Below are 57,671 nucleotides of genomic sequence, written 5' to 3' on the forward strand. Positions count from 1 at the left end.
TTAATTCTACTTGACGGTTACATATAAAAATCATAATGATGTACATGCATGCCATTACCTACGGGAATAGCTGGACCGGAATATGCCTTATAATAATGGGTATGGCCATTTTCGAAAACAACATATCCCTCTGTATAATGAATATGGTTTTGATCCTGAGTCTGGATTGGCGGCGAAGTAACATCTAAACACTGATGGACATGACCTGCATCCACAGAAGTATAATCAACCGAACCATGATTATGGTTCGGCACAAACCCCTGAACAAAATCATCTTTACTTACCTTACTCACGTCCTCACCTCAGTTCATTTTTTGGTCTAATTTCGTTGTTTTATAGATTTTGTACACGATAGACAAATAGTTGCTCGGTTCCGATTCAGATCTTGCTGCGAATGATTCTGGAGCAATTAACATCTGATTAAACTGGTCGATATTTACTTGACCAGGAAGTTGAGGCTGATTTTTTTGATAAACCTCCTTTGCTGCTTTAGTACTAATGATATTTACTTAATAGTAGGAATATGTTTTGGACAGCCAAAAACAAGGTTTTATTTTTTAGACTTCAGCGGATTTATGGAAAAACAGGTACAAACCTAAAGCCTGTCTTAGTTGTTATACATATACATACAGTACAAAAACACAAGAGAGATAGATGGTAGGGGGGGACATGTGCGGATTGCATAAGGAGGAGGTAAGGTCGTCTCATGATTACATCATGAAATACTAGCTTCCGAAAGGAGAAATATTATTCAATGGTTTGGTTAACTATAGTATCTTTTTTGCTTACCCTAGGATTTATTCTTTGGAGACCTAAGGGGTATTAATGAAGCGATACCTGCTACGATTGGTGCGATTGTTGTCCTACTAAGCGGTAGTGTTACATTATCTGACCTCGGTATAATTGCGGAAACGATAAGCGGTGCTGCAATTACTATTATGGCAACGATTGTAATGGCCATCGTCTTAGAGAGTTTTGGATTCTTTAACTGGGTAGCAGAAAAGCTTGCAGAAAAAGCAAATGGGTCAGGCATCAGATTATTCTGGTATGTCAATCTCTTATGTTTTCTCATGACACTCTTTTTTAATAACGATGGGAGTATTTTAATCACCACTCCGATTTTAGTCATGTTATTAAACAATATGGGCTTGAAAAACCATCAAAAAATCCCGTATTTACTTTCTGGTGCTTTAATTGCAACAGCATCGAGTGCTCCAATTGGTGTAAGTAATATTGTCAATCTTATCGCTTTAAAAATCGTCCATATGAGTTTGTATTTGCATACGGCGATGATGTTTGTTCCTGCCACGCTTGGTTTATTACTGCTGACATGGCTGTTGTTCCTTCGCTTCAAAAAAGTCTTACCGAAAACTGTCCCTACTAAGGTAACAGGTTTGTCCCTACCTTCTTACCACCCACTGAAGCCCAGTTCCATGAAACATGGTTCTGAGAAGGAACGTTCAAGGTTTATGCGCAACGTCCTACTATTTGTATTTGCTGTCCGTGTTAGCCTCTTTGTCGCTTCATTTTTGTCCATTCCAGTCTCGCTAATGGCTGTTTTTGGTTCGCTTGTCCTTTTAGGATGGAGATGGGCTTATTTAAAGATACCTCCAACCGATATGCTGAAAAAAACGCCGTGGTATATAATTGTTTTCGCTTTTAGTATGTATGTGATCATTTATGGTCTAAATAACATCGGTCTAACAGACTGGTTGATCCAATTTATGCGTCCAATGGTTTCTGGGAGCCTTCTCCATGCAAGTGTGTTAATGGGCGTCCTGCTCTCGGTACTTTCAAACATATTTAATAATCACCCTGCTTTAATGGTTGGAACACTCACGTTAACGAATATGAACCTAGATTTATTATCCTTAAAGATCGCCTATCTTGCCAACGTTATTGGCAGTGACATGGGATCATTACTACTTCCAATGGGAACGCTGGCTACGCTAATGTGGATGCATATCGTAAGGAAAGGAAAAGTAATGATCAGTTGGTGGCAATATATCAAAGTCACTATAGTTGTTATCCCGCCAGCAACATTGTTTACCCTAGTTGTTCTTTATTATTGGGTTTCATGGCTTTTTGGTGGAACACTTCAAGGATAATACAATTGAAAAAAGGAGAAATAAAATGAATATAGAACTATTAGATTTAAGAGATAAATATATTGAGGTTGAAATTTCCGGGGGAAGTTTTCACAGGGGAATTCTTATAGATGCCGGGTTAGATATAGTCGTAATATACGATGGCAGGAATAATATATTCCTATATATCCCATTTGTCCACATTCAACAATTGAAAGAAATATTAATTCAGGAAGAAACTTTTTACGATCCTCCTTCAGAAAAACCAATTACTTCCGATTCAATCTCCTATCGTAAAATATTAACTAGTGCGAAAGGTATGTTCGTTGAGGTTTATGTAACAGGAAATAAATCCATTCATGGCTATTTAACCAGCATTATGAATGATTATTTTGTCTTCCACTCTCCTGCTTACAAAACAATGTATATTTCAATGAACCATGTAAAATGGCTAATCCCGTATCCACCAAATACAACGCCTTATTCATTAGAAAATCAAAATCTACCTCTAAAACCCGTATATCCTACATTGGCAAGATCTTTTGAAGAGCAGTTAAAAAAATTGGAAAATCAATTAATTATCATTGATGGTGGATACAATGAGGAAAAAATCGGCTTACTCCAAAAGATTCAAAATAACAAAATGATACTGATAACAGCTAAAGGGGAAAAGCTTTTTCGGAACTTGGAGCATATCAAAACCAGTCAATTACCGTAATTCCAATGGTAAAACTCTTTAACCAAATTAAAAGAAAGGTGCTTTTCACATGAGCAAAAGAAAACAAAAAGAATAATCCACCCTGTTTTGGCCGACGAGGTTGGATTACTCATTCACTGCTTGAGTTGTTTTTTAGACCGTGTCCATCGGCCACGGTCTTCTTTTTGGTTTACCACCTATTAATAGCATATGGTTTTTTGATTATTTTTGTTCAAAGGAGAAAAAATTTTCATTTAACACATTAAACCCACTGTTAAATAAGATTCTCAATACTTTACAAAAGATTAACATGAAATCCATTATCTCTTCGTATTAACAGCATAAAATGTAACTATAGCAATACCTATTCAATAGCTCTTCTTATAAGTACATTTTCTGACTAGGAGGAAGTTGCATGTATAGTTTTCTAAATTTTCTGTTCTTAATGTATATCTCAGTTGCCTTTATAAGAATTTTTTATTACTCTTTCTTCAAAACAAAATCGAATAAACATTGATTGCTACACCCAATTATTATCCATCTACTTATCCACAAAGTTATCTAAACATTTCATGTCTTTCCCCTAAAATTACGCACCTGTGCCAATGCAGACTCTCTACATTTCCAACTGACTAATAAACACATAAAATAAGGAAACCCTTGTGGGTCTCCCATAATGAAAAAAACTAGGTTTGTTCTAATCTAAACTAATTGGAACATATCCTCAAATACTTCGTTCCAATTTTTTGTTTTAGCAAGTGTCTTACGTCTAAGGATATAGTTTTCGTGATTTTTGATGCTTTCTAAATGTTCACATGCACTGATAAATTGGCTAGAATCATTTGTATCTAAAAGAGCATATACAGACTGCTCAGCATATTTTTGAGTAGATGGCAAATGCATGCCAATTACAGACTTCCCCGCTGCTAAAAATTCAAATAACTTTAATGGAAAGACCGCTTGGTTATACTGAGATGACTTGTAGGGCATAATTCCAATATCAATTAAGTTCATATATTTTGGAACCTCGGAAGGAGCGACACTTCCAGTCCATAAAACATTCTTCTCAGTTAATAGATTTTTAAATTTAGGATGATCATTGGTACCATCTGGACCCACAAAAAGAAAAAGCCACTCACGCTTTTTTTGTGCTACTTCCTGGATCAAATCAAAATCCAGCTTAGGTTTAATTCCCCCGATAAAGCCTAAAACCGTTCCGTCAAAATGATCAGGTAGAATATGATCCATTTGTGTAGGATAGTTTGCAAACCTATCAAATTCCACCCCATTTTCAAAGGTAAACACCTTTTCTTCAGCACCTAACTTTTCTATGATTCTTGTACGTAAATATTCAGAGGTACAAAAAATCACATCTGCCCTTTTAATAATCCGCTCTTCTGCCCTTGATATGATATTTTTTCTAAAATTGGCTAGGATAGAGTTTTTCCCATTGATAGGAGAGGTCCATAAATCACTGCAATCATAAACCACTTTATTCCAAGAAAAGAGGTTAGAAAGTGTTGGGAATCCTGGAAATGTATACCATAAATTAACAGTATACCTTTCCTTAGCTTTTTTTAAATATGTTAGTAATGGCTGCAATTTAATTTTATGAAATGCATCGATATAGCGGCCAAACCGAAACACTTTTTGTGGAAACATATCTTGGATGGTCCATTGAAATATTCCATTTGACAATCTTTTATTGTGCTTTTCTTTTTGGTTTGGTGTTGGACATAACCAGATTACTTCCTTTGTTTCAGGATGATTTTGCAAATATTCTGCAAGCCGATGTCTACGATACCGAAGTTGATCTTGATCCCACTCACCTGTTGCCACAATGATATGTATGCTCTTCATTTGTCCCATCCCCCTCTAGATTCTTTTAACAACCGCATGCAAGGCATAATGAGAAAAACACCAAAATGCTTTTATAAGGTTTAGCTTTTCTACCTTGCGATACACAAACCAATTCATTTTTGCAGCTTTCCACTTGTTTCTCGAAATGGAAGGATTTCCTATCCGGTACTCGGCCAAATTTTCATTTAACCCGTAAGCAATTATGCCCTTTTTTAAAATGGCCAGCCAAGTGGCTAAATCCTGTCGTGTTCGTATGTTAGGCATTTTAATTTGACCGACAATGCTTCGATCGATCATTACTGTCAAACATCCTATTATAGTATTCTTTAACATATCATTGTACGAAACCTGCTTGGGAGCTCCTATCCGTTTGTTCAATTGTACTCCTTCATTTGATACAAATTCGTAGCCTGTAAACGTAAAAGCATAATCGTTTGTTCGCATAAAATTAAGCTGTTTTTCCAATTTTTCTGGTTTCCAGCAATCATCACTATCAAGAAATGCCACAAATCTGCCCTTTGCATGCTGCAAAGCAATGTTTCTTGCAACAGCAGCCCCGCCATTCTGATTTAAATAAATAACATGTATTCTTTCATCTATTTTTTCATAGAATTTTAATTTATTTGGTGTATCGTCAGTAGAACAATCATCTACAATAACCATTTCCCAGTTTTGATAGGTTTGCTTTCTTACAGAAGTGATTGTATGTTCGATAAACAAACTGGCATTGTATGAAGGTGTTATAATTGAGATCAGTGGCTGCTGTGGACTCATAAAAATACCTCCTATTAAAATGACTGTTCCCGGAAAATGACGGGGAAAACGATCCATAAAAAACTTAATGTTACGCCCAATAAAATCCCTAATACTGCTCTTTCCTTTGAGTTGAAGGCTCTATTTTCAGTATTTATTGCATTAATATCAGCAGGTTTTAATAATGCAGCATGTTTTATGTCATATTGAGCCGTCTTAAGTTCATATAAGAAACGTTGCTGGTCTACTTTTGCCTCAGGTCCTACTTTTTCATTCGTTATTCCATCAATAGATTCTTGAATGATTTTCTGTTTTTCTTGGAACATATCTTGATCGATGGCCAAAAAGGCACTTGTAATCTCGTTAAGAACCTGGGCTGTGCTTTCCTCTGATTCATCTGAATACGAAAGATTAATCATGTTATACAGACCTATGGTTACATGTAAATTCGTCCTAATTTCCTCAGACTTTTCTTCCCATAGAGATTTCAGATGTTTTTCATAAAAAGGAGCGTTTGTTAATAAACTGATGACACGTTTAGGATCATTTAACTCTGGATTATTATAGTTTCCTAAGGTTAACGATGCTTCTAATGTATAATTTGATTTCTCATGTCCTACGGGAAGAAGCCATCCGATTACGCCCAGCAAAATCGTAGTTGCTAATAATATTAGGAAGTATTTGTTCATTCTTTCTTTTAAAGCTTGAATCATATGTCCCATGTAAACCTTGCTCCTTAGTAGGAATTTTCTTCATGATGTTGATTTTTCTTGTCCTTAAGCACAGAAACCGTAGAAATCACTAAACCTAGAAATACCCAATGAAAAAATAGATTACTAACTGAGCTCGGACTGATACTTGAAACAGCGAATCCAATAAGCCCCATCATACATGCTTCAAGTAACCCCTTTTGGTTCCTGTTGCTTCCAACTTTATAAAATTTGTAGAGTCCTATGAAAAGATAGGCATACATAGTTATATAACCTAGCAAAATAAAAATTCCAAAGTTACCCATTATTTCAGCAAACCAATTATGCACCTCTACAACATGATTTGTTGCATAGATTGACTCGTTTTTTAAATAGAATGGGATATTGCCAGCCCCAACCCCAAATCCGAAGGTATCTAATGAGAAGTGAAGGGTATTCCTCAGTAAATTTAATCTCGCTACATTAGATGAAAGCATTTCATTACTAGTACTAAAAGTCGAAGCTCTAAACAAGTCGTCTAACTTGGCGAAAAATACGATCGCACCCAATAGAAACACTGCTGAACCAATAATAGCTGCTATTCTCTTTAGATATCTCGGAAGAAGGATAAACAGATAAACGATTAAGCCAATCATGACTCCAAGCAAGCTAGCCCGTGAATCCGTCAAATAAATGAGATATACACAAATAATTGCAAAAAGTAAGCTGGTTGTTTTCAAAAATACATGTTTACTATTTTTTGTAAAAGATAGATAAAAAAAGAATGATATTGTTAGAAATGTGGCAAAATCATTTTGATTAAAGAAAACAGATGTTGGATATGACAGCTTATACTCTGGGGCACCATACAATGTCGACGTAGGCAGCTGGATATGTGCTAAATGATTGATTAATCCAATCACCATTAAAATGACTGTCATAAACATCCAAATTCCATAAAACAGGTACAAGTTGATCATTTTCCTGAATGTAAAGACGGCCAAAAAGATAAACGATATTCCCATACCCAAAAGAATTAACGACTTAATTCCCTCTATAACCGATTTTGCCCAAAGCAGTGAAACCGCGCCATAAGCCATCCAAAACAGTAGAAAAAGCAGAACACCTTTTACATTTACTTGATTCCAAATTTGAGGAAGATTCCTTTCTTTCATAACATGAACCAAAAAGAGAGTAACTGCTGCAATCAGTACCAACCGATACAAAAATAAACTAAAAAATCCAACATGAATGTTTAAAACAGATTGATTCAAAAATGTTGTCATGACTAGTAAGTACATAACACTAGGAAATTGAGGTTTACTAATAACGTTGATTTTTATTAAAAAAGTTAAGACGAGAATCGCCCATAACCCAAGAAAAACCATCATTTCAATCTGCATTTCAACAAGTGAATAGGCGATGGCAAATCCTACTAAGAGAAAAGCTGACACACCTGTTGCTTGTTTAACTAGGGGATTACTTTGCATCAAACTTCCTTCTCCTTTTTCAAACTAACCATTTAAGATAGCAATTGTTTATCCTTTGAGAACTGGAGTGTCTCCTGTAACCCTACGTATAGGTTGATAGACGGCTCCCAATTTAGTAATGTTTTTGTTTCTTCATTGGAAAGAATACTATGCCGAATATCGCCTGGGCGGTCTTGTTTATAGATTGGTTGCAGATTCGAACCAGCAGTTTTTTTCATCGTTTCAAACAGTTTATTGATGGAAATGCGTGATCCAGATGCCACATGAACACAAATATTTTCCTTTGCATTAAGTGCTTTTACATTTGCAGCTGCCACATCTTTAACAAAAATAAAATCTCTTGTTTGCTCCCCATCCCCATATATAACGGGTGTTCTATTTTCGGTTAGTTGATTTGAAAAAATAGCTACAACTCCCCCTTCACCCTTTGCGTCTTGTCTTGGTCCGTATACATTGCTGTATCGCAAAATACTATATGGCAGTTGATACAGTTTACAAGCCAATTTTAAATACTTTTCAACAGATAACTTTGTAAGTCCATATGGTGATTCCGGCTGTGTTGGGTGAGAAATGGTGACAGGCAATGCAACAGGATTTCCATACACAGCCGCGGATGAAGCAAAAACAACTCTCTTCACCTTTGCTTTAATCGCAGCATTAATAATATGAAGAGATCCCCTAATGTTTACTTTTTCATCAAATAGAATGTCCCTGACAGACTCTGCCACACTTACTTGGGCTGCTTGATGGATAATATAATCTGGACAAAGGGAAACAATTAATTCAATTACACTTGGATCGGTTATGTCGTGATTAATGACTTCAATAGGTAAGTGCTCGATGTTTTCTCGTCGACCAGTTGAAAAATTGTCAATAACCGAAACTTTGAAATCCTTTCGAAGCAATTCCTCTACTATATGGGAGCCAATAAACCCTGCGCCTCCTGTGACAATCACTTTACTCATCAAAATCCCTCCTATATTACCTTTGATATGACTGATTCCGATTGAATGGCTGGTCTCCCAATCGAAAGGTACGTAAATCCTAGACCTTTCATCATCTCTAAATCAAAAAGATTCCGGCCATCAACAATCAGAGGCTGCTTCATTAATTGTTTGACTAATGGTAAATCCAATTTTTTTACGTCCATCCAGTCTGTTAAGATCATACATGCATCTGAATCATTGATAGTTCCATATATATCCTCTGAATAGGTGCACTGATAACCGATCTGTTTTTTTGCTTCTACAATCGCGATCGGATCATATGCCTTAACGATTGCCCCCTGCTCTGTTAAGTAAGGAATAATATCCAGTGCCGGAGAAGACCGAATATCATCGGTATCTGGTTTAAATGCTAATCCTAAAACACTAATGGTTTTCCCTTTTAAAGAACCTAATGCACGTAACAATTTTTTCACCAGCTGTACCCTTTGCCCTTCGTTTGTATCAATGACAGCCTTGATTAATTTGAAATCGTACCCACAATCCTCGGCAATGTGCAGAAGGGCAGCCGTATCTTTTGGAAAGCAGGATCCACCAAATCCAACACCGGCTTGTAAAAATTTATTGCCAATCCGGCTATCTAAACCAATGCCTTGGGACACTTTTGTAACGTCAGCACCAACGCGTTCACAAATGTTGGCTATATCATTGATAAATGAAATCTTTGTCGCCAAAAATGCATTGGCAGCATATTTAATGATTTCAGTTGTTTCTAATGAGGCTTTCACTATATTTGCTGTAAAGGGCTGATGAATTTCTGCAATAATTTGATAAGCTTTTTCGCTTGTGGCTCCAATTACTGCGCGCTCCATATTCATCGTATCCTTAATAGCAGTACCTTCTCTTAAAAATTCAGGATTGGAGACAACGTCAAAAGGATGTTTTCCTTTGCCATATTCTCTAATCACAGATTCTATTAATTTTCCAGTGCCAACGGGCACGGTACTTTTTGTGACAATTACTTTGTAACCATTTAAATTTTCACCAATCGATTTAGCGACTTGTTTTATATAGGTTAAGTCAGCTTTACCTGATGATGTCATTGGGGTCCCTACCGCAATTAATATAACCTCAGCATCCTGTATCTCTTGACTAATATTAGCGCTAAATTTTAGTGTTCCTTTCCGAACATTTTTGTGGACCAACTCTTTTAATCCAGGCTCATAAATTGGCATGATCCCCTGTTTGAGATCATTTATTTTCAATTCATCAATATCACAACAAGTAACTTGGTTTCCTGAATCAGCAAAACATGTACCAGAGACGAGACCAACATATCCAGTTCCTATAACAGCTATTTTTTTCATCCTTATCAATCCTTCCAGTTCTTAATTACTTGCAGAAAAGACTATATAGTTGAATAAATGGATTCTATCGTCCGCTTATAGACAGCTTTAAGCAAAACCGCATTGTGATCAACATGATAGTTTTTTTTGATATTTTCATATAGTTCATGCTGAACCTGCGGGGTAAAAAGATTTCTATTTAAAATATCGTTTATTCGATTTACTAAGCTTGATACCGATTTGCTTTCGATTAATAGTGAACAATGTTCACCAAATAATTCCGGAACACTTCCCACTTCAGTACAAATCACAGGCACCTTCAGGGCTAATGCTTCAATGACAACGGTTGGCATCCCTTCTGTATAAGATGGGAGAGCAAACACATCACTAGCAAACAAATAATCACTTACTCTTTCATTTTCAACTTGCCCTGTTAAGAACAGTCTTCTATTAAAATCGGAATGCTGCCTTAATTTATCTTTAGCTGGTCCATCTCCAACAAATACAATAGCTACATCATTATGAAGCCATTGAAGTGAATAAGCCAGTTCAAAAACTCCTTTTTCTTGTGTTAACCTTCCGATAAAAACTACAATCTTCTTTTCCTCAGGGAGTTGAAGGCGTCTTCTAATTTCCATTTTAGTTTCATCTGCAGGTTGAAATCGTGATAAATCAACACCTATGGGGAGTACCATGCTATCTCTCCCTGCTAGCTCTTTTGCTCTAATCCTTAGGCTCTCACCCACTGCCAATACCAGATTTGCAGCCTGTACAGTATGTTCAAATGCTTTTTTTGCACCTGCACTAAAATTTGGATAAATATTTACATCACTGCCATGTAACGTTAAAATCCACGGCAGCTTTTTTTGTTCGGCAACAATTCTCGCTGCCCCTCCAGACGGCATCGCAAAATGTGCGTGAATTAAATCTGACTCTATTTCGTAATCCGACATTGTTTTTAATATGGAAGCTGCAATCCGTTTATCTGGCTGGGCCCATCTTAGTTGGCCTGGAAGAGCTAAATATGACGGGCGATAGACCGTCACTCCTTTTCGGAGATACTTAACTGGAATCTCGTTATTAACACGGTATTGTTTTTTTACATATTTGATCAAAGTTGGATGACGCGGCAAAGGACAAATCACTGTAACCTCTACACCTAACCGGATTAATGCTTGAACTTGAGTTTCATGAAAAACACCAAGACCAGGTTTCTTGTCACTAGGATATACACTTGTAATCCATAAAATCTTCATTATGTTTGCCCTCTTATTTGTTTTTTTATGATTCTTAAGAAAAAAGGGGGATACATCTTATACAGTAGAAAAATATAGACAACCCCACTTATGCCTACTGAAAAAATAAGTGGCCAAATGCTGGTCTGAGAAAAATAATAAATAGAAACCTCTTTCAGACAAAAAGCGATTATAGTTATGAGCAAAGATAATAGAAAAGGTATCGAAATAGTTTTCAGATATTGCCGAAAACGGAGTTGAATCAACCAGTTTAATAACCATCTTCCTATTAAGAAGTTCACCAGGCTTACTCCTGCATAGGTCCAGGCTACAACTTCCAATTTATTCGACATGACAGCTAGCCATAAAGAAGCACCATACAGAATGAGAACCCCAGCATCCCAATAAAAAGCTATGTTTGCTTTCCCTTTTGCTAAAATAACTGATCCATTTGGATTCATTAAAACCCTAAGAATGCCTACGACTGCCATGATTTGCACAACTGGAACGGCGTCCAGCCATTTCTCTCCAAAAATAGTTAAAATAAACACATTAGACACCGCTGTGAGACCCATCAAGATGGGAAAGGAAACTAGACTCAATAGCTTGGTCATATGTAAGAATCCATCTGTTAATAAAACTGGATTTTGGTGACTTTTCGAAAAAACCGGAAAAGCAACTCTGGTAATAATCGGATTAATCTTTAAGACCGGAATCGTTACAATTTGATAGGCAAGATTATATATACCAAGTGCCTCTGCACCCATAAATCGGCCGATTAATATGACATCAAGGTTGGAGCCAATTCGATTGACTAACCGTGAGGCTAATTGGTATGCCCCAAACGACATGTATTCCTTGCATTCCGACAAATCAAATATTAATGAGGGCCGCCATTTCTTTTGATAACACATAAAATAAAGAATGCCTTTTAATGAATTCAGCACGACTTGTGAAATAACAAAGGCATAAATCGGACTAATGGAAAGTATAAGAATCACCAATGTTAAAAAGGAAAATAACGTAGTCCCTACTTCAATCGCCCCCAGTAAATTAAAACGTAAATCTTTTTGCAACAGATACTGGCATTGCTGCCCAACCGGAGCGATTAAAAACATCACGGCCAAAATTCGTATAAGTTCGACTAATTCACTTCGCTGAAAGTACAAAGCAATCAGAGGGCTAAAGAGGAATAAGATCAGAAACAACCCGATTCCTACTATTACATTTAGCCAAAACAGAGTTGACAAGACACGAGCCGTAACCTCTTCTTTTTGAATGACAGCTGAACCAAAACCAAGATCAAGCAATATCTGAGCAAACACTACAATCGTGGTAATCATTCCTACCAGCCCGAATTCGGATAGGCTCATTAATTTTCCAAGTAATGCAAACTGGATGACTTGGATGGCTGTAATTATAAGTGTAGAAATCCCAGTCCACTTTACTCCTTTATGTAGTTGGCTTCTTATGACTGTCATTTGCTTCCCGCCTTTATTAACGAGCTCCCTCTCCGGTGAAAATTACCTTGAACGTCTTCAAAATAATTTTAACTTCAAGTGAAAATGTTAAATTTTGTATGTATTCCAGGTCGAATTTAAGTTTTTCTTTTGGTGAAATATCATATCCTCCACTAACCTGAGCAAGACCTGTGAGTCCTGGTTTAACAAGCAGCCGATTTTCGAATCCCTTTATCTCTTTATTAAATTTCGCTGTAAAGAATGGTCTTTCGGGTCTCGGACCTACAATTGACATGTCTCCTTTTAAAACAGAGGCTAATTGTGGAAGCTCATCAATACGAGTCCTTCGGATAAATGCTCCCACTTTTGTAATACGAGGATCATTTACCACTGCCCACTTGGCCCCCTCTTTTTCAGCATCATTCCTCATGGATCGTAACTTTACCATCTTGAAACGTTTTCCATTCTTCCCAATCCTCTCCTGAACATAAAATGGTGAACCTGGTGTTTCAAGGACGATGAGGGCAGCAAATATAACAACGATTGGCAGTGCGATAAGAAACCCAGTGGCTGCAAGAAAAATATCATACCCTCTTTTTAAATAGAGGTAATGTTCCACATTCTTTGATAATGTGAGATTAGAGGCTGGGACCGTCAAATAATCTTGGTAGATATTGTAGCTTTTTTCAGTACTCACAAATGTACCACCCCATAAGATTTATTAATAAAGTGTTTTGCTAATCCATACGTAAAGTATAGGTACAAAACTTGAAGTTGCTGTTGAGTACTGGTGAAGAGTTTGTAAAATATTTAGAATATTTATTAAGTTTCTAAATACTTTGTAAAGATTTTTACAAGATATAGGCAGATATACCGATAAAATGAAAGAAACTGACACAATAAGGATTTGGACTTTTCCTTTTTGTGTCAGTTTCTTAGATTCTTATAGGGTTACAAAAAAACTCCCTCTTATCTATACCAGAGGGAGTTAGTTTAAGCTATCGATTCTTGCTTGGCAATTTTTAAAATTTCTAATGATTTAATATGGTAACCATCGATTTCAAGCACTTTAAATTCATAATCATCATATCTAACTTTATCGCCTTCGACGACATCCATTTTTTCTGATAAGATCCATCCACCAATTGTATCCATATCTGAATCGTCAAGGTCTAAACCGAATAAATCATTAATTTCATCAATTAGGACTTTACCCTCAACGATGGTTTTATTTTCACTAATTTTATTAATTTCAGGTACTTCATCCGCATCAAACTCATCACGGATTTCGCCAACAATTTCTTCTAAAATATCTTCGACAGTGACTAATCCTGCTGTACCGCCATATTCATCCATTAAGATGGCCATATGAACACGGTCTTTTTGCATTTTCAGGAGCAAATCATGGATTGGGATCGATTCAATAACCTGGATAACTGGGCGAACATACTCTTGAATCGATGTTTCAACATTCTTGCCTTTAATATATTCGGTAAAAACTTCTTTCATATTTACCATACCGACGATGTTATCCTTTTCACCATCGATAACCGGATACCTTGTATAATTTTCTGCGGTAACGATTTGAAGACATTCATTTAAAGATTGTGAGATATCAAAAGCAATAATCTCAGTACGCGGTACCATAATTTCATTGGCGTTTCGATCATCAAATTCGAAAATATTGTTCACATATTTATATTCAGATTGATTAATCTCCCCACTCTTATAGCTTTCGGAAATGATTAATTGAAGTTCTTCCTCTGAGTGTGCTACTTCATGTTCTGATGCAGGTTTCAGTCCAAAAACTCCGACGATGAAACGAGCAGAACCATTTAGTGCTTTAATAAATGGATACATTATTTTATAAAAGAGAATCATCGGTCTTGCAAAAATCAAAGTGACCTCTTCCGCTTTTTGTATGGCAAACGTCTTTGGTGCAAGCTCCCCAACAACTACGTGAATAAAAGTTACTGATGCAAACGCTAATATAAATGAAGTAATGCCTGATATTGATTCTGGCATGTTAAAGTAACTTAATAGCGGATGAAGGATAAGTTCTACCGTTGGTTCTCCTAACCACCCGAGCCCTAAAGCTGTAACGGTAATTCCTAATTGACATGCAGATAAATATTCATCAAGATTAGTAACAATCGTTTTTGCCGCGATCGCGTTCTTGTTCCCTTCGCTAACGAGCTGATCAATACGTGTACCGCGGATTTTAACAATAGCAAATTCATATGCCACAAAAAATGCTGTAAATGCAATTAAAATTGCTATTATTAGTAGATTACTAATTATCAATAGTCTCCTTACTTAATAGATAAGTAAGGAATACACCTCCTGTTTTTTTACGAGTTTATTTATTTTCTATCAAAATAATAAATTAATACTTAGCTAAACAATAATAATAATGTTTGAGCCAATGTAACGCCTTCTGATGATAATTTATTAACAAGTGATTCTTTTTGCTGGTTGTTTAATTTTTGAAGAATAGGTTCCATGACATTTATTTCTTCTTTCAGATGCTGCATAATACTAGCAATCTGCTCCACATGTTTTTCTACTTTTTGTTTATCAATTGTATTATCTGACTTAATCAATTCAATGGAAGACTTTATTTCCTCAAGGGGCATATTCAAATTTTTATAATGTTCAACCATATTTAAAATTTGAAGACACTCCTCATTGTACAATCGATAATTAGAATCCGTCCGAATAGGGTTAAGTAAGCCTATTTGGGTGTAATAATCAATTGTCCGTTTGGAAATATTCTTTAATTTTGCTATTTCACCAATTCGATACAACTCCCCAAATTACTCACCCCTTCCCAGTTAAATGTTAAATTAAATATACCATAGATCAAACCGTACAGTCAACGTTCCGGTTTGATCTATGGTTATCAGCGTGTTAATATGACTGGTCCGTTTTTAGTTACGATAAGTGTATGTTCGTACTGAGCGACAAAGCTTTTTTCTGTAACAAAGGTCCAGCCGTCCTCTAGTTGAAACACTTCTTCATCATGGGTTGAAATAAATGGTTCAAATGCAATAACCATTCCTTCTCTAAGCAATCCATTATCAGAGGTTTCATTATAATTATAAATATATTCAGGTTTTTCATGGATTGTTCGTCCAATACCGTGTCCTGTAAGATTTTTAATCACGGTTAATCCATGATTTCTAGCTGTTTGGAAAACGACTTTACCCATCCCGTTTATTTTGGAACCTGGTTTTGCTTTTTTAAGACCAGCTTCAAATGCCTCTTTTGCAACAGCGCAAATTTTTGATAAAATTTCTTCACCTTTTCCAATTACAATCGAGACGCCTGTATCTGCAAAATAACCGTTCTTGGAACCAGAAACATCTATATTAACAAGATCTCCTTCTTGAATCACTCGATCACTCGGAATTCCATGAGCCACTTCTTCGTTGACACTAATACACGTAAACCCGGGAAAATCGTATTCCCCCTTTGGAGCAGAAATGGCGCCCTCCTTCTCAAATAACTGACCAGCTATATCGTCGAGCTCTTTAGTAGTTACCCCAGGTACCGCTCGTTGCACTAATTCATCGCGAATCGCGGCAACGATTCTGCCAATTTCTTTCAATCCATTAAAATCCTCTTCCGTCTTTGCAATCATGCTTTTTCCCACCTATTTTATTTTATCTTAATAAACGTTCACCTATTAGATTGTACATTTATCCTCAGATAAAATCCAAGCATAATAATTTCATGATGATTAAAACAACAAAAAACAGAGTTACCCAATGTAACACTGTTTTTTATCCATCATAATAATTTTACTTTTTTAATAAAATTTATTTCATTTTGAAATTTTTCAAAAATTTCTTTGTAGGTGGAATTAATTAAAAGTGGAAAGAGGTTTTCTAGTGCTTCTTGGTAATCTTGACCTAACGCTTCCCGGAGAAAAACATATTCATGAAAGAGCAGTGCCTTTTCAAAATCAATACCTAATTCATGTAAGCCTTTATACAAGTCCTTCTTAGGTATACATAAGATCTTCTTAAATATTTTAATATTTTTTTCAATGAATTTCTCTTCTATATACCGTGTTACATAGTCTGTATACACCATCTGACCAATAGTATTTGTTTCATTTTTTGAGAAGTTGAATCCAATCACACGATCTTCTATATTTTCACGAATTATAAACGTTTTACTACCTCGTAAATGTGTAATAAAATTTTTGACGCTTTTATCAAATATTTTATCAAATTGAATAATTTTTTGCAGTTTAACGGCAAAATCAGTATGTTCTTCACCCACAACAAATAACCGGTCAACAATCGGTAAAAGCTTTAAGACACCCTCGGAAAGTTGACTTGATGCATCATAAATAATGATATCGTACTTTTTTTTCATTAACTTCACTTTTCGTTTTTGTTCGATTAAAGTTAATTTCGAAAATTCGTGGATGATCTCATTTGAAGTCTCTTCTTTTTCTAAAGTCCCGTAAGAAATGAATGCTGCAGCTATATTTGTATTTAATTTAAGCCAATTATAAATGGATAAAGACAATTCAGTTACACCTGATTTTTCTTTTGGAGAGTAAAAGCCAACTAAATACATGTACCTCACATGCCTTTTATTTAAATCATATGCAAGAAGAAAACAAGTGTTAAAGACAAGCGACTACTTTACAATTAATAACGTTGCAAAAATATTCTTGTGATAAAATATATATATTCTAAAAAAACGCTTGATTATAATCCCAAAAGACAGAGGTATCCCAATGAAGAACATGAATAACAAAGAAATACAAACATGGCTCGATAGCAAAAAACTCCCATTATTAGAAAAACTCAAATCATTAGATGAAGTATTTTGGGTGAATCCTAACCTTGAAAATTCTCAGCAAGGGATTGAAAAATCTCCGCTGACTGTAGAGGAGATTAAAGATGCGGAAGAAAGATTGAATCGTTTTGCTCCCTATCTCGCTATGGTTTTCCCGGAAACCAAAGCAGCCAATGGGATTATTGAATCTCCATTAGTGAGCATACCATCTATGCAGCAAAAATTAGCCCAGGATTACGGACAGCCTATCTTAGGTGATTTATTACTAAAGTGTGATAGTCACCTGCCAATCTCTGGGTCAATTAAAGCGCGAGGCGGTATTTATGAAATACTCAAACATGCAGAAGAATTGGCTCTTTCACAACAATTGCTTACCCTCCAAGATGATTATTCGATTCTAGCAAGTGAAAAATTCCGATCCTTCTTTTCCCTTTATTCTATTGCCGTCGGTTCTACTGGAAATTTAGGGCTAAGTATTGGTATCATAAGTGCTAAATTAGGGTTTAAGGTAACAGTTCATATGTCCGCGGACGCAAAACAATGGAAAAAGGACTTGCTTCGAAGCAAAAATGTGCAGGTAATTGAATATGAAGCCGATTACAGCAAAGCTGTCGAGCAAGGACGAATCCAAGCAAAAGCAGATCCTAGTTGTTATTTCGTGGATGATGAAAATTCAAGTGATTTATTTTTAGGATACGCCGTGGCCGCCTCCCGGTTGAAAAAGCAGTTGGAACAGTTAGAAATCACAGTTGATGAAAACCACCCTTTATTCGTTTACCTGCCATGTGGGGTTGGCGGTGGTCCAGGAGGCGTAGCATTTGGATTGAAGCAATTGTTTAAAGATAACGTCCACTGTTTCTTTGCTGAACCCACCCATTCTCCTTGTATGTTACTCGGATTAATGACGGGATTACATGATCAAATTTCTGTTCAGGATATCGGAATTGACAATGTCACCGATGCAGATGGACTTGCTGTCGGTAGACCCTCGGGATTTGTCGGCAAAATTATTGATCCTTTCTTAAGTGGAAGTTATACAATAAGCGACGAACAATTATACAAATTGCTCAAGGATCTTGTCGATACTGAAGAAATTCATTTAGAGCCTTCTGCACTCGCAGGGATGATTGGACCGGTTTTCTTATGTAGAGAGGGAAATGATTACTTACGGAACCATCATTTATTGGATAAAATGAGCAATGCTGCACATATCATTTGGGCAACTGGTGGAAGCATGGTTCCTGCAGAAATGATGGCAGAATATTATCAAAAAAGATCATTATAATTGAGAAAAACATTATTTATTTCAATGATGGTTTCTTTTGTTATATTTATTCTTTTTTCACCTGTTTTTATTCGACTAATTTTATATTTACACCCAATCGTTTTAATAGTGGTCCTGTTCTGTATTGTTTGGTTGGTCTTATGGTTGCTTTTATTTATCCGGAAAGAAACGATCAATCTTCCCTACCCACTCTTTTTGGGAGGGTTAACTCTCTACACGGTTGCACTTGTGATATTGTTATTTTTCCGTCCAAACGAGCAAAGCTATCACTCAATGAATCTTGTCCCCTTTTCCACCGTTGCATTTTATTTGTCAGGAAAAGTGAACTGGTTAATTTCCTTTTATAATCTAGCTGCTAATATTGGTTTGTTTCTTCCATATGGCCTATTCCTTAGGTGTAAACAGTTTTCTCAATGGAAGGCATTATTTATTGCTTCATTGATGATTGCATGCATTGAGGTTTTGCAATTTGTTTCCCATCGTGGGAGCTTGGACATAGACGATTTGATTTTAAATTTACTTGGAATTTATCTAGGCTGCGTTCTCTTTCCTTTGGTTAAACAAGTGGTGAATATCCCGAATATTAAAGGACCCATCGATAGATGAGTCCTTTAGTATCATTTATTATCAAGCGGCAAATACGAGTAATAGCCATAAATACAAGCTAATTAGCGTGAAAATTAGGGTTAGAGGTATGACAACAATGGTCACTTTTATATATTCCATCCAAGTTATTTTAATCTTATTAGTCTTTAAAATATGCATCCAAAGTAGTGTTGCAAGAGTTCCGATTGGGAGGATCAGAGACCCAATATCACTGCCAATGATGTTTGATAAGTAAACGGTTTTCGTTAATAGGGGTTCTAGTCCCATATCCGTCAAGGCTAAGGTTGAAATCATTAAGGCTGGATGGTTGTTAAAGATATTTGAAAGAAATGCTGTTATGACACCCATGGTTAAACTAGCATGAATCAGACTATCATTAACGATTGGTTTTAGATAGCTTATAAGAAGATTCGATAATCCAATATTGTGTAAACCATAGATGATGACATACATACAAAAGGCGAATATTAAAATATGCCACGGAATTTTACCGACCACATCTTTTGGATTTACCTTTAGGTGAATCCATCTCCATAAAAGCAAGATAACCGAACCAGACACAGCTACCAACGAGACTGAGATGCCAATAAAGGATGCGACGAAAAGGCTAATCCGTACAAGGAATACAAAGATGAGCATATTGATCATGAGTTTCTTTTGTTGATTGAATAAAGTTTCCGAGTCTTGTTGTAATGGATGATATGGACGGTTTTTATGCAGTGGAATGGAGTAGGAATGGAAGCGGATTTCTTTCGGAATATCTTTCTTAAAAACTAGGAATAATAGATAGGATAAAAATAGTAATCCCAGAACCCCAGGAACAAACATCATTTCCGTTTGGAGATACAAATCCATTCCTATTATTTTCAAGGCTATTAGATTAACGATGTTACTAACACCTATTGGAGCACTTGAAGCAGTCGCAATTAACGCACCACTTAAGAGAAACGGTATCTTTTGCCTGTTTTTTAACTTTAGATTATTTAAAATTAAGATCAGGATTGGTGTAGTAATTAAGATACTTCCATCGTTATTAAAAAATAGTGTCATTAAAAAGCAGAGTATTAAAGTATTCCAATATAATCGAATACCCGAACCCTTCGATATTTTCAACATTAACGCAGCTGTCCAGCTAAAAAAACCGAAACTTTCAAGTACGATGGCCATAACAATTGTGGCGATAATGGTAATTGCAGCCCCCGTAACTTTTGAACTTATATCTAATAAATCCCCAGTCGAAACGCTTCCACTTACAAAAACAATAATGGCCCCTATTGCAGCTGGGATTGCTTCATTCATATTTTTTGGACGGATAAAGATCAGGACCATTGTTAGAATAAAAGCAAAGATGGTAATGATTACCGTCGATTGATGATACATATAAATTAATTTACTCCCTTCACAAAAAATTCGTTCATTATTTTCCCTTTATTTCCTTATTGTCCCTTGCTTTATAGTACGTCCCAATGTGAAGGCTTGTTCTAAACGAATGTCTCGTCTTTTCATAAATCAGCATGTAACTAGAAGTATTTTCAATATTTCTACTAGTTTTTTACCTATATTTTTATATATAAACGAATAACACACATGCATTTTAATAGGTTTATGTAACAAGGAATGAACAAAAAAACCGATACTTTTGAAAGTATCGGTTGCTACTGTTAGTGTTTTTTTCCTTTTGGACCTTTTTTACCCTGGCTACCGTGGCTGCCGCTACTACCGCTGCTTCCTTTGCTGCCACTGCTACCGCTACTACCGCTACTACCGCTGCTTCCCTTGCTGCCACTGCTACCGTGACTGCCACTGCTTCCGCTACCTGAGCTACCTGAGCTTCCTTTTTTTCCTTTAGGTCCTTTAGGACGAGGTTTTTTGACGCTTCCGTGGCTACCGCTGCCTGAGCTTCCACTACCTGAGCTTCCACTACCTGAGCTTCCACTGCCCGAGCTGCCGCTACCTGAACTACCGCTGCCTAAGCTTCCACTGCCCTTGCTACCGCTGCCTGAGCTTCCACTGCCTGAGCTGCCGCTACCTGAACTACCGCTACCTGTGCTTCCACTGCCTGAGCTTCCACTGCCTGAGCTACCGCTGCCTGAGCTTCCGCTGCCTGAGCTTCCGCTACCTGAGCTACCGCTGCCTGAGATTCCACTGCCCGAGCTTCCACTGCCTGAGCTTCCGCTGCCTGAGCTACCGCTGCCTGAGCTGCCGCTACCTGAGCTACCACTGCCGCTACTTCCCTTGCTACCTTTCTTACCTTTTGGACCTTTCTTACCTTTAGGACCTTTTGGTTTTTTTCCGCTTCCGTGACTGCCGCTGCTTCCACTACCAGAGCTTCCACTGCCTTTGCTACCTGAGCTACCTGAGCTACCTGAGCTACCTGAGCTGCCTGAGCTACATGAGCTACATGAACTTCCGCTACCTGAGCTTCCGCATCCGCTACTACCACTGCCTGAGCTTCCACTGCCTGAACTTCCGCTTCCGCTTTTGCCTGAACTTCCACTTCCACTTCCACTGCCTGAGCTTCCACTGCTTCCGCTGCTACCCTTGCTACCTTTAGGGCCTTTATGTCCTTTAGGGCCTTTTGGTTTTTTTCCGCTACCAGAGCTACCGCTGCTTCCGCTACCAGAGCTACTGCTGCTTCCGCTACCAGAGCTACCGCTTCCGCTTTTGCCAGAGCTACCACTGCCGCTTTTGCCACTGCCAGAGCTTCCACTGCTGCTTTTGCTGCTACCGCTTTTACCACTGCCAGTAGATCCTGAACTGTCTGAACTTGACTTATTGTTACCTCCTTTTTTACCAACAGGATTATTATCTAGAAACCCAACTACACCATTTTCTTTAGCTTGTGAAAGTAATTGTTCAATATTAAGCTTTAGTACCATTATTCCACCACTTTCATAACAAATTTTTCTTTTCTATTTCAATTTATGATGATTTTATCTATTTGACATAGACAATCATATATTTTTAACCCATATTTTTTAGAGTTTCTATACACAACCACCCAAGAGAATGCATATATCTAAAAAAAATGTTATTTAGGAGAATTAAAGTGTTAAAATATGAAATTTTAATTAATCCGAAGTGGTTAAAAAAATTGGATAAAGACATTTGGAATGATGAATTAGTACCTGCAGTATTAAAGATAGGAGAAGATCGTTTTAATGTAAAAATTTCCTATCGAGGAAATGTAATAAGGGATAAGAAAAAAAAATCTTATCGAATTGTCTTTCAAAATCCGTACAAGGTCAATGGAGCACATGAAATTCATCTTAATGCGGAATTTTCAGATGTATCATTAAGTAGAAACAAATTATCGCTGGATTTTTTTGATCGAATCGGAGTCATATCTCCCCACTCTCGGCATGTGCTGCTGAATATCAATGGATACAGTAAGGGCATCTATTTAGAGATTGAATCTTTTGATCAATATCTTCTTGAAAAAAGAAAATTGCCTGATGGTCCGATTATTTATGCAACCAATAATCGAGCCAATTTCTCCTTATTAACTAAGAAAAAAGAAATAAAAAAACGATTAGACCAGGGATATACATTAAAATATGGTGATAAAGAAGATATCCTTGATTTAAAAAACTTTATCGCGATGATTAATGCCCTAAACAATCAAGATTTTGAAAAAAAAATCCCACATGTATTGGATGTCGAGAAATATTTCAGATGGGTCGCTGGAGCTGTTTGTGTCCAAAATTATGACGGGTTTATCCATAATTATGCATTATATAAAAATGGTAAAACCGGACTATATGAAATTACTCCTTGGGATTATGATGGGACATGGGGTAGAAACCTCCATGGCAGAAAACTGGTTTATGATTATGTACCATTAACAGGATTTAACACACTTTCAGCAAGACTTTTCCACTTTAAACACTTTAGAAAACAATATAAAGAAATACTTTCAAGTATTTTGGAAAACGACTTCACTCTGGATGTCCAAAAACCAATTATCAATGAATTATTTGATTATTTAAAACCACACATGAGTCTAGATCCCTTTATTAGTTCAAACCCAGCAACATTAGAACAAGAAAAAAAGGTTTATTTTAATTTTATTAAAAAAAGAAGCTCTTACCTTAAAGAAGAATTAGCATTATTCGTATAGATAAGAGGTATATGAATCTAATCATATCCCTTTTTTTTTGCCTATTTTTACCCAAAACAGGAAAAAAAGGCTACTTTATTAGTACAACATCACCCCGTGATACATATAGATGCAGTGTAAATGTTTATTTAATTTAAAGGAGGATAATTCTTTTATGGATAGAGAAATGATGGAACAATTTGTTGGAAAAACCATTAAGGTTGATCGCGGAGGTCCAGAATCAAGAAGTGGAAAATTACTGGCAGTATTTGAAGACTTCTTTGCCATCTTAACAGAACACGATGGAGTCGTATTTTATAAGACAAATCATGTCAGAAGTATCACAGAAAGTGCTAAAGATGATATGAAGTTTGGTTTGAAGGTCCCAGATAAACTTGATTTCAAAAAGGCCGAAAACTTTGTAAAGCTTTTAGGAAAAATAAGATTTCAATGGGTGAAAATTAATCGTGGCGGTCCTGAATCATTTGAAGGCGTACTAAGCGATGTAAACAAACATTTTGCTTCACTGATTGTTAAAGAAGAAGTTGTCCGTGTCTCGATGAAACACATTCGAAACATAAGCTACGGACTGAAAGTTGATAATTCATCCAATGAATCTAATGGTAATGACAACGACGATAAAGACGATGATAACAAAGATAACAGTAGTAAGAACAGCAGTAGTAAGAACAGCAGTAACAAGAACAAGGATAAATAAGATCACGAATAAAAATATTGTCGCTTCTCCACTAGAGGAGCGACTCATTATCTCTTTAAGGAGGATTAAACATGGGGATAGATAAATTTTCAGCTGCATTGGATTTATTAAAAGGCTTTAGTGTAAATCTTTATGTAGGTGAAGACGTATTTAAAGGAAAACTAATTGGTGTTGAGGCAGACCATGTAGTGCTCGAAACCGAAAATAAATACATTTTTTATTATAACATTGATAAAATTCAAGCAATCACAAAAAATACAAGAGAGTTTCAACCTGAGAAAACAACGGCAAAATTTCTAAAAACACAGAGTTTAACAGATTTACTCCTTTCCTTTCAACATACTTGGGTAACGATATTGACTATCAACAAACAAAGATTTACTGGTGTTTTAAGCGAAATTGATACAGACTTTGTTACTTTAATTAACGGTGATGAACGGATCATAATAAAATTAACACATGTGTCCAACATCCTCAAAGGTATTATTAAAGAAGAGGCTGTGAAGACGTCTTCATCAAATAAAAACGAAAATAATGATAATAAAAAAGAATCAAAGGATCGTTCATCTTCCTCCGGTGATAAGAAGGACTCAAAGAATCATTCATCTTCCTCCGGTGATAAGAAGGAGTCAAAGAATCATTCATCTTCCTCCGGTGATAAGAAGGACTCAAAGAATCATTCTTCCTCTTCCGGTGATAAAAAGGATTCAAAGAAACACTCTTCTTCTTCCGGTGATAAAAAGGACTCAAAGAATCATTCATCCTCTTCCGGTGATAAAAAGGATTCAAAGAATCACTCTTCTTCTTCCGGTGATAAAGAGGAATCGAAACAAAAAAATTCGAATAGTAAAGAAAAATCTGCTATGAAAAAAGAAGAGACCGTTAAAGAAGAAGTGTTTGAACCTAACAATACAATTGTTTGGTCACAACCAATAAAAATTGAAGCAACAATGATTAAAACCAGGGATGAGCTCGTTTCAAATAACTGTAAGATTAAGAAATCTCAAACAGACGAAAAGGAATCGTCCAAAAATTCCACTGAAATGAAAAAGTCAAATGATATGAGTACTAAAGATAAAAAGTGTGAAGAAGCTAAGTCGACCAAATCAATATCTAGCGAACAATCGAAGGAAATGAAACAAGTAAAAGAAGTAGTTTCTATACAAAAAACAGACAATCAGCCTGCTCCACCGTATAAATTACTACAGAATGAAACAAAATCAACAAAAACAAAAGAAGAAGCAGAGAAAGTAGTTAAATCAACAACTACACAAAACCAAGCAACTAAGAAAACAGAAGATTATAAACCAAATGATATGAACAATAATAGCAACAATCAGAATGTATGGAAACAAAAGGAGAAAGAGCAAAGAGTTCTTCGTTTTTCCGGTGAACCAGTTAATACTGACAGCAAAATACCATTCCCGTTTTCCGGATGGCCAAACAGAAACAATCGAACATCAAGATTGAATTAATGAAATCTCATCGTAATAGTGAAAATATATATAAGACCATTCCTTCATATTACCCCTGTTAAAATCCCCAAAAACCATACAAATATGAGTTGGGCATTCCTTATAATGTAAACATATTATAAGTAGTTAGTTAGTGATATCAGCCCTCCTCTATTTGTAAAATGGGATTACCTAGGAAAGGATGTGAAAATATGAAGATGAAAGAAAATATTGGAAAATATATCAGTCTTGAGATTTCGGGAAAGAAATTCATAAGTGGGGTACTGATTGATGTAGGCAGCGATTTATGGGTCGTTTTTAATGGATATGACTACCTTTACATCCCTGTTATTCATTGCCAAAATTGGCGGTATTTAAAACAAGATGAAATTAAAGAAATTGATGAAATTACACTTAATGACGAACCCACACCTATTTATAATAATAACGAAGAAATATCACTAAGAAAAACTCTGACAGCTGCTAAAGGTATTTTTACAGAAATATATGTAACAAGCAATCAAGCACTACATGGTTATATCATAAGTATTATGAATAATTATTTTGTTTTCTACTCGCCAATATACAAAACCATGTTTATATCTCTTAACCATTTAAAATGGTTAATTCCATACACAAATAATCAACGTCCATACGGTCTAAGCAACGCAAATCTTCCAGTAAATCCTAGCAATATCACCTTTGCCAGATCGTTTGAGGTTCAAATTGAAAAACTAACTGGAGAATTGATCGTCTTTAATATCGGGGAGAATGAAAATGTTATCGGAAAGGTAAAAGGGATTAAGGATAATTTCGTGGAATTAATCGGTGCAAAAGAAGATCCAGTCTTTATTAATCTTCAACATATTAAAACAATCCATATGACTTAACTGGTTTATTTTTTCTATAGCTTATTTGTAAACAAGCTTTTAAAACAAAAAACAGAGTGTCTAGAGACACTCTTTTTATTAGGTATTTTAAACTATTTTTCTTTTACATAAGCAGTTTCCGTTTTTCGGGTAAATGACAATAATTCAAAAGCAATTCCATAAAGGAAAGTAACAAGGAACATCGAACCAATCATGTCAAAAATGACATGCTGTTTAACAAATAGGGTTGAAATGATAATCAAAGTCCCGACAACATGGATACAAACATTGTTAATTAGATGTTTGTTTTTAATATGAAGTGAAGCAAGCATGATAACAAATGTGGTAAGTACATGGATACTCGGAAAACAATTAAACGGACGATCATTTGCATAAATCCACAAAACAAGATGATTAAAGATATTATTACCTTCAATAGTTGGTCTTGGGACGGTGGTTTGAAAAAAGAAATAAATAACAAAACAAATCAGTTCTGCTACAACAATTAAAATTAACGTTTTAAGGTATACTTTTGTGTCCTTAAAACAAAAGTAGATTAAATAACAAAAAATATAAGCATACCAAAGGATATATGGAATGATAAAGACCGACAAAAACGGTATCACTTGGTCAATTGACGTACTAATATCGATTGCTCTATGTGAACGGGAATTTAATAATTCATAAATTTTGGCTAGAAGAGGAATTACAAGCAAAAATAGTAAATAGGGAGCTTTTTTTATTAAACTTTTCAATCATATTCCTCCCTTAATATATAAAAACCTAATTTTCTAGTTTACTATACAGAAATAGTCGAACACACTCCATGGTACCACAAATACGGTAAAAATAAACGAAATATCCATACATCTCTCAAATTTTTTTGAAATTATGCTAAACTAAATTACAACACAAACTTAGTTGTGAAGGTGGTGGAATGGTGGATCGGATTATCTTGTTTGATGGGGTTTGCAATCTGTGTAACAACAGTGTGAAATTTATAATTAAAAGAGACACCTCGGGCTATTTTAAATTTGCCTCACTCCAAGGTGAGACTGGCCAAAGATTATTAAAAAAGCATAGCTTAAACTATGACCTAAATAGTTTCGTCCTAATTGAAAAGGAAAAGGTCTATATAAAATCAAGTGCTGCTCTTCGTGTTTGCAGTCAATTAGGCGGGGCTTGGCGCATATTTTCGATCTTCCGCTTCCTCCCTCCACTTTTCAGGGATTTTCTTTACGACATAGTTGCAAAGAATCGTTATAAATGGTTTGGAAAAGAAGAAAGTTGTATCCTCCCTTTGCCAAATTGGAAGCAGAGATTTTTGGACTAAGCGTGATTTGTTTAATACATCAATAACTGGTAAATGGTGGAAGATACTCTAATTCTAACTAATATTTTATTCCCTATAGCATAGATATTATTAATACTATTTTTTACTGCAGGAGGGTATTTATGGAGGTTGTCGTTAGAAAAGGAGATTCATTATGGCATTACAGCCAGATGTTTCATATAAATTTGCAGCTAATAATTGATTCGAACAGAAATGTCGATCATAATAATCTTTCTGAAGGCCAACGTGTACGATTACCAGGCTTTGCTGCCCAGGATTATCAGATTCGCCCTGGCGATACCTTATGGAGTATTGGTCAACGCAGATCTCTTCCTCTAGAGGCTATTACTTTGGTTAATCCTAACCTTGATGAAAAAAATCTAAATGTAGGTCTAACCATTAAGGTTCCAACTAGAATCACTTGGAGATTAGTGGATAGTGGCCAAAGTTATGATTACATTAAATTGATGAATGATATCAAGAGATTATTAGAGGTTTATCCGTTTATGCAGATACCTGTGATTGGTAAGTCTGTTCTTGGGAAAAAAATTCCAGAGATCGTCATCGGAACGGGTGAAAAAAGAGTTCATTATAATGGATCATTTCATGCCAATGAATGGATAACCACATCAATCATCATGACCTTTTTAAATGATTATTTATTAGCTCTGACAAATCATAATCTGATCCGAGGACTACCCATGTTTCCACTTTACCAACAAAGCATTTTATCTATTGTCCCAATGGTAAATCCAGATGGAGTAGACCTCGTTCTACATGGCCCCCCAGAAATCGAAAATTGGAATAAAAGAGTGGTTGATTTCAATAAGGGCAGTACAGATTTTACGGACTGGAAAGCTAATATTCGAGGGGTTGACCTAAATGACCAATTCCCGGCTAGATGGGAATTAGAAAAGGCAAGGAATCAGACTGAGCCTGGACCAAGAGATTTTGTCGGTGAAAAACCTTTATCAGAGCCTGAAGCAATGGCAATGGCAAAACTAATAAAAAAACGAAATTTTGTAAGAGTTCTAGCCTTTCATACACAAGGTGAGGTCATCTACTGGGGGTTTGAAAATCTTGAACCTCCTGAATCAGAGGACATTGTAAAAGAATTTAGCCGAGTAAGTGGTTACGAGCCCATCAAAACGATCGAGAGCTATGCCGGTTGCAAGGATTGGTTTATTCAAGATTGGAAACGACCAGGATTTACGATTGAACTCGGGCGAGGAATAAATCCACTTCCATTGTCACAATTTGATGAGATCTATCAAAAATCACTGGGAATTTTCTTGGCGGGACTTTATATGTAAAAAAGGAGGCCGAAAAACTCCTGCCTCCTTTCCCTCTGAATAAAATTAGGCTTTTGTATAATTAAGATCCCAAATCACACCAAAGGCATCCTTTACCTTCGCATATTTTGCTCCCCAAAAAGTATCTTGCAGCTCCATATAAACCGTTCCTTTTTGACTAAGAGTATCATATATCCCACGGATTTCATCTTCGCTTTCGAATTCCAGTGTTAATGAAATATTACTCCCTACTACGACAGAATTCCCCGGAAAGGCGTCTGAGGCCATTAGGAAAAGATCATCCTTTTTAAATTGAGCATGGATTACACGATCATGCGCCTCTGGCGGTGTCGGATAGTCTGCCTCACCATAGGTTTGAAGATTTGATATTTCGCCGCCGAATACTTCACGGTAGTACTCTAATGCCTCTTTTGCATTTCCATCGAACATTAAGTATGGTGTCGCTTGACCCTTCATTTATAACACTCCCTTTTGATTAACATCAATATTATTTACTACACTTACCGCAACAAGACCTGCTTTTCCTAAAAATTAATTTTTATTTCCTCCGACTTCTGATCCCTGATAAGATGCCTTATGAAACTTCTCAATTAACTTAAACAGTTCCTCACCCTTTTCAGGCAAGTTGGTGTCAGGCACCATGTTCAAAAACATAGCTCGGTAAGATTCGGGCACCCATTTGTAATCATGTATGTAATCAGTTAAGGTAAAACCGCACTTTTTCCAAAAACGATTCCTTGAAAGTGTCTCAGGCGTTTCTTCGGATTCAACTTCAATCAACAGACTTTTCATATTTCCTTTGGTCATTGACCATTCTTGAATATACTTCATCATTTTCATGCCTATCCCACGATGCTGCCATTTGTGGTGGACAGCCAAATAATCAATTAGCAGGGCCTGCGTTCCTTCCAACTTCCCGGTCAATGCCATCGCCACTATTTGACCTTCATCAACTCCTATATGTAGGAAACAAAGCTGTTTCTGAAACATATTCCGAATGATCTTCTCCGGCTTCGCTCCTTTCCCATCGAAAGCTTGATGGTAAATAGGACTCACCTGTTTCCAAAGTTTTTCATCCCATTGATTTATTGTTTGAAATTCCAAGGCAGTTTGCCTCCTACTTTTTTCTTTTATTACCAAAATACCCAGTAAGGAAGATTTTTATAAAAAAAAGGACCTTTGAAATAAAATCAAAGGTCCAAATGAGAACTTGGTGGTCTAGGCCAAGTCCTTAATTAGGAGGTCTAAACTCAGAAGAATTTAAACATCTTTATATTACCATTTTCAAAATTTTCTTTCAATCATTATTCCTTTAAAGTGTAAAAGTTTCTGCAATTTTATAAAAATAAAATTTTTCCTTGTTGACATACATGTATATACAAGTTAAAATGAAATCGTAATCATAACTTGTATATACAAGCAACGATCGTTTATGAAAACGTACACATGACTGTATATAGAGTGATAAAAAAATAGAGGATAGAAAATGGGGTCATGCCCATTCAAACAGGGGGAAAGACAAATGACGAAGTACACAGATCCTTCAAATGATCTATTAAAACACATTGGCGGTAAAGAAAACATTGCAGCCGTTACCCATTGTGTTACAAGAATGCGGTTCGTTTTAAACGATCCAAGCAAAGCGGATATTAAAGAAATCGAGTCCATTAAGCTTGTAAAAGGTACATTTACCCAAGCCGGACAATTCCAAGTCATCATTGGGAATGAAGTATCTAGCTTTTATAATGAATTTGTAAAAATTGCTGGTGTGGATGGAACTTCTAAAGAAGTAGCAAAAGAAGCAGCCAAACAGAATATGAACTGGCTGCAACGAATGATGGCCCACCTAGCCGAAATCTTTACCCCATTAATTCCTGCACTAGTTGTCGGAGGCTTAATCCTCGGCTTTAGAAACATCATCGGTGATATCAAATTACTTGATAATGGAACAAAGTCCATCATCGAGGTTTCACAGTTCTGGGCAGGTGTTCATTCCTTCCTATGGTTAATTGGTGAAGCGGTATTCCACTTCCTTCCAGTCGGAATTACCTGGTCGGTTACGAAAAAAATGGGTGGTTCACAAATCCTTGGTATCGTCCTTGGTATTACACTAGTATCTCCGCAATTGCTTAATGCCTATGCTGTAGCAGGTGCAAAGGATATTCCTGTCTGGGATTTCGGTTTTGCAAAAATTGAAATGATTGGTTACCAAGCACAAGTAATTCCTGCAATTTTAGCTGGATTAGTGCTTGCTTTCTTAGAAACTAGATTACGTAAAATTGTTCCAAATTCCATTTCCATGATTGTCGTTCCATTCTTAGCGTTAATTCCTACTGTTTTAATCGCTCATACTGTTTTAGGCCCTATCGGCTGGAGCATCGGTTCTGGAATTTCTCATGTAGTGTATTCAAGCTTAACCTCTTCATTTGGCTGGGTTTTTGCGGCAATCTTCGGGTTCGCATATGCACCACTTGTTATAACAGGGTTGCACCACATGACGAATGCGATTGACTTACAATTAATGAGTGAACTTGGCGGAACAAACCTATGGCCAATGATTGCACTATCTAATATTGCCCAAGGTTCAGCTGTACTTGCGATGATCTTTATTAATCGTAAGGATGAAGAAGAAAAACAAGTCTCTATTCCAGCTGCCATCTCTTGTTACCTTGGTGTAACCGAGCCAGCTATGTTTGGTATTAACTTAAAGTATGGCTTCCCGTTTCTTGCTGCAATGATTGGTTCAATGATCGCAGGTGTTGTCTCAGTTGGTAGTCACGTTATGGCTAACTCAATTGGTGTCGGTGGTATTCCCGGATTCCTTTCCATTCAGGGTCAGCACATGGCAATGTTTGCGATTGCCATGGTAGTAGCAATTGTCATACCATTCATGCTAACGATTATATTCGCTAAAACACGCATGAATAAATTTTCTTTTAAAAAATAAAAGCTAAATCACATATTTAGGAGGGAGACATGCTCCCTCCTTTTCTCCATTAAATTACTTAATCTAAAATAGGCAGGTGTTTGAAATGTCAAATGAATGGTGGAAAAAAGCAGTCGTCTATCAAATCTATCCAAAAAGCTTTCATGATACGACTGGAAATGGAACTGGAGATATTCAAGGCATTATTGAAAAATTAGACTATCTAAAAGAACTCGGTGTAGAAGTCCTTTGGCTTACTCCCATTTATAAATCTCCTCAAAGAGATAATGGGTATGATATCAGCGATTACTACGCAATTCATGAAGATTATGGAACGATGGATGACTTTGATAGGTTACTAGCAGAAGCACACAAACGCGGCATAAAAATCATAATGGATATTGTTATTAATCACACATCAACAGAACATGAATGGTTTAAGCAAGCACGCACCTCTCGAGATAATCCTTACCGTGACTTCTACATCTGGAAGGACGGCAAGCACGGTGAGACTCCTACGAACTGGGAATCTAAATTTGGTGGTTCGGCATGGGAATATGATGAGACAACCGAACAGTATTACTTACATTTATTCGATGTGACCCAAGCAGATTTAAACTGGGAAAATGAAAAGCTGCGTGCAGCCCTATACGAAATGATGCACTTTTGGTTAAAAAAAGGTGTGGATGGCTTCCGTCTCGATGTTATCAATTTAATTTCCAAAGACCAGAATTTCCCTCAGGATGACAGCGACGGCCGGAAATTTTATACCGATGGACCAAGAATTCATGAATTTTTACATGAAATGAACGAACAAGTTTTTTCAAAATACGATATTATGACGGTCGGTGAAATGTCATCTACATCGATTGATAACTGCATTAAATACACGAACCCAAACCAAGAAGAATTAAACATGACATTTAGCTTCCATCACTTAAAGGTCGACTATCCCAATGGTGATAAATGGACGAAAGCAGACTTTGATTTTCATACCTTAAAACAGATTTTATCTAATTGGCAGGTTGGAATGAATCAAGGCGGCGGCTGGAATGCCCTCTTCTGGTGTAATCATGACCAGCCACGGGTCGTGTCCCGTTTCGGCGATGATCAAAAATATCATAAAGAATCGGCTAAAATGCTGGCCACCACCCTTCATATGATGCAGGGAACCCCTTATATTTATCAGGGTGAAGAATTTGGGATGACCAATCCTAACTTCAACTCCATCGATGAATATCGAGATGTAGAGTCCTTAAATATTTTTAACATCAAGAAAAATGAGGGTATGGACCAAGATGAGATTATTGACATCCTAAAACAAAAATCCCGTGACAATTCAAGAACACCAGTCCAATGGAATGCAAATGAAAACGCAGGCTTCACAAGCGGGACTCCTTGGATTCAAACGGCAAGTAATTTCCAGGAAATCAATGCGGAGCAGGCACTTAAAGATTCAGACTCTATCTTTTTCCACTATCAAAAACTTATACAATTACGAAAAAAGTATGATGTGATTACAGTTGGAAAATATCTCCCTATTTCTAATGAAGATGATGCTATATTTGCATATGTTAGAACAAGTGGCTCTGAAAAATTACTAGTGATCAACAATTTTTACGATAAAGAGAAAGCATTCGTTCTCCCTACTGATTTACATCTTGATGAGTATGATAGTGAGATGTTACTCTCTAATTATGAGGATTCGACACCAATTGGCCCGGAAATCTCCTTGCGGCCATATGAGTCGGTTGTGTATTACCTGAAAAGATGAACGGAGATGTCATAATGACGAACAAGTACCTAACGATCTACAACATTATTGTCGAGCAAATAAAAAGTGGAGAAATTCCGCCACAAACGCTTCTTCCCTCTGAGAACGAATTAAAAGATCAATTCGATACATCGAGAGAAACGATTAGAAAGGCGTTAAATTTGCTTTCGCAAAATGGCTATATCCAAAAAGTTAGAGGAAAAGGTTCGATCGTGATCGACATCAGCAAATTTGATTTTCCTGTTTCGGGGCTGGTTAGTTTTAAAGAACTGGCAAATAAAATGGGCAGTAAACCAAAAACGATTGTGAACGAGCTCTCGTTAATCAAGCCCGATGGTTTTGTCAGGCAGCAGCTACAACTGGGAAGTAAGGACCTGGTATGGAAGGTAGTTCGTACAAGGGAAATGGGCGGAGAGAAAATCATTTTAGATAAAGATTTTTTATCTAAAAAGCATGTTCCTACCCTAACAGAAGAAATTTGTGCGGATTCCATTTACCAATATATTGAAAATAAATTAAACCTTACCATTAGTTTTGCCAAAAAAGAAATTGTCGTGGAAGAACCTTCATTCGAGGATCGCTCCCTATTAGACCTTGAAGGCTTTCACAATGTAGTCGTCATAAAAAACTATGTTTATTTAGATGATGCCACCCTCTTTCAATTTACGGAATCAAGGCATCGGCCTGATAAATTTCGGTTTGTAGATTTTGCTCGCAGATCCCATTGATTTCAGTAAGGAGACCTCCAATCCAATTTCGGGGGTCTCCTTTTTTTTCTTCATGTCATATTTAGAGTTTCGTATTAAAAGGATTTTGTCCATGATGTTTGTTACAATAGACGTAACCAAAATCTTGAGGTGAAAATAGTATGTGCGGCCGATTCACGTTAACAGCTACGTTCGAGGAAATCATTGATCGTTTCGATATTATATCTTTTCTTGAAGAAGAAAATTATGCTCCGAGTTATAATATTGCTCCATCTCAGGCCGTACTTGCCGTGATTAATGACGGCAAGTCAAATCGGATGGGATTTTTAAAATGGGGCTTAGTCCCGCCATGGGCAAAGGATGCTTCCATTGGCCATAAGATGATTAATGCCCGAGCAGAAACATTATCGGAAAAGCCAAGCTTCCGAACAGCCTTCAAAAAGAAGCGTTGCCTAGTCATCGCCGATAGTTTTTATGAATGGAAACGACATGAAGATAAAAGTAAAACCCCGATGCGAATTAAACTAAAATCCGATGATCTGTTTGCCATGGCAGGCATTTGGGAGTCTTGGAAATCACCTGAAGGAAAAACGCTCTATACTTGTTCTGTGATAACAACCGAACCCAATGAACTAATGAAAGATATTCATGATCGGATGCCCGTTATTTTGAAGCCAGACGATGAAAAAACATGGCTGGATCCATCCGTCTCTGATACCAATGATTTAAAAAAACTACTTATCCCCTTTGATGAAAACTTAATGGAGACTTACGAAGTATCTTCCTTAGTAAACTCACCGAGAAATAACAACGTTGAGCTTATTCAAAAGATTTGTTAGTACTTTTTAAAAGAACATGCTTAAATTTTTAAAAATATTTTTTCCATATGGACATGTTTACTACATGCACGTCCAAGGTTCTACATATCATGTATTAACCCATAAAAGTTTTCCTTCTTTAGAAAGTGGTAATCGGCCACTTTCTTTTTTTTGTGGAAAAATATGGGCAAAGTGTAGCTACCCGAGCTATAATGGCGGTAAGGAGAGTAAAAAATGAGAGGAGATTTCCTATGGACCAACTGGTAAAAAAATTCTATGACCTGCCAACAACTTGTATATCCGATGCGATGGATGGCTTAAATAACCTCCACCCTGCGATTAAACCTCTAAAAGAAGAATATAAGCTTACTGGAAGAGCTTTAACGGTGAAGATTCCTGTCGGTGATAATCTTGCCGTCCTAAAGGCAATTCGTGCGTCAAAACCAGGGGATATTTTAGTTATTGATGCTAAAGGAGATCCATATCGTGCCATTGCTGGTGATTTTGTTGTTGGCATGGCTCAAACACTTGGAGTCGGTGGAATCGTAGTTGATGGTGTCATTCGTGATATTGTTGGAATCAAGGGCTTGAACTTCCCCGTCTTCTCGAGGGGCACTACCGTTGCAGCTAGTGGTAAAGCAGGAGTTGGAGAGATTAATATCCCGATTTCATGCGGCGGAATGACAGTACATCCAGGCGATATCATTGTTGGGGACGCGGACGGCGTCGTGGTCATTCCACAAATGGTCGAACAAGCTGTCTTGGAAAAGTCCCTCGAAAAGTTAAAAAACGATCAGATTAGAGAAGAGCGTATAGCTGGTAATCGTGAGGCTATTATGAAACATTTAGATGAACTCATTAATAGGTAAAAAACTAACAAACCCCTTTTCCATGCGGAACTGGGGTTAGCTATTATCTTATTCGCTCCCTTTCGTGTCCCACCATTCCCGAACCTCAAAAATGCCGATGACTTCATTTTTTGCTTTTTCAAAAACCTCTACCGTTTCGTTAGTGGAATAAGAGAAAATATAGTGGGTGGATGATTCGCCCATTAATCGAAAGGAACTGATTTCCCCATCTTTCATTTCAACCATATACACTTTTCCGGTCAAAACATCATTTGCTTCGGCTAAATTTTTCATGAATGATCATCTCCTTACATTACTTTACTCTCAGATTAGCAGATTACATGCTTCATAATATGAAAGAAATTCAAAAAAATAACGAATATTAGTAACACTTTTGGAGAGAACAAACACCTACCTTTTTTTTTCATATAGAGAAATAATAAAAATAATTCGATTCCCTTTCAAAACCAATTTTTTCATAGAGTCTTTGGGCAGTAATGTTTTCCTTGCCTGTCTCTAGCATAACTCCTTTTGCTCCTGTTTCCTCTGCAAACAAAATCGCCTTATGTATTAATTTTTCCCCAGCACCTTTTCCGCGGAATTGTTCCTTCACATATAAATCATTTAATACCCATGATCGGACCATGCTAACTGAAGAAAAGGATGGATATAACTGAACAAAACCAACGGGATGTTCCCCATCAACAGCCATAAACACAACGGATTCGTTGTTCAGTATTCTTGCTTTTAAAAACTCTCGTGCACCCTCCAAGTCGGACGTTTGCTCATAAAATACCCGATATAAATCAAACAATACCGTCAACGAATCGAGATCACTAATAGTTGCTTTTTGGATAATCAATTTTTAATTCCTCCTAGTTAAGAATAATTTACTAATCTACGAGATTGAGTGAAATTCACAATATTACAGAAGGATAATCTTAAGTAAATGCAGAATATTAAATCATTATTATTAAACCACGATATTTGGTCGTTTGTTCAACTCTGTAGAAAAATTTTGCTTGGGGGGAAATAGACATGAACGCTTCTATAGACGTAAGGCACGCTTTGTCTGAAAGAATTATTCCTTTTAATGATAGGCTAGCACCACTATTCATTCGAGACAGATTACATTCTCTCATTCCGGAAGGCACAGAACATATTTACGTAATAGGGATTGGTTCAAATGTCATAAGTGGTGACAGTCTAGGTCCATTTGTGGGTACCTTACTACATAATCTATACCCCAAACACTTATCAGTAATCGGAAACCTTGAATCTCCCTTAGATGCACAAACGCTTATCCCACAGGTTTCTCAGACCCTGCCACAAAATAGTTTTGTCATTGCCATTGATAGTGTTCTAGGGTCTGAAAGAATCGTTAACACTATTGTTGTTCGTGACGGTTCATTGTTGCCTGGGGCGGGATTAGGAAAAAAACTTCCTCCGATGGAGATTGCAGCATTATGGGGGTTGTACAGGAAAATGATCCGCGATTGGAATGCTCTCTCCTTTCCACGAATCTGCATCTAATTTTCACTATGGCAACAAATATTGCCAAAGGGATATCACTAGCTGTTAGGCAATATTACAAATATCCTTCGCTCCATCCGATTTTGCATAATTGCTGGTAATGGATGAGGTCGATTTAGGGACACTTCTTATAATACCAGATATTTCAATTAATTGAAACGAACCACTTCAAGAGAGAATGAAAAAAGGGCCCGGAGGTTCCTCCGGACTACTATCTTCCTTCATTTACTATTCCTTTTGATCCCATAAATAATTAACAACGGCATCATATTGTTCTTTTGATAAAGAACCTGGAGCGGACTTAGGCATCTTCTTTTCTACAAAACTATAAAGATCCTCTTTCTTTTGAAAATCGGCATGAATTTTCGTTGAATCCAGTTTTACTTGACCACCAGTAATGTCACCCGAACTATGGCAGGTAATACAGCTTTTTTGAAAGATGTCATCCCCTGCAACCGTGCTAGCGGTTTCACTTGTTGGTTTACTAGACGGTTCTTTTGATGTGTCATCATCATTACAGGCACTCAATAAACCAATCATTAAAATAAATAATCCCAAACCAAAAATCTTTTTCAACCTTCCACCCCTTTTTTGGTTTCCTCGGGATTGCCTTCATATTGGAAATAGATGCCTACTGGCAATCTCACAGGTAAAAATAAACATGCCCTATGACATATTATTTCTAAAGTCCTATGATTATTCCTTCATAAATACTATGGTAAAGATACTTAATTTTCTATTTGGATTCCACTGTAAGACTTTTTTAACTGAGTGAGTTTTTTTGTAAAGAAAAAGGACAGATAAAGCAGATAACCTGCCTTTATCTATCCTTTTTTCATTTATTCACTTTCGGATTCATCTTTATTAAACCAAAGTGGATCATTATTATCCTCTTCACCATTATAGTTAATAAGGATTTCTTCCCCTGCTTTGATATCCTTGTACGCGTAAAAATCAAACGTGTGATTCGGGAAGTTAATTTCATATGTAGCATTGGGCTCATATGAATGGTTAAACAACATCCCGTATCCTAAAAGAAGTGCGGTGTGGTTAATACCATATTCAAATGCATAATCAGCAAGCAGTGTTTTCTCTATATGAACATGCTCCTCATTAGGATAAGGAATAACGGGTGCTTCATGGATCAGCTCACCTTTTGCAATATCACGAGTCGCAAATACCCCTCTATTTAATTCCCCATCACTAAGCTTCGAAGTCTTAATCTCAATCATCTTAATCACCTATTTGTACTTTCCATTAAAGTTTTTAATCATAATATAGCTTGCCATTATCTACAGAAGAAAGCAAATGTTTTTTCTTTCCACACATTTTTCGCTGGTGCCTGACACCAAGACAGATAAAACTACAATCATCAAAAAACTGTCAAAAGATATTCTTCACAGCTTTAGGTGAATAGGTCATTTTTTTGAAGAGGAAAACATAAAATAGGAATATACGTTCGCAACAGGAGGCGAGGACATGGGGAACTTGATTACAGGAGAAATGTTGGTTAAGTATTACGAACTGAATAAACAGAAAAAAGAAATAGAAATGGAAATGAATGAATTAAAGGATGCCTTTCAAAATTACTTTAATAATCTAGTAGGATCTAATCATAAAGGCGAAATTACCATAAGCGGCTATAAGCTTCAACGGCAAATACGAAAAACAGAAAAATATGACGAGGTTGAAACCATTAAAAGATTAGAAGAATTACAGATGAATGAACTCATCCAAGTCGTGAAAAAACCAGATGATGTAAAAATCAAAGCCGCTCTTAACCTAGGCTTAATAAATCCCGATCATTTAGAGGGCTGCATAGTTTCGACTAGCTCCCCTGCTATTTCAGTGAAACCAATCACACCAAGATAAGGTATGATAAAGACCCCTCATCTACCCTTTTGATGCAGGGGTCTTTGTTCATAAAATCGTTGTAAATTAATGGAGGAATTTAGGAAGCAATAAAGATGTCGAAGTTACTTTTAAAGTATGGGATGAGATGTGGCATGTTTTTCAAACGTTTGCTACTCCAGAAGGTCAACAGGCGATTGACGGAATTGAGGATTTTGTTCAAAAGCATTTGGTGTATGAGGTTTCCTTCAATTCATTAACTTTTTAAGAATATAACAAGTTCCATCTTCAGCAAAAAATAAAGATTCCCCTTCGTTCACGTTGAAATTAACATTTTTTTTGTCATAAATCAGTTTTGCTATTTTTTCATATTTCTTAACGACTTCTATTGGTGGGTTCACAATGATATCTTGTTTTCCATATGTGGTAACAAATCCTTTTGGGTTATATTTCCTTTCGGGCTTTAATTCTGTACTCCAACTTCCATCTAAAAGAACGGAGCATGCGGTATACTTTGTTTTTCTGGTTTGAATAGACCAAAGCTTTCGACAATTACATCGATGTATTTTGAATTTCATCACCCAATACCCTCTTTCAAACTGAAAAATTCAAAATATGATTATTGTAAATTGTATTCCCGCATTTACAAAATTATTTATAATAGCCTGATTGAAGATAAGTCCTCCAAAGAATTTGATATTGTTCCAGTTAATGGTAAAATTACCATTGAAATTTATTACAAAGGGGTTATCGCAAATGTCTGTTGATGTTTATCTTAATTTTAATGGAAACTGTCGTGAGGCAGCAGAGTTTTACGCGGAGGTTTTTGGTACAGAAAAACCTCAAACTATGACTTTCGGGGAAGTCCCTCCGAACCCAGAATATCAACTTCCAGAAGAAGCAAAAAACTTGGTTATGCACACACGACTGAACATTGATGGAAGCAACGTCATGTTCTCTGATGTTTTTCCTGGAATGCCTTTTGTAGCAGGTACCAACATTAGCCTTGCTATTGTAAATAAGGACTTGGATAAAATTAAATCTTATTTTAACAAACTTCAAGAAGGCGGCAAGGTAGTCATGGAGCTTCAAGAAACATTCTGGAGCAAATGCTACGGCTCCCTAAAAGATAAGTTTGGAATTGAATGGCTATTTAATTATGATAATGGCGAAAGCGTAATGTAATTGGGTTTAATAAGGAAGACCGGGCAAATTTGCCCGGTCCTTTTTTGGTTATTTTGAATATTTTATAAGGGCATCATACGCTTCCTAAGGTTACCGTTAAGCCTCGATTTGCTGACTTAATTTTGCTTGCTCTTCGTCTTGTCCCCACCCTTTGCAAACATCAATCCATTCTTTAGCAAATGAATACTGATATAATTCATCTTTCGTTAATTCGATTGCAGAGTTGGTGCTGCCACAAGCGGGGAAAACTGTCTCGAAGCGCTGCATTGATACATCCAAATAGACTTCAAGCTCATTATTCAGCCCAAACGGACAAACACCGCCAATGGCATGACCAGTTTGTTCGAGAACTTCGTCTGGTGAGAGCATCCTTGCTTTGAAGCCGAATTGATGACGAAACTTCTTATTATCAATTTTTGCATCACCTGCAGCAACAATTAAAATAGCTTTTTCCTCGCTCCCTCTAAAAGATAAAGTTTTCGCAATTCGAGCTGAAGCTACTCCAATGGTCTCGGCAGCCTGTTCCACTGTGGCACTCGAGGTATCAAATTCCATTACATCTCCATCACGATCCCATTGTTTAAAATGGGCCTTCACACTTTCCAATGACATCTTATACATCCTTTCCCTAACGTATTATTAGAATAATATCATACTTTAAAGGGATAAAGCTAAAAGACGTCTTATACCAGTAAGTCTGGTAATGTTTATATTTTTATTCCCAAATTTTATATTGATTATCAATATTGTCAAAATCAATTTTTCCTTTTTTCATCTTTGGAGGACAAATCGAGTTATATTTCAGGATTCTTTCATTAATGGCATCTATCAAGTTCATTATTTCAAATTCAGCGGATTTTAGTTCTTTTAATGTTATGGCTTTAGAAATCTCAAGTCTGATTTCCTTTTGTAAAATTACAAATGGCGGGAGATAACCAGCATCGCTAGCTGTGTTGAGGAAATTGAAATAGACATCCCCAGAAAATAGAAGGGATGGAATGGGTTTGCCGAATCGTGGGTGCTTTTTGATTTCCTCAGCTAATTGGGAATTACTTACTATTTGATCCATCAAATCTGCATGACCAGCTTTCTTATAGACCATAAATTCTCTTCTCCTCTCAACTTCTTACATATATTTTCTTTATTCGCTACTTCCCTCCCATAATCCTTCGATTAAAATTGATTTTCCTTAAGTTTTTTAAACTGTTTCCTAAAAAGTGATATAATCATTGTTATATTTAAAAAATTAAGATATTAGTATTGTTTCATAATGGAGGGATCAAATGAATTCGCAAGTAGCAGTAATGTCCTCCCCAAGGATAAAAGGCATTTTTTTAGTATTGATTGCTGCAACATTTTGGGGTGTTTCAGGAACTGTCGCTCAATACTTATTTCATCAACAAGGATTTAGTACCAACTGGCTAGTTGTTAACAGGCTGATTTTTTCAGGTTTTGGCTTGTTATTTTTTTCACATACAGTGGGTAAACAGAATATCTGGGCCATTTGGAGAAATAAACAGGATATCTTTCGTCTAGTAATCTTTGGTGTAATTGGCATGTTTGGCGTACAATATACGTATTTCGCTGCTATCGAACAAGGAAATGCAGCAACGGCAACCGTTTTGCAGTACCTGGCACCAGTAATCATTGTCTGTTATTTAAGTTTTCGTGCAAAGGAATTACCTAAAATACATGAAGTAATTGCGATTGGATTAGCCATCTTCGGAACCTTTCTACTCGTGACGAAGGGTAATATCCATTCACTCTCCATTTCATCCTCTGCCTTTACATGGGGAATTCTATCTGCATTTGCACTCGCTTTTTATACACTCTATCCTGGAAGTTTGTTGAATAAATGGGGGTCGCTTCTTACTGTTGGTTGGGGAATGATGATCGGTGGGATTGGCTTTAGCTTGATTCATCCTCCATGGAAGTTTCAAGGCCATTGGAGCTTAACGTCCTTTCTAGCTGTAGTTTTTGTGATTATTTTCGGTACATTAATCGCCTTTTTTTGTTTTATGGAAAGCCTGAAATACATTCGTGCTTCTGAAGCAAGTCTTCTCGCTTGTGTTGAGCCATTATCAGCGGCCTTTTTAGCCGTAGCCTGGCTCCAAGTATCATTTGGCCCTGCCGAATGGATTGGTTCCATTTCAATTATTTCAACTATTTTTATTTTATCTGCTGTTAAACGGTAATCACAGCTATAAAAATGGTGCCTGACACCACTAAATAAATAAAAGAAGCAGACCTACAAAGGTCTGCTTTCATATTTACTCACCTAAATCAACGTTATGGTAGACTTGTTGAACGTCTTCTAGGTCTTCTAATACATCAATCATTTTCTCGAATTTAGCTTGTGCGTCTTCAGGAAGGGCGATTTCATTTTGCGCAAGCATCGTTAGTTCAGCCACAGTAAAATCAGTAATCCCCGCATTTTTGAATGCTTCCTGCACGGCATGGAATTGTTCTGGCTCAGCATAAACAATCACCGACTCATCTTCTTCAATAATGTCTCGTACGTCAACATCTGCTTCCATCAACAATTCAAGTACATCGTCCGCCGTTTTTCCTTCGACGCCGATAACAGCGGTTGCATCAAACATATAAGCAACTGATCCACTTACTCCCATGTTTCCGCCGTTTTTACCAAATGCAGCACGTACATCGGAAGCCGTGCGGTTCACGTTGTTTGTCAGGGCATCAACAATAACCATCGACCCGTTTGGACCGAAGCCTTCATATCGAAGTTCAGAATAGCTTTCCTCAGAACCGCCCTTAGCTTTTTCAATTGCTCGGTCAATAATGTGTTTGGGTACATTGTATGTTTTTGCACGCTCTAAAACAAATTTTAAAGCTTGATTCGATTCAGGATTTGGTTCACCCTGTCTAGCAGCTACATAGATTTCAATCCCAAATTTCGCATAAATACGGCTTGTATTTGCATCCTTTGAAGCTTTCTTTTCTTTAATATTGTTCCACTTACGTCCCATTATGAACACTCTCTTTCCACTATTGAATCTACACAAAATTATTAATATGAAACTAGATCTACTTCAGACATGTTCCATATAATAATTAAGTGTTCATTACTTATTTGATTGTTTCTATCATTGACAAATAATATTATACAGTAATTGCATCATTTGTTAAGAGTCTATTACTTAAATTCAGTTAAGAAATTGATTTTAGTATAGATTAAATGACAAAAAGAGGTCGAAACCGATGAGTTTCGACCTTTTTAATAGCATTAGAGAACTAAACCAGCATTTGAAACAGAGTACTATCTTTATTGACTTCGCGATATAAAAAGCCCTTCGCTTTGATTCGTTCAATCAATGGTGTGTAGTCTTCCTTATCCTTTAGTTCAATTCCAACCAAGGCTGGACCTGTTTCTCGATTATTCTTTTTCGTATATTCAAAATGGCTAATATCATCGTTTGGTCCAAGGACATCATCCAAAAACTCACGTAACGCACCCGGGCGTTGCGGGAATTGGACAATAAAATAATGCTGCAGTCCTTCATAAATTTTTGAGCGCTCTTTGATTTCCTGCATCCGACCAATATCATTGTTTCCGCCACTTACGATACAGACAACAGTTTTGCCCTTAATTTCATCTGCATACATATCCAAGGCTGCTACAGAAAGGGCTCCAGTCGGCTCCACAACGATTGCATTTTCATTGTATAACGATAATAATGTTGTGCAAACCTTTCCTTCCGGAACAACAAGAATATCATCAACGATTTCTTTGCAAATGCTAAAGGTCATTGATCCCACCGTCTTCACAGCTGCGCCATCCACGAACGGGTCAATTTCTTTCAATGAGGTAACTTCCCCTTTTAAAAATGATTCCTTCATACCAGGTGCACCTTGTGGCTCGACACCAATTAATTGCGTTTCTGGAGAATAGTGCCTTAAATACGTGCCGACCCCAGACAAAAGCCCTCCTCCGCCAATTGCGGCAAACAGATAGTCAATTTTTTCAGGGCAATCATTGAGCAGTTCAACGGCAACCGTCCCTTGTCCAGCAATCACATCGGGATCATCAAAGGGATGAATAAATGTCCGATTTTCCTCTTGACTGCATTCCCTTGCTTTTTCATAAGCATCGTCAAAGGTATCCCCAACCAAAACAATCTCAACATCATCTTTACCCCAAAATTTAACTTGTTTTACCTTTTGCTTTGGTGTTGTACTTGGCATAAAGATTTTCCCATGAATATTTAAGAGATGACAAGAATAAGCAACCCCCTGCGCATGGTTTCCTGCACTTGCACAGATAATTCCATTCTTTAACTCATCTTCATTAAGTTTCTTAATTCGATTATATGCCCCGCGGATTTTAAAGGAACGAACGCTTTGTAAATCCTCTCGTTTTAAGTAGACATGGCAGCCGTATCGTTCTGACAACAAGTGATTGTATTGCAGGGGAGTTGGCGAAATAACATCCTTAATGGTATGGCTGGCAATAATAATATCCTCCACATTAAACACTTTCTTATCAACTTGTTGATTCATCTTCCTTTTCCCTCCTAATTTTTTGCATCCATAAAGAAATTTTCATAAGAATAAATACATTTTTTAAACACAAAAAACTCGCCCCCATAGTATAGGGACGAGTTAACTCGCGATACCACCCTACTTCCGCAACAAACAAACACTGCGGCTCTCGATCAACGTACCATTCTAAGTACGTGTTCCATTGTAACGGCGGAATTTCCGGTCTAGCTTACTTAACAGTTTCAGCTACACATCTCCGAGATGATCTTCGAATACGTCCTGACATCGACTTTCAGCAACTGTCGACTCTCTGTAGAACAAGGGCCTAATCTACTCTTCTCATCATTGATTCATCTTCAATTTTTATAAGGGTACCATTGAAAAAATAACTTGTCAATATTTTTTGACTATTTTAATTATTTTGTTAATTATAAAGCGCTTACATTGTTTTAAGGATTCTTTCGCCTATTTCATTCCCTTAATTTTTATATTTTATTTCGCCACCGATGATCGTCATATCAATCTCAGTTTTGAGTAATTCGTCAGGATTCTCTATTGTAAATAAATTATTAGAATAAACCGTTAGATCCGCTAGCTTACCTCTTGAAATCGTCCCTTTAAGATTTTCTTCATTGGTAGCGAATGCACCCCCAACTGTAAAAAGCTTAACGGCTTCAAGCATTGAGAGTTTCTCTTCTGCATTCCAGCCTTCATGTAGATCCCCAGGAGTTCTACGGGTAACCGCAGCATGAATACCAAGAAGAGGGTCTATAGGTTCAACGGGTGCATCGGAACCGCCAGCACACAAAACGCCCGATTCAAGTAACGTTTTCCATGCATATAAAAAGGGCTCCCTCTTTTCGCCTACTCTTTCTTTCACCCATGGATAATCACCCACCACGAACCTTGGTTGAATATCAGCAATCCGGCTCATATCCACTAATCGCTGAACTAAATCATTCCGAACCAGGGATGTGTGAATAATCCGATCACGGTATTCCACTTTTGGAAATTGATCCAGTATATCTAGAATATTTTCTAAAGCCTTGTCTCCAATCGTATGGACAGCTAGTGGCATGGCGTGTTCTCGTACCTCTTTAACCACTCTATAAATGGTTTCTTGGTCATACATGGCATCTCCAAACTGACTCGGGTTATCGTGATAGGGCTCTGATAGGAGCGCCGTTCTTCTCCCAAATGCTCCATCAGCAAAAATTTTTATCGCTCCTATTTGTAGTTTGTCATTTCCATAGCCTGCATACATTCCTCTTTCTTTCAATAGATTAAGATAGGGGTAATCAATGAGCAGATTACAGCGTAAACCTTGGCCTTCCTGGTTAATTAATTCATCATACATTTTATACGTGGAATCCAGGCCGCCTAAATAAGCAGGATCATTGGTATGTACACTTGTTAGTCCCTTCTTCACCGCAAATTGCATCGCTTGCTGTAAGCCACCCTTTAACTCTTGATAGGTTCGTTCCGGGATGTATTTTGTTATCAGCTGGGAAGCCGATTCGAGCAGCATCCCTGTCGGCTTTTTGGTAATCGGATCAAGTACAACTGTTCCGCCGGTTGGAATATGAATCTCCGGATAATACTGACTCATTTCAAGTGCCTTGCTATTCACTAAAAATGTATGGTGACAAATCCGTTTTAGATAAACAGGACAGTGCGGTGCAACAACGTCTAACTCATCTATGGTAGGAATAGTTCCTTCCATAAAGAGATTTTCATCCCAGCCCATTCCGACAAGCCACTTTCCAGGCGCAACGGTATTCGCCTTTTCCCTAATTTTATCAAGCATTTCGCTTTTTGATTTTACACCGGTTAAATCAAGGTCTAAAAAGTTGAACGCCACACCAGAAAGGTGCAGGTGGCTATCAGTCAATCCGGGGGTAACCATTTTCCCCTGCAAATCAATAATGTTTGACCCATTTCTGCCCCATTGTAGGATCATTTCGTGGTGTGACCCTATATCTACGATTCTACCTTTCTCAACGACAACAGATTCCACTACTGGTTGATTCGGGTCCAAAGTATAGATTGTCCCATTTATAAAAATTGACTTTGTCATAATATCTCCCTTTCCTTTATTATATTTCTGTTTTACCATATTGAAAAAAATGTGTAAAACTAATAAGTTCTGGAATTAGAAATGGAGGAAAGCCAGATTCTATCTTCTTTAGAGATAGAATCTGGGAATTACGACCAAATCGAACTCTATTCATATAAAGATGCTGCCTCTTTTTGATAAACGGATTTTCCGCCCATAAATGTCTCCACTACCTGTATTTCGTCAATCTTCTCAGGGCTCACTTCAAAGATATCTTGGTTAAGTATTATAAAATCGGCATGATATCCTGGTGCCAGCTGTCCAACCTTCGGAATGCGGGTAATTTCTTGAGCGGCCCTAGTATAAAGAATGATAGCTGTCTCTAAATCTACTTTTTGTTCTTGGCCCGTGTCCGTCCCGTCATAGGCCAAGCGTGTAACAGCCGATTTTATGCCTACAAATGGATTCACCGGATCGGCCCATGCCGTTGCAGGGGCATCTGATGAAAAGGCAACTTTAATTCCTGCTTCTAACATTGACTGTACAGGATAGGTCTTTTTTGTTCGATCGGCCCCTAGGTTATTATGGTAGCTTTCAATTTCTGCAAATAAGAAGATTGGCTGGGTAACAAAAGCAATTCCAGTTTCCGATGAACGCTTTAATGCTTGTGGTGTTGGCATAGCCGCATGTTCAATTCTGATCGAAGGGGAATCTGTAAGCCAGCCCTTTTTTCCATAAAATGTGTCAACAATTAAATCAATTGCCTGCTCACCCATGGCATGGACAACCAGCTGAACATTATTTTGCTCTGCTGCCTCTGCTGCCGCCAATAATTCTTCCTCGGTTGTCATTTGGATCCCATAATTCTCCCCCTCACCTAAGAAAGGCGGATTTACCCATGCGGTTTGGCCGGATACACTTCCATCTGAGAATAACTTAACCCCGCCAATATGGATTTGGTTTTCAAGGCTAGTTTTTTCGTTTTCCAAGATCGGGTTTTTCTTTAAATCTTCCCAAATATAGTAGAGTACTGTACGTTGCTTTAGTCCTTTTTTGACTGCATCATTATACATTTCCAAATAATCAGTTGGTTCCGTTCTGCCCATAGCATCGGTTATCGCTGTAATTCCATGTGAGAGCAGCACATTACTTAACTCGGCAAGTATTTCAGCGTTCTCTTCGAGTGTTTTCACAGGCATAATCCGAGTGACAAGGTCCTTGGCATTCTCACGTAAAATGCCAGTGGGTTCACCGTCTTCATCCCTGTCAATCTGACCGCCTGGCACTTCAGGTGTATCCCTTGTAATTCCTGCTAATTCCAAAGCCTTGCTGTTAACAACCACAATATGTGCACACGTCCGTGTAATAATAACAGGAACGTCTGCAGCAGCTTGGTCTAAATCCCAGCGTGTGGGTGAACGTCCTTCCAGCAACTTTCCTTCATCATATCCCCAGCCTTCAACCCATTTATCCTTCCCTTGAGCACCGCGCAAACTTCTAATCTCTTTAATTAAATCTTCAATGGAATGAATAAGCGGAGGCGTACAAGCTATTTGCTTGGATGCATTAGCAAGGTACAATGGGTGTAGATGAGCATCGATTAAGCCTGGCAGCACACTAAGACCCTGAAGATCGACACATTCACCTTCAATTTTTTCTAAATCAGTTTGACTGCCAATCCATGCTACCTTACCATCACGAACGATCATCGCGGTTGCATGCGGTTTATCAGGATTAGCTGTAAAAATCTTTCCATTAATATAGGTACACTCAGTCTTTTTATTGATAGTCATTGATTTCTCTTACTCCCTTTCTGAAAATCTAGCAAGTTGCATTGATTGTATAATTTATCAGTTACGCACTTAAATCCGTTCCTATGTCATTTTTTCGAGGAGCTGCCCTATAAAGCAGTGCTCCTCCAATAAATCCGATGATTGCCGGTAGAAGCCATGCGAACCCCTTGCTGCTTAACGGGATCATTGATATCAAATCATTAGCAAGCTTTATGTTTAATCCATAGGCTCCTAACATTTCAAATAAGCTAACTGAAACCGTTAACAAGACCGCCCCCTTGTATGCCCCTGCATTTGGGATATATTTACGGAAGACGCCAAGGAATACTATTACAATCGATACTGGATAGAGTCCCAAGAAGAGTGGAAGCGCGAAGTTAATAATTTTTTCAACCCCAAGCAGGCCTACTGAAACTCCACAAATACATATAACTAGAACCCAAGTACGATAGTTTACTTTATTTTTGGTCAATTGACTGAGAAAATCGGCAATCGACGCTGTAATCCCAATCGCCGTTGTAAGGCAGGCTAAGGCAACAGCAACAGCCAAGAAAATCGTTCCATAATCGCCTAGTAAACGATGAACAAGTCCCGTTAAAAGAGCAGTACTCTCAATATCTTTCGGGAATAGACCTGTACCTGTAGCACCAATATAAAGTAAGCCACCGTAAACAATTAATAGACCCACACCTGCGATGATGGTACCATTAATCGCAACTTTTCTAACATTAGCAGAGTCCTTATACCCTCTGTTACCAACAGCTCCGATAAATACTGAGGCACAAAGTAGACCAGTAAAAAGGTCACCCGTCTGATAGGCACCAGTAAAAGCATTAGAAAATGCGTTTGGAAGTTTTGTATCAATCGGTGCTGCAACTGGATCGAATGTACCTTTAAAGATGATGAATAATAAAATAACTAATAATCCAGGTGTCAGCACTTTTCCCACTTTATCGATAAGATTTGATCGGTCATTGGCAAAATAATAATTAAGGGCAAAGAAGATAATCATCGTTCCAACCGCAGGAAAATGCGGAAATAGTATATGAACGCCTATTTCATGAGTGGTAGCAGCCGTTCGAGGGACGGAAACGACCATGGCAACACATAACATACACAGAATATTGTAAACTTTATAAAACCATGGACTAATTGGGTTGGTTAAGACTTCAAATTTCCCTTCAGCATTTAAAACAGCTATTAGTCCAAGTAAGGGCAGGATAATTCCAGTAAGAACAAAACCTGCGAGAGCGGTTGGCCAATCTGTCCCCGAAACAAATCCGATCGATGGCGGAAAAATTAAATTCCCAGCACCGAAAAATACGGCGAAAAAGGCAAAACCAAAAATGAGACTATCAAGGTAAATCTTGTTTGTTTTCATTCGATGCACTCCTTTAATTACTGAAATCCCATACAATGGTTAGAATTTGACCAATCGTGCAATCCCTTATGAATATTTAAAATTAATAAATAATTGCACATCACTCAAATACGATGCAATAATTGTGCCAACTTTATAAAAACCAATTAACAATTATGTGAAATTTTCGAATAAACCTTATAAATCCTCTATTAACGACAATAAATTTTTAAAGAAATATGAATAATTATTACAATTTTCTTGAAAGTTTATCGGTATAAATCAAACCGAGAAACGATAATTGTAAAAATTTTTTTATTTCGTAAAAATATTTTTACCATAAATAAAAGATCAAGGACTTCCCACACAATAAAAAATGCCCACGGATAAGAGGACATTTTTCTATTCATAGTCATTGGGACTAACAATCCAATGACTATGATTTTCTTAGCTTAAAACTCTATTGCTCAATTATGCTTGTCGATTTGGAACTTACAGCAAGAGTAGCTTTTACCTTGTTCTTAGTGTCTGGGCTGTATTTCACCTCCAATTTATGGAATATATAAGTGAATATCCCAACAAGAATAAGATAAAACAAGCCAGTTACCATGTAGGTTTCCAATGGCCGGTAATTGGCTCCAGCAATTGACATCGTAGCACCCCATAAATCTGTCATACCAATATAGGCCACTAGTGCTGATTCTTTCAGCAATAGGATAAATTGGTTTCCAAGTGAGGGTATAGCCCGTTTGAAGGCCTGCGGTAAAATAATTCTTCGCATCGCTAACTTGTAAGTCATCCCAAGAGAGCGTGCTGCTTCCATCTGACCATTATCAATCGATTGAATGGCACCGCGGAAGATCTCCGATATATATGCCCCATTGTGAACGGATAAGGCGATGACCCCTGCCCAAAATTGCGGTAACGTTAAGATGGACGAAATTCCAAAATAGAGAATACAGATTTGGACTATCATAGGCGTTCCACGAACGAGGATTAAATAACCTTGCGCAATGAGGTTTAGGAATTTAATATTAGAGAGTGAAAAGAAGGCAAACACAAGGCCGATAATACTTCCTAATATAAGTGAACTAACGGTTACCTTCATTGTTATTAATAATGCATCAAATAATGAGCTAAAGTTTGATTGAAAAATTTCTAGCATGTCAAATCCCATCCAGTCAACAGATAATTTTTTGATTCAACCTGCATTATTTCTTTGTTTCCATAAGATTGTAGCCAAACCACTTTTTACTAATCTTTTCATAAGTTCCATCTGCAATGATTTCGTCCAATGCTTTGTTGATTTTATTAGTTAGTTCTTTATCTTCTTTGTTCGTTGCGATGGCTTGATTATCTACTTGTAGTAATTCATCTACTGCCTTAATTTTCAAGTCACCTTGAGTAATGCCCACTTTACCAAAAATATCATCACAGATAACTGCATCAACACGCCCTGTCGCTAAGTCCATTAAAGCAGTCATATCCCCTTGAGAATAAGCCATGACTTTTTCCTGATCAGTTAACTCTTTTGCTAGCTTTTCATAGATTGTTGCTGGTGTAACCCCAATTTTCTTACCCTTTAAGTCTGCTTTCGACTTAATTTCAGTATTGTTAGCACTTACAAAAATTCTTGAACCAGATTTGTAGTAGGGATTCGTAAAATCTACAGCTTTCTGACGTTCTTCCGTTACTGTCATACTTCCAAGGATTGCATCAAATTTTTTATCTCTAAGTCCTTGAATAATGGTCTCAAATGGAAAGGTGATTGCTTTTGGTTTCATATCCATTTTATTAGCCAAAGCTTCACCAATTTCAACATCAAAACCTGTTAGTTTCCCATCTTCCTTATAATTAAAAGGCTTAAATAAACCGCTCATGGCATAAACAAATTCTTCTTGTTTCTCAGCAGTGTTTGTTTCCTTCGTTGAACCACATCCCGCAAGAACGATAGAAATCATTAATATAACTGAAATTAAACTGACAATCGTCTTCTTTTTCATTTTATTGCCCCCTGTTTCTTTTATTTATTTTAAAATGCTATTTAAAAACTGTTTTGTTCGCTCATTTTGCGGATGATTAAAGAAGCTGTTCGGATGCTCTTGCTCCAAAATTTGTCCATCATGCATGAAAGCCACCCGATCTGCAACCTCACGTGCAAAACCCATCTCATGGGTAACGACCACCATCGTCATCCCATCATTTGCTAATTGCTTCATAACTTGCAGCACCTCGCCAACTAATTCAGGATCTAGCGCTGACGTTGGTTCATCAAAGAGCATGATTTTCGGCTTCATCGCAAGTGCTCTCGCAATTGCTACCCTTTGCTTTTGCCCGCCTGACAAGCTATCTGGAAAGACATCTGCTTTATCTCTTAATCCTACTTTTTCTAGTAATTCATAGGCGTGCTGCTTTACCTCGTCCACTTTTCTCTTTTTCACAAAGATGGGTGCTTCAATAATATTTTCTAGAACTGTTTTATGAGGAAATAAGTTAAAGTGTTGAAAAACCATGCCAACCTCTTCACGGACTTTATTCAGATTTGTTTTATTAGGAACGATTGGTTCTCCTTCAATCTGAATCTCCCCGTCGTCATATACTTCTAAAAAATTTAGACAACGGAGTAAAGTGCTTTTTCCCGAGCCACTTGCCCCTATTAAAACAACTACTTCTTTTTCATTAACCGTTAAATCGACACCCTTTAATACGGTTAATGGACCAAAGGATTTTACCAAATTTTTCAATTGAATCATTTATTGCTCCCCCTTTCTACGAAACGATGGAAATTAGTTATATATGTAAATTCTTATCAACTGTGATTTTGCAGTTGATTACTTTTCTAAACACCTCCTTATCAACATGAGAACTTTTACATACTTACTATTTATTAATGCAATTCCTATGCCAACTTTTATAATATTTAAATTATTTAGTCAATTAGGATTAGCTTATCTATGCTAAAATGCTAAAATCATTTAGAACTCTCCCAAAATTTTAAAACATAAATTATTTTTTACCCTTAGAATTTTCTGATAATACCTTTTGTCATTTTCAACTATCTTTCTTTTTGTGTAAAAATTTTTACTTATTCGTAAAATATTTTTAACGACAAGTAACTAGTTTTTCATTTGAATCAAAAAAACAGCCACAGATTTTATACAATCCGTGGCCGTCCCATTTTGTTTTTCATTGATATCACATGACCGTTTATCCTAGTTGGTACTTTTCGATTTTATATTTCAATAGTTGTTTTGATAGACCCAATTGTTTGGCCGTTTCTGTTAATTTTCCATTCTTACTGCTAAGTTCTTTCATTATCAGCTCTTTTTCAAATTGTTCTACCGCTTCTTTTAAGGATTCGATCTTATTATCCATTTGATCACTTGTAGGTGATTCGTGATATTCCCTCATTCTTTTTGGAATATCCTCTATCGTGATATGATTGGTAGAAACATTATTATATGCCGTTTCAACCGCATTTTTTAATTCTCTTATATTCCCTGGCCAAGGATACCGATTAAAACACTCAATAACCTCAGGCTGACACCCTTCAATATAAATATTCATATTATTGTTATAAAAATCGATATAATATTCGAGCAGCTTTTCTATATCTTCTTTTCGCTCCGCTAAGGTTGGTAAATCAATCTGGACAACTCCCAATCGATAAAATAGATCCTCTCTTAACCGTTTTTCTGCAACTAAAACATCTGGGTCCTCATTTGTTGCTGAAATCACTCGAAAATCGACACTAATATTTTTATCTCCACCTATTCTTCTAATAACCTTTTCTTCAATAGCTTTAAGAAGTTTTACTTGAAGATAAAAATCTAAGGAATTAATCTCATCTAAAAACAATGTGCCGCCTTCAGCTTGTTCGAATAATCCTGTCATAGCGATCGCACCAGTAAAGCTCCCTTTTACCGTGCCAAACAAAGTACTTTCTAATAGGTTTGGCGGAACCGCACCACAGTTTAGTGAAATAAATGGTCCTCCATAACGATCGCTCAAATTATGGATCGACTGTGCAATCATTTCTTTCCCTGTGCCTGTTTTACCGTTGATCAATACAGTTGAACTTGTCATAGCAATTTTTTTAATTTTATTTTTAATTGCTTCCATCTTTGGATTCACACTAATGATATTATCAATGGTGTAGATGGTATTGTTTCTTCGATAAACCTTATGACTAGCAAATTTGTCTAAGGATCGGATGTTTTCTTTTGTATAAAAGTGTTTTGAGAATTCAATTGCCCCAATTATTTTTTCATTATCTTTAATTGGATAGGTAGAATTTATCGTAACAAATAGATTTCCATTTTTCATGATTAGTTCTTGTTTTACATTGCATACCGCTTTTCCATTTTTTAAAACGTTCATAATGGTACTATTTTCATGCGAAAGGTTCTTATAAGAGGAGGTTACATGCTTTCCCATAAATTCTTCAGGTCTAAGGCCGATTTCTTTTAGTACATTTAAATCCGCTAAATCATTAAAGATAATAATGCCATTTTCATCTACAACTAAAACATTGTCATAATCCGTTAATTGTTGAAAATCCTTCAAATTTATTTTCAAAATTCAACCTCCTATCCCAAGGCTTAATCATTATATAGACAATATTTTACCACTAGACGGCGGCACTCATGCAAAAACTCTTTCCAAATGAACGGAAAGAGTTTTTTAAAAGTATATCGAATTCCTTAATCAGATCCTGTAATTAACAAATCATCTTGGATGGTTGCTAGGACTGTTTGAGTAGTAACTTCTTGGCCCTTCTTTATAGGTAAAGATGTGATATACCCGCTAATCCCGATCGAAATCTCTTCAATTCTACCGTTCTGGGTTTTTATTAAAAACAGTTTTTCCCACTCATATACATGGTCGTTTTCCTCTGTTAAAACAGTTTCCACGGTCCCAGAACATGGACTGAAAATAACTTCTTCCACCACTACTGACAATTTTCGTCACTCCTTTTTTAATTTCGTACAGTCATAGAACAGATAGAGATTTTTCCGTCCACCCTTGTAGGGAGATTTCAATCATTTAAAGATTACTCTATTTCTTTTATACCCATCCTCTGAAACGAGAGGCCTCAGCAACTTTCTTTATTCCAACCATATAAGCTGCTAAACGCATGTCAACTTGATGTGTTTTAGAAGTTTGATAGATATTATCGAAAGAGCTAACCATTACCTTCTTAAGCTTCTCTTCTACTTCTTCCTCGGTCCAATAATAACCTTGATTATTTTGCACCCATTCAAAATAAGATACAGTTACCCCGCCTGCGCTTGCAAGGATGTCAGGCACAAGGATAATACCACGCTCGGTTAGAATCTTTGTTGCTTCGATTGTTGTCGGACCATTCGCTGCTTCCACAACAATCGCTGCTTTAATATTGGCAGCATTTTTGGCTGTGATTTGGTTCGAGATAGCTGCCGGCACTAGAATATCACACTCTAATTCAAGTAGCTCTTGGTTTGTGATCGTATTTTTAAATAGTTGCGAGAATGTGCCGAAGCTATCCCTTCGATCAAGCAAGTAATTAATATCAAGTCCGTTTGGATCGTATATAGCGCCATACTCATCAGATACAGCCACAACCTTAGCCCCTGCATCATGCATAAATTTGGCTAAATAACTTCCCGCATTACCAAAGCCTTGAATGACTACACGGGCTCCTTGCAACTGTTTCCCTATTTTCTTGACTGCTTCTTCAATACAGATTGTTACACCACGGGCAGTCGCTGTTTCACGGCCTTGAGAACCTCCAAGGACGATTGGTTTCCCAGTAATAAATCCTGGTGAATCAAATTCACGTAAACGGCTGTACTCATCCATCATCCATGCCATAATTTGTGAATTAGTATAAACATCTGGTGCTGGAATGTCTTTTGAAGGTCCCACGATTTGACTGACCGCACGAACATAGCCGCGGCTTAAACCTTCAAGCTCTCTAAAGGACATATTTCGCGGATCACAAATGATACCGCCTTTACCGCCGCCATAGGGAAGATTGGTGATTCCACACTTTAAGCTCATCCAAATGGACAACGCTTTTACTTCTTCTTCATCCACTTCAGGATGGAAACGGACGCCGCCTTTAGTTGGGCCGACCGCATCATTATGCTGGGAGCGATAGCCCGTAAATATTTTGACAGAACCATCATCCATTTTTACTGGAATGCGGACTGTTAACAATCTGATCGGTTCTTTTAATAATTCATACATTTCGCTATTATAGCCCAATTTTGATAATGCTTTTTGAATAATCGTTTGGGTTGAATTGAATAAATTTAATGATTCTTGTTCTTTTTGTTGTTCCTTTTCCATTTCAGTTACTATCGTTTTAACAGACATGACTGACACCCCGTCGTATAATAGATTATAGTTTTTTTATTTAAAAATTAACTTAAAACCGTTTTGATTTTTTCAAAAGCCCAATCGATTTCTTCTTTCGTAATGGTGAGTGGTGGTGCAAAACGAATAACGGTATCATGTGTTTCTTTGCATAATAAACCTTTTTCTTTTAACTGCTCACAATAAGGTCTTGCCGCTTCAGTAAGTTCAACTCCGATAAATAAACCTCGGCCTCTTATTGTTTTAATTTTTGGATTATCGATAGATTGTAATTGTTCAAAGAAGTATTTACCCAATTCAAGCGAACGTTCGGCTAGTTTTTCTTCTTCAATTACATCCAATGCTGCAAGCGATACTGCGCAAGCCAGTGGATTTCCCCCAAACGTTGAACCGTGGGAACCTGGATTGAATACGCCTAATACATCAGAATTAGCAACTACACAGGAAATTGGGAACACACCGCCGCCTAGTGCTTTACCTAGGATCAACATGTCAGGGTTCACATCTTCCCAATCACATGCAAACATTTTTCCAGTACGTGCCAATCCTACTTGAATCTCATCAGCTATGAATAATACTTTGTTTTCTTTACATAAATCAGATGCCGCTTTCAAAAATCCTTCTGGTGGTAAAATAATTCCTGCTTCACCTTGAATTGGCTCGATTAAAAATGCTGCTGTGTTTGGTGTGATCGCTGCTTTCAATGCTTCGAGGTCACCGTAAGGAATTAAGTTAATTCCAGGCAGCATTGGGCCGAAGCCGCGCTTATATTCCGGGTCAGATGATAGGGAGACAGCACCCATTGTACGGCCGTGGAAATTCCCCACGCAGGCAATAATTTCTGCTTGATTTTCAGCAATCCCTTTTACATCATAACCCCAGCGACGCGCTGCTTTAAGTG

57 protein-coding genes, 1 pseudogene and 1 other annotated feature (1 of these 59 running past the window's edge) are annotated in these 57,671 nt (G+C 37.0%); of the genes and pseudogenes, 19 read left to right on the forward strand and 39 right to left on the reverse strand.

Annotation, left to right across the window (positions count from 1 at the left end; genetic code table 11):
• Positions 1–17: 17 nt before the first annotated feature.
• A complete protein-coding gene (locus tag J7E66_RS14860; protein ID WP_215001265.1) occupies positions 18–293 on the reverse strand; it encodes a YmaF family protein in 276 nt (91 codons plus the stop codon).
• Positions 294–754: 461 nt separating this feature from the next.
• Here J7E66_RS14860 and J7E66_RS14865 point away from each other — a divergent pair.
• Together J7E66_RS14865 and J7E66_RS14870 are read left to right on the forward strand one after the other, a co-directional pair.
• Positions 755–2,108, forward strand: a pseudogene (locus J7E66_RS14865) (arsenic transporter).
• Between the two features lie 25 nt (positions 2,109–2,133).
• Complete coding sequence (locus J7E66_RS14870) at positions 2,134–2,805, forward strand: DUF2642 domain-containing protein (RefSeq protein ID WP_215001267.1); 672 nt, start codon at positions 2,134–2,136, stop codon at positions 2,803–2,805.
• A 681-nt stretch (positions 2,806–3,486) separates the two neighbouring features.
• Here J7E66_RS14870 and tuaH read toward each other — a convergent pair.
• From tuaH to J7E66_RS14935, 13 genes are all read right to left on the reverse strand, one after another.
• The gene (tuaH, locus tag J7E66_RS14875; RefSeq protein ID WP_251032932.1) at positions 3,487–4,653 is read right to left on the reverse strand and encodes a teichuronic acid biosynthesis protein TuaH; all 1,167 of its coding nucleotides are present in this window, start codon (positions 4,651–4,653) and stop codon (positions 3,487–3,489) included.
• Positions 4,654–4,659: 6 nt separating this feature from the next.
• Entirely contained in the window at positions 4,660–5,418 is a 759-nt protein-coding gene (tuaG, locus tag J7E66_RS14880) for a teichuronic acid biosynthesis protein TuaG (protein WP_215001271.1), read from the reverse strand.
• A gap of 14 nt (positions 5,419–5,432) precedes the next feature.
• Entirely contained in the window at positions 5,433–6,119 is a 687-nt protein-coding gene (locus J7E66_RS14885; RefSeq protein ID WP_215001273.1) for a hypothetical protein, read from the reverse strand.
• A 14-nt stretch (positions 6,120–6,133) separates the two neighbouring features.
• Complete coding sequence (gene tuaE / locus J7E66_RS14890) at positions 6,134–7,576, reverse strand: teichuronic acid biosynthesis protein TuaE (RefSeq protein WP_251032935.1); 1,443 nt, start codon at positions 7,574–7,576, stop codon at positions 6,134–6,136.
• Between the two features lie 32 nt (positions 7,577–7,608).
• Positions 7,609–8,541 carry an NAD-dependent epimerase/dehydratase family protein gene (locus J7E66_RS14895; protein ID WP_215001277.1) on the reverse strand — a complete coding sequence of 311 codons (933 nt, stop codon included), beginning with the start codon at positions 8,539–8,541 and terminating at the stop codon, positions 7,609–7,611.
• An 11-nt stretch (positions 8,542–8,552) separates the two neighbouring features.
• Entirely contained in the window at positions 8,553–9,887 is a 1,335-nt protein-coding gene (gene tuaD, locus J7E66_RS14900; protein ID WP_215001279.1) for a UDP-glucose 6-dehydrogenase TuaD, read from the reverse strand.
• A 41-nt stretch (positions 9,888–9,928) separates the two neighbouring features.
• Positions 9,929–11,122 carry a teichuronic acid biosynthesis protein TuaC gene (gene tuaC / locus J7E66_RS14905; RefSeq protein ID WP_215001281.1) on the reverse strand — a complete coding sequence of 398 codons (1,194 nt, stop codon included), beginning with the start codon at positions 11,120–11,122 and terminating at the stop codon, positions 9,929–9,931.
• A complete protein-coding gene (gene tuaB, locus J7E66_RS14910; RefSeq protein WP_215001283.1) occupies positions 11,122–12,582 on the reverse strand; it encodes a teichuronic acid biosynthesis protein TuaB in 1,461 nt (486 codons plus the stop codon). Before tuaB ends, tuaC begins: the two co-directional genes overlap by 1 nt.
• 16 nt (positions 12,583–12,598) lie before the next feature.
• Positions 12,599–13,258, reverse strand: coding sequence for a sugar transferase (locus J7E66_RS14915; RefSeq protein ID WP_215001285.1), 660 nt, complete (start codon positions 13,256–13,258; stop codon positions 12,599–12,601).
• 296 nt (positions 13,259–13,554) lie between these two features.
• Complete coding sequence (locus tag J7E66_RS14920) at positions 13,555–14,865, reverse strand: hemolysin family protein (RefSeq protein ID WP_215001286.1); 1,311 nt, start codon at positions 14,863–14,865, stop codon at positions 13,555–13,557.
• Between the two features lie 89 nt (positions 14,866–14,954).
• Positions 14,955–15,368, reverse strand: coding sequence for a MerR family transcriptional regulator (locus J7E66_RS14925; protein ID WP_098934885.1), 414 nt, complete (start codon positions 15,366–15,368; stop codon positions 14,955–14,957).
• A 95-nt stretch (positions 15,369–15,463) separates the two neighbouring features.
• Positions 15,464–16,204, reverse strand: a complete 741-nt coding sequence (gene map, locus J7E66_RS14930; RefSeq protein ID WP_215001288.1) for a type I methionyl aminopeptidase — start codon at positions 16,202–16,204, stop codon at positions 15,464–15,466.
• Between the two features lie 149 nt (positions 16,205–16,353).
• The gene (locus tag J7E66_RS14935) at positions 16,354–17,154 is read right to left on the reverse strand and encodes a hypothetical protein (RefSeq protein ID WP_215001290.1); all 801 of its coding nucleotides are present in this window, start codon (positions 17,152–17,154) and stop codon (positions 16,354–16,356) included.
• 163 nt (positions 17,155–17,317) lie between these two features.
• Between J7E66_RS14935 and J7E66_RS14940 the strand changes: the two genes are divergently transcribed.
• Together J7E66_RS14940 and J7E66_RS14945 are read left to right on the forward strand one after the other, a co-directional pair.
• Complete coding sequence (locus J7E66_RS14940; RefSeq protein WP_215001292.1) at positions 17,318–18,664, forward strand: D-serine ammonia-lyase; 1,347 nt, start codon at positions 17,318–17,320, stop codon at positions 18,662–18,664.
• Entirely contained in the window at positions 18,665–19,270 is a 606-nt protein-coding gene (locus tag J7E66_RS14945; RefSeq protein WP_215001294.1) for a VanZ family protein, read from the forward strand.
• 21 nt (positions 19,271–19,291) lie between these two features.
• Here the strand turns inward: J7E66_RS14945 and J7E66_RS14950 are convergent, their stop codons facing one another.
• The 3 genes from J7E66_RS14950 to J7E66_RS14960 all read right to left on the reverse strand — a co-directional run bounded on the left by J7E66_RS14950 (position 19,292) and on the right by J7E66_RS14960 (position 22,010).
• Positions 19,292–20,650, reverse strand: coding sequence for an arsenic transporter (locus J7E66_RS14950; protein ID WP_215001296.1), 1,359 nt, complete (start codon positions 20,648–20,650; stop codon positions 19,292–19,294).
• A gap of 223 nt (positions 20,651–20,873) precedes the next feature.
• Positions 20,874–21,191 carry a hypothetical protein gene (locus J7E66_RS14955; protein ID WP_215001298.1) on the reverse strand — a complete coding sequence of 106 codons (318 nt, stop codon included), beginning with the start codon at positions 21,189–21,191 and terminating at the stop codon, positions 20,874–20,876.
• Between the two features lie 48 nt (positions 21,192–21,239).
• Positions 21,240–22,010 (reverse strand): hypothetical protein, encoded by a 771-nt coding sequence (locus J7E66_RS14960; RefSeq protein WP_215001300.1) that lies wholly within the window; start codon positions 22,008–22,010, stop codon positions 21,240–21,242.
• Positions 22,011–22,319: 309 nt separating this feature from the next.
• Between J7E66_RS14960 and J7E66_RS14965 the strand changes: the two genes are divergently transcribed.
• The 4 genes from J7E66_RS14965 to J7E66_RS14980 all read left to right on the forward strand — a co-directional run bounded on the left by J7E66_RS14965 (position 22,320) and on the right by J7E66_RS14980 (position 26,431).
• The gene (locus J7E66_RS14965; RefSeq protein ID WP_215001302.1) at positions 22,320–23,390 is read left to right on the forward strand and encodes a CotH kinase family protein; all 1,071 of its coding nucleotides are present in this window, start codon (positions 22,320–22,322) and stop codon (positions 23,388–23,390) included.
• Positions 23,391–23,544: 154 nt separating this feature from the next.
• Complete coding sequence (locus J7E66_RS14970; RefSeq protein ID WP_215001304.1) at positions 23,545–24,087, forward strand: hypothetical protein; 543 nt, start codon at positions 23,545–23,547, stop codon at positions 24,085–24,087.
• A 71-nt stretch (positions 24,088–24,158) separates the two neighbouring features.
• Positions 24,159–25,562, forward strand: a complete 1,404-nt coding sequence (locus tag J7E66_RS14975; protein WP_215001306.1) for a hypothetical protein — start codon at positions 24,159–24,161, stop codon at positions 25,560–25,562.
• 191 nt (positions 25,563–25,753) lie between these two features.
• The gene (locus J7E66_RS14980; RefSeq protein ID WP_215001307.1) at positions 25,754–26,431 is read left to right on the forward strand and encodes a DUF2642 domain-containing protein; all 678 of its coding nucleotides are present in this window, start codon (positions 25,754–25,756) and stop codon (positions 26,429–26,431) included.
• A gap of 92 nt (positions 26,432–26,523) precedes the next feature.
• Here J7E66_RS14980 and J7E66_RS14985 read toward each other — a convergent pair whose 3' ends face one another.
• Positions 26,524–27,165, reverse strand: coding sequence for a phosphatase PAP2 family protein (locus J7E66_RS14985; RefSeq protein ID WP_215001309.1), 642 nt, complete (start codon positions 27,163–27,165; stop codon positions 26,524–26,526).
• A gap of 182 nt (positions 27,166–27,347) precedes the next feature.
• Between J7E66_RS14985 and J7E66_RS14990 the strand changes: the two genes are divergently transcribed.
• Together J7E66_RS14990 and J7E66_RS14995 are read left to right on the forward strand one after the other, a co-directional pair.
• Positions 27,348–27,743, forward strand: a complete 396-nt coding sequence (locus J7E66_RS14990) for a thiol-disulfide oxidoreductase DCC family protein (RefSeq protein ID WP_251032933.1) — start codon at positions 27,348–27,350, stop codon at positions 27,741–27,743.
• Positions 27,744–27,865: 122 nt separating this feature from the next.
• Positions 27,866–29,056: a M14 family metallopeptidase gene (locus J7E66_RS14995; RefSeq protein WP_215001311.1), complete on the forward strand. Its 1,191-nt coding sequence runs from the start codon at positions 27,866–27,868 to the stop codon at positions 29,054–29,056.
• 45 nt (positions 29,057–29,101) lie between these two features.
• Here the strand turns inward: J7E66_RS14995 and J7E66_RS15000 are convergent, their stop codons facing one another.
• Entirely contained in the window at positions 29,102–29,512 is a 411-nt protein-coding gene (locus tag J7E66_RS15000; RefSeq protein ID WP_214717173.1) for a VOC family protein, read from the reverse strand.
• A 75-nt stretch (positions 29,513–29,587) separates the two neighbouring features.
• Positions 29,588–30,160 carry a GNAT family N-acetyltransferase gene (locus J7E66_RS15005; RefSeq protein WP_215001313.1) on the reverse strand — a complete coding sequence of 191 codons (573 nt, stop codon included), beginning with the start codon at positions 30,158–30,160 and terminating at the stop codon, positions 29,588–29,590.
• Between the two features lie 418 nt (positions 30,161–30,578).
• On the opposite strand from J7E66_RS15005, the gene treP reads away from it, so the two are divergent.
• The 5 genes from treP (at position 30,579) to J7E66_RS15030 (ending at position 36,150) form a co-directional block, all read left to right on the forward strand.
• Positions 30,579–32,003, forward strand: a complete 1,425-nt coding sequence (treP, locus tag J7E66_RS15010; RefSeq protein ID WP_215001315.1) for a PTS system trehalose-specific EIIBC component — start codon at positions 30,579–30,581, stop codon at positions 32,001–32,003.
• Between the two features lie 85 nt (positions 32,004–32,088).
• Positions 32,089–33,756, forward strand: coding sequence for an alpha,alpha-phosphotrehalase (treC, locus tag J7E66_RS15015; RefSeq protein WP_215001317.1), 1,668 nt, complete (start codon positions 32,089–32,091; stop codon positions 33,754–33,756).
• 14 nt (positions 33,757–33,770) lie between these two features.
• Positions 33,771–34,484: a trehalose operon repressor gene (gene treR / locus J7E66_RS15020; protein WP_215001319.1), complete on the forward strand. Its 714-nt coding sequence runs from the start codon at positions 33,771–33,773 to the stop codon at positions 34,482–34,484.
• A gap of 140 nt (positions 34,485–34,624) precedes the next feature.
• Entirely contained in the window at positions 34,625–35,302 is a 678-nt protein-coding gene (locus J7E66_RS15025; RefSeq protein ID WP_215001321.1) for an SOS response-associated peptidase, read from the forward strand.
• Between the two features lie 230 nt (positions 35,303–35,532).
• Positions 35,533–36,150: an RraA family protein gene (locus J7E66_RS15030; RefSeq protein WP_215001323.1), complete on the forward strand. Its 618-nt coding sequence runs from the start codon at positions 35,533–35,535 to the stop codon at positions 36,148–36,150.
• A gap of 48 nt (positions 36,151–36,198) precedes the next feature.
• Here the strand turns inward: J7E66_RS15030 and J7E66_RS15035 are convergent, their stop codons facing one another.
• Entirely contained in the window at positions 36,199–36,423 is a 225-nt protein-coding gene (locus J7E66_RS15035) for a BRCT domain-containing protein (protein ID WP_215001325.1), read from the reverse strand.
• 130 nt (positions 36,424–36,553) lie between these two features.
• The gene (locus J7E66_RS15040; protein ID WP_215001327.1) at positions 36,554–36,991 is read right to left on the reverse strand and encodes a GNAT family N-acetyltransferase; all 438 of its coding nucleotides are present in this window, start codon (positions 36,989–36,991) and stop codon (positions 36,554–36,556) included.
• Positions 36,992–37,167: 176 nt separating this feature from the next.
• Here J7E66_RS15040 and J7E66_RS15045 point away from each other — a divergent pair, with 176 nt between their 5' ends.
• The gene (locus J7E66_RS15045) at positions 37,168–37,662 is read left to right on the forward strand and encodes a DUF1256 domain-containing protein (RefSeq protein WP_251032934.1); all 495 of its coding nucleotides are present in this window, start codon (positions 37,168–37,170) and stop codon (positions 37,660–37,662) included.
• Positions 37,663–37,890: 228 nt separating this feature from the next.
• Here the strand turns inward: J7E66_RS15045 and J7E66_RS15050 are convergent, their stop codons facing one another.
• The gene (locus J7E66_RS15050) at positions 37,891–38,238 is read right to left on the reverse strand and encodes a c-type cytochrome (RefSeq protein WP_215001329.1); all 348 of its coding nucleotides are present in this window, start codon (positions 38,236–38,238) and stop codon (positions 37,891–37,893) included.
• A gap of 263 nt (positions 38,239–38,501) precedes the next feature.
• Complete coding sequence (locus J7E66_RS15055) at positions 38,502–38,894, reverse strand: SET domain-containing protein (protein WP_142292176.1); 393 nt, start codon at positions 38,892–38,894, stop codon at positions 38,502–38,504.
• A 247-nt stretch (positions 38,895–39,141) separates the two neighbouring features.
• On the opposite strand from J7E66_RS15055, the gene J7E66_RS15060 reads away from it, so the two are divergent.
• On the forward strand, positions 39,142–39,534 hold the full coding sequence (locus J7E66_RS15060) for a hypothetical protein (protein WP_215001331.1): 393 nt from the start codon (positions 39,142–39,144) through the stop codon (positions 39,532–39,534).
• 227 nt (positions 39,535–39,761) lie between these two features.
• Here J7E66_RS15060 and J7E66_RS15065 read toward each other — a convergent pair whose 3' ends face one another.
• Positions 39,762–40,091 carry a hypothetical protein gene (locus J7E66_RS15065; RefSeq protein WP_215001378.1) on the reverse strand — a complete coding sequence of 110 codons (330 nt, stop codon included), beginning with the start codon at positions 40,089–40,091 and terminating at the stop codon, positions 39,762–39,764.
• A 178-nt stretch (positions 40,092–40,269) separates the two neighbouring features.
• Between J7E66_RS15065 and J7E66_RS15070 the strand changes: the two genes are divergently transcribed.
• On the forward strand, positions 40,270–40,698 hold the full coding sequence (locus J7E66_RS15070) for a VOC family protein (protein WP_215001333.1): 429 nt from the start codon (positions 40,270–40,272) through the stop codon (positions 40,696–40,698).
• Positions 40,699–40,794: 96 nt separating this feature from the next.
• Here J7E66_RS15070 and J7E66_RS15075 read toward each other — a convergent pair whose 3' ends face one another.
• The gene (locus J7E66_RS15075; RefSeq protein ID WP_215001335.1) at positions 40,795–41,310 is read right to left on the reverse strand and encodes a YbaK/EbsC family protein; all 516 of its coding nucleotides are present in this window, start codon (positions 41,308–41,310) and stop codon (positions 40,795–40,797) included.
• A 103-nt stretch (positions 41,311–41,413) separates the two neighbouring features.
• Complete coding sequence (locus tag J7E66_RS15080; RefSeq protein ID WP_215001336.1) at positions 41,414–41,800, reverse strand: hypothetical protein; 387 nt, start codon at positions 41,798–41,800, stop codon at positions 41,414–41,416.
• Between the two features lie 181 nt (positions 41,801–41,981).
• Here J7E66_RS15080 and J7E66_RS15085 point away from each other — a divergent pair, with 181 nt between their 5' ends.
• Complete coding sequence (locus J7E66_RS15085; RefSeq protein ID WP_168244135.1) at positions 41,982–42,893, forward strand: DMT family transporter; 912 nt, start codon at positions 41,982–41,984, stop codon at positions 42,891–42,893.
• Between the two features lie 75 nt (positions 42,894–42,968).
• Here J7E66_RS15085 and J7E66_RS15090 read toward each other — a convergent pair whose 3' ends face one another.
• From J7E66_RS15090 to J7E66_RS15145, 12 genes are all read right to left on the reverse strand, one after another.
• Positions 42,969–43,688 (reverse strand): YebC/PmpR family DNA-binding transcriptional regulator, encoded by a 720-nt coding sequence (locus tag J7E66_RS15090; protein WP_215001338.1) that lies wholly within the window; start codon positions 43,686–43,688, stop codon positions 42,969–42,971.
• 265 nt (positions 43,689–43,953) lie between these two features.
• Positions 43,954–45,219 (reverse strand): threonine ammonia-lyase IlvA, encoded by a 1,266-nt coding sequence (gene ilvA, locus J7E66_RS15095; RefSeq protein WP_088087769.1) that lies wholly within the window; start codon positions 45,217–45,219, stop codon positions 43,954–43,956.
• 90 nt (positions 45,220–45,309) lie between these two features.
• Positions 45,310–45,556, reverse strand: a binding site (T-box leader).
• A 123-nt stretch (positions 45,557–45,679) separates the two neighbouring features.
• Entirely contained in the window at positions 45,680–47,278 is a 1,599-nt protein-coding gene (locus J7E66_RS15100; protein ID WP_215001340.1) for an amidohydrolase, read from the reverse strand.
• Between the two features lie 146 nt (positions 47,279–47,424).
• Entirely contained in the window at positions 47,425–49,050 is a 1,626-nt protein-coding gene (locus J7E66_RS15105) for an amidohydrolase (protein WP_215001342.1), read from the reverse strand.
• Positions 49,051–49,111: 61 nt separating this feature from the next.
• Positions 49,112–50,431: a branched-chain amino acid transport system II carrier protein gene (gene brnQ / locus J7E66_RS15110; RefSeq protein ID WP_215001344.1), complete on the reverse strand. Its 1,320-nt coding sequence runs from the start codon at positions 50,429–50,431 to the stop codon at positions 49,112–49,114.
• 439 nt (positions 50,432–50,870) lie between these two features.
• Positions 50,871–51,575 carry an amino acid ABC transporter permease gene (locus J7E66_RS15115; protein WP_215001346.1) on the reverse strand — a complete coding sequence of 235 codons (705 nt, stop codon included), beginning with the start codon at positions 51,573–51,575 and terminating at the stop codon, positions 50,871–50,873.
• A 46-nt stretch (positions 51,576–51,621) separates the two neighbouring features.
• Positions 51,622–52,413, reverse strand: coding sequence for a transporter substrate-binding domain-containing protein (locus J7E66_RS15120; protein ID WP_215001348.1), 792 nt, complete (start codon positions 52,411–52,413; stop codon positions 51,622–51,624).
• A gap of 24 nt (positions 52,414–52,437) precedes the next feature.
• On the reverse strand, positions 52,438–53,163 hold the full coding sequence (locus J7E66_RS15125; protein ID WP_215001350.1) for an amino acid ABC transporter ATP-binding protein: 726 nt from the start codon (positions 53,161–53,163) through the stop codon (positions 52,438–52,440).
• Between the two features lie 454 nt (positions 53,164–53,617).
• On the reverse strand, positions 53,618–54,988 hold the full coding sequence (locus tag J7E66_RS15130; RefSeq protein WP_215001352.1) for a sigma-54 interaction domain-containing protein: 1,371 nt from the start codon (positions 54,986–54,988) through the stop codon (positions 53,618–53,620).
• A 125-nt stretch (positions 54,989–55,113) separates the two neighbouring features.
• Positions 55,114–55,371 carry a biotin/lipoyl attachment domain-containing protein gene (locus tag J7E66_RS15135; protein WP_215001354.1) on the reverse strand — a complete coding sequence of 86 codons (258 nt, stop codon included), beginning with the start codon at positions 55,369–55,371 and terminating at the stop codon, positions 55,114–55,116.
• A 106-nt stretch (positions 55,372–55,477) separates the two neighbouring features.
• Positions 55,478–56,743 (reverse strand): Glu/Leu/Phe/Val family dehydrogenase, encoded by a 1,266-nt coding sequence (locus J7E66_RS15140; RefSeq protein WP_215001380.1) that lies wholly within the window; start codon positions 56,741–56,743, stop codon positions 55,478–55,480.
• 74 nt (positions 56,744–56,817) lie between these two features.
• On the reverse strand, positions 56,818–57,671 hold the 3' portion of the coding sequence (locus J7E66_RS15145; RefSeq protein ID WP_098934272.1) for an ornithine--oxo-acid transaminase. 352 nt of this gene lie beyond the right edge of the window; the window shows 854 of its 1,206 coding nt (coding positions 353–1,206); the start codon falls outside the window, past its right edge — the gene reads right to left on this strand; the stop codon is at positions 56,818–56,820.

This window comes from Bacillus sp. ISL-7, assembly GCF_018613065.1.

What these genes read in the sequence shown, in the direction of transcription:
- J7E66_RS14870 (WP_215001267.1), top strand. Translation starts at nt 2,134, where the DNA reads ATGAATATAGAACTATTAGATTTAAGAGATAAATATATTGAGGTTGAA.
- tuaH (WP_251032932.1), bottom strand. Translation starts at nt 4,653, where the DNA reads ATGGGACAAATGAAGAGCATACATATCATTGTGGCAACAGGTGAGTGG.
- tuaG (WP_215001271.1), bottom strand. Translation starts at nt 5,418, where the DNA reads ATGAGTCCACAGCAGCCACTGATCTCAATTATAACACCTTCATACAAT.
- J7E66_RS14885 (WP_215001273.1), bottom strand. Translation starts at nt 6,119, where the DNA reads ATGGGACATATGATTCAAGCTTTAAAAGAAAGAATGAACAAATACTTC.
- tuaE (WP_251032935.1), bottom strand. Translation starts at nt 7,576, where the DNA reads ATGCAAAGTAATCCCCTAGTTAAACAAGCAACAGGTGTGTCAGCTTTT.
- J7E66_RS14895 (WP_215001277.1), bottom strand. Translation starts at nt 8,541, where the DNA reads ATGAGTAAAGTGATTGTCACAGGAGGCGCAGGGTTTATTGGCTCCCAT.
- tuaD (WP_215001279.1), bottom strand. Translation starts at nt 9,887, where the DNA reads ATGAAAAAAATAGCTGTTATAGGAACTGGATATGTTGGTCTCGTCTCT.
- tuaC (WP_215001281.1), bottom strand. Translation starts at nt 11,122, where the DNA reads ATGAAGATTTTATGGATTACAAGTGTATATCCTAGTGACAAGAAACCT.
- tuaB (WP_215001283.1), bottom strand. Translation starts at nt 12,582, where the DNA reads ATGACAGTCATAAGAAGCCAACTACATAAAGGAGTAAAGTGGACTGGG.
- map (WP_215001288.1), bottom strand. Translation starts at nt 16,204, where the DNA reads ATGATTGCAAAGACGGAAGAGGATTTTAATGGATTGAAAGAAATTGGC.
- J7E66_RS14935 (WP_215001290.1), bottom strand. Translation starts at nt 17,154, where the DNA reads ATGTATTTAGTTGGCTTTTACTCTCCAAAAGAAAAATCAGGTGTAACT.
- J7E66_RS14940 (WP_215001292.1), top strand. Translation starts at nt 17,318, where the DNA reads ATGAAGAACATGAATAACAAAGAAATACAAACATGGCTCGATAGCAAA.
- J7E66_RS14950 (WP_215001296.1), bottom strand. Translation starts at nt 20,650, where the DNA reads ATGTATCATCAATCGACGGTAATCATTACCATCTTTGCTTTTATTCTA.
- J7E66_RS14970 (WP_215001304.1), top strand. Translation starts at nt 23,545, where the DNA reads ATGGATAGAGAAATGATGGAACAATTTGTTGGAAAAACCATTAAGGTT.
- J7E66_RS14975 (WP_215001306.1), top strand. Translation starts at nt 24,159, where the DNA reads ATGGGGATAGATAAATTTTCAGCTGCATTGGATTTATTAAAAGGCTTT.
- J7E66_RS14980 (WP_215001307.1), top strand. Translation starts at nt 25,754, where the DNA reads ATGAAGATGAAAGAAAATATTGGAAAATATATCAGTCTTGAGATTTCG.
- J7E66_RS14990 (WP_251032933.1), top strand. Translation starts at nt 27,348, where the DNA reads ATGGTGGATCGGATTATCTTGTTTGATGGGGTTTGCAATCTGTGTAAC.
- J7E66_RS14995 (WP_215001311.1), top strand. Translation starts at nt 27,866, where the DNA reads ATGGAGGTTGTCGTTAGAAAAGGAGATTCATTATGGCATTACAGCCAG.
- J7E66_RS15000 (WP_214717173.1), bottom strand. Translation starts at nt 29,512, where the DNA reads ATGAAGGGTCAAGCGACACCATACTTAATGTTCGATGGAAATGCAAAA.
- treP (WP_215001315.1), top strand. Translation starts at nt 30,579, where the DNA reads ATGACGAAGTACACAGATCCTTCAAATGATCTATTAAAACACATTGGC.
- treC (WP_215001317.1), top strand. Translation starts at nt 32,089, where the DNA reads ATGTCAAATGAATGGTGGAAAAAAGCAGTCGTCTATCAAATCTATCCA.
- treR (WP_215001319.1), top strand. Translation starts at nt 33,771, where the DNA reads ATGACGAACAAGTACCTAACGATCTACAACATTATTGTCGAGCAAATA.
- J7E66_RS15025 (WP_215001321.1), top strand. Translation starts at nt 34,625, where the DNA reads ATGTGCGGCCGATTCACGTTAACAGCTACGTTCGAGGAAATCATTGAT.
- J7E66_RS15030 (WP_215001323.1), top strand. Translation starts at nt 35,533, where the DNA reads ATGGACCAACTGGTAAAAAAATTCTATGACCTGCCAACAACTTGTATA.
- J7E66_RS15035 (WP_215001325.1), bottom strand. Translation starts at nt 36,423, where the DNA reads ATGAAAAATTTAGCCGAAGCAAATGATGTTTTGACCGGAAAAGTGTAT.
- J7E66_RS15045 (WP_251032934.1), top strand. Translation starts at nt 37,168, where the DNA reads ATGAACGCTTCTATAGACGTAAGGCACGCTTTGTCTGAAAGAATTATT.
- J7E66_RS15055 (WP_142292176.1), bottom strand. Translation starts at nt 38,894, where the DNA reads ATGATTGAGATTAAGACTTCGAAGCTTAGTGATGGGGAATTAAATAGA.
- J7E66_RS15060 (WP_215001331.1), top strand. Translation starts at nt 39,142, where the DNA reads ATGGGGAACTTGATTACAGGAGAAATGTTGGTTAAGTATTACGAACTG.
- J7E66_RS15065 (WP_215001378.1), bottom strand. Translation starts at nt 40,091, where the DNA reads ATGAAATTCAAAATACATCGATGTAATTGTCGAAAGCTTTGGTCTATT.
- J7E66_RS15070 (WP_215001333.1), top strand. Translation starts at nt 40,270, where the DNA reads ATGTCTGTTGATGTTTATCTTAATTTTAATGGAAACTGTCGTGAGGCA.
- J7E66_RS15075 (WP_215001335.1), bottom strand. Translation starts at nt 41,310, where the DNA reads ATGTCATTGGAAAGTGTGAAGGCCCATTTTAAACAATGGGATCGTGAT.
- J7E66_RS15080 (WP_215001336.1), bottom strand. Translation starts at nt 41,800, where the DNA reads ATGGTCTATAAGAAAGCTGGTCATGCAGATTTGATGGATCAAATAGTA.
- J7E66_RS15085 (WP_168244135.1), top strand. Translation starts at nt 41,982, where the DNA reads ATGAATTCGCAAGTAGCAGTAATGTCCTCCCCAAGGATAAAAGGCATT.
- J7E66_RS15090 (WP_215001338.1), bottom strand. Translation starts at nt 43,688, where the DNA reads ATGGGACGTAAGTGGAACAATATTAAAGAAAAGAAAGCTTCAAAGGAT.
- ilvA (WP_088087769.1), bottom strand. Translation starts at nt 45,219, where the DNA reads ATGAATCAACAAGTTGATAAGAAAGTGTTTAATGTGGAGGATATTATT.
- J7E66_RS15100 (WP_215001340.1), bottom strand. Translation starts at nt 47,278, where the DNA reads ATGACAAAGTCAATTTTTATAAATGGGACAATCTATACTTTGGACCCG.
- J7E66_RS15105 (WP_215001342.1), bottom strand. Translation starts at nt 49,050, where the DNA reads ATGACTATCAATAAAAAGACTGAGTGTACCTATATTAATGGAAAGATT.
- brnQ (WP_215001344.1), bottom strand. Translation starts at nt 50,431, where the DNA reads ATGAAAACAAACAAGATTTACCTTGATAGTCTCATTTTTGGTTTTGCC.
- J7E66_RS15115 (WP_215001346.1), bottom strand. Translation starts at nt 51,575, where the DNA reads ATGCTAGAAATTTTTCAATCAAACTTTAGCTCATTATTTGATGCATTA.
- J7E66_RS15120 (WP_215001348.1), bottom strand. Translation starts at nt 52,413, where the DNA reads ATGAAAAAGAAGACGATTGTCAGTTTAATTTCAGTTATATTAATGATT.
- J7E66_RS15125 (WP_215001350.1), bottom strand. Translation starts at nt 53,163, where the DNA reads ATGATTCAATTGAAAAATTTGGTAAAATCCTTTGGTCCATTAACCGTA.
- J7E66_RS15140 (WP_215001380.1), bottom strand. Translation starts at nt 56,743, where the DNA reads ATGGAAAAGGAACAACAAAAAGAACAAGAATCATTAAATTTATTCAAT.